Origin of the sequence: Cupriavidus campinensis, from assembly GCF_905397395.1 — a bacterium.
GTDB classification, from domain to species: Bacteria; Pseudomonadota; Gammaproteobacteria; order Burkholderiales; family Burkholderiaceae; genus Cupriavidus; species Cupriavidus campinensis.
The window spans coordinates 1-57165 of sequence record NZ_CAJPVH010000023.1; the positions used below are offsets into that span (position 1 = coordinate 1).

The following is a 57165-nucleotide window of genomic DNA, read 5'->3' on the forward strand; positions in this document are numbered from 1 at the left end:
CGTGCCGCCAGCGCTGTCGCCGCCGAGCGCGATCCGGGCCGGGTCGGCGCCCAGCCGCTCGGCTTCGGCGAAGACCCAGTGCAGCGCGTCGAAGGCATCGTGGGCGGCCGTCGGGAATTGCCAGTCCGGCCCGAGCCGGTAGTCCACCGACAACACCAGGCATTCCGCGCCAAGGCAGAACGTGCGGCACAGCGCATCGTGCGAATTGACACTCCCCACTGTAAACCCGCCGCCGTGGAAATACACCAGCAACGGCAGCGGATCGGCCCAGCTTGCCTCGCGCGGTGCATAGAGCCGCACCGGAATCTGATGGCCGTCGCGCGCCGGGATGGCGAAGTTCTCCACGTCATGGACGGGCGGCGGCGAAATATCGAGGATCGGCGCGCTTTTCTCGTACGCAATCTTGGCGTCCGCCACCTCCAGCGCGTGGATCGGCGGGCGCTTGGCGCGCGCGATCAGGTCCAGCAGCTGCGCAACCTGCGGGTCGAGCGGCTGGGAGGACTTGCCAGGAGGGACGCCGGACGCGGAATCGGTCGGCAAAGGCTTGGCGGACATGGACTGACCCGAGGAAGCTGTCTCTGAATATTGTCGAGGTTCGAATAGTGAACGATCGTTCGTTTTCCGTATCATGCCAGCGTTTTGCAGTTGCAGCATGACGAAATCACTGTGGCGATGTGTTTTGGCGACGCTTTTGCGCGATCATCGACCACATCAGCGGCTATGCTGAGAGCGTATTCCATCGGGAGACACCATGACAGGCGAGCACTTGCAGGTTGTACACGGGGATATTACGCGGATGGAGGTCGATGCCATCGTCAATGCCGCGAACAACGGCCTGTTGGGCGGCGGGGGCGTGGACGGCGCCATCCACGGCGCGGGCGGGCCGGCCATCATGAACGCGTGCCGGGCGATCCGCGAGGCACAGGGCGGCTGCCCGACCGGCGAAGCGGTCATCACCACGGGCGGCCTGCTGCCGGCGCCCTATGTCATCCATGCAGTGGGGCCGGTCTGGAAGGGCGGGAGCCAGGACGAGGACGCGCTGCTGGCCAGCGCCTACCGCAACAGCGTGCGGCTGGCCGGCGAGCAGGGCTTGCGCACCCTCGCCTTCCCGAACATCAGCACCGGCATCTACGGCTTCCCGCGCGACCGCGCCGTGGACATCGCCATCCGCGCCGTGCGGGACGCCCTGCCCAAGGCGCCGAGCCTGGAGCAGGTGACCTTCGTCTGCTTCGATGACGAGAACTACCGCCTGTACCGCGAGCGGCTCACCTAGTCACCCTTCTCTCCTCTCCATCGTCAATCACGGCAGCGCGCTGCGGATCAGCAGATTGATCCGCTCGGGCTGCTCGTGGATGATCCAGTGCGTGCCTTCCGGAATCCGCTCCAGGCGCAGGTCGGGGACGAAGTCCTCCAGCCCGTCCGCGAGCGTCTTCGGTAGCGCGCGGTCGTTCTCGCCCCAGATCACCAGCGTGGGCACGCGCACGACGAAGGCCGACGGATCGAGCCGCGAGATGTCCGGCGCAGCCTCGCCCGGCCCGGGCGGGTGCATCGGCGAGGCGCGGTAGTAGTTCACGCCCCCCGTGAGCGGATGGCTCCCGGCATCGCCCGGCTGCGACCAGGCCGCGTGGTACCGCGTGCGCGTCTCGCCGTTGAACCAGGCGGGCAGCCGGTCCGCGTCGCCCGTCAGCATCTTTTCCAGCAGCGCGAATTCGTCGGCGGCCAGCGCCTGCTCGGACCCCGGCTTGCGCAGCCAGTTCATATAGCCCGACGCCTTTTGCTGCGCCGCATCGGCCGACAGCGCCCGGGCAAACACATACGGATGGGGCGAGTTGATGATGATCAACCGCTCGACCAGATCCGGATGCTGGATGGCGAGGTTCCAGCAGATTGCCCCGCCCCAGTCGTGCGCCACCACCACGCAGCGCTGGTAGCCCAGCGCGCGCACGAACTGCACGAGGTCTTCGACCAGATGCTTCGGCTTGTAGGCGTCCGGCTCGGCCGGCTTGCTGGACAGGTTGAATCCACGCAGGTCTGGCGCCACGGCGAAATGGGTCTGGCCGAACTGCGCCAGCTGGTGCTCCCAGGCGTACCAGAACTCGGGGAAGCCATGCACGAACAGGATGAGCGGCCTGCCCTGCTCCCCGGCGCTCGCGTAATGGAGGCGGGTGCCGTTGGGCAGGTTGGCAAACTGCAGGTGCTGAATCACAGCGGGTGCGGTCATCGCGGTCTCCATCGCCACTCCTTTACGTTAGGGTGGCTCGGTTCAGCCGCGCAGCGCGGCGATCAGGCCGGCGCGCACTTCCTTCTTGTCGCCGAACGGATCGCCCGGATTGCGCTGGCCGACGATGTCCTCCATGCGTTGCCGCACCGTCTCCAGCGCCTGCGGGTGGGAGTAAATATAGAAGCTTTCGTCGCGGATGGCGTCGAAAGTCAGCTGCGCCACGTCCGCCGCCGTCACCTTGCCGGAATGGACGGCCTTGTCCGACAACGCCTGCGACACCAGTTGCGAGCGCGTGGGCGGTGCCTCATTGGCCAGCCCGGCCGGGCGGTTGCGCTGCGACTGGCTGATGCCGGTCGGCACGAAGTACGGGCACAGCACCGAGCAATGCACCTGCTCCGTGACCAGGCTCAGATCCTGGTAGAGCGACTCCGACAGCGCCACCACCGCGTGCTTGGACACGTTGTAGACCCCCATCGCCGGCGGGTTCAACAGCCCCGCCATCGACGCCGTATTGACGATATGGCCCTGGTAGGCCGGGTCCTTCGCGGCAGCGGCCAGCATCAGCGGGGTGAAGATCCGCACGCCGTGGATCACGCCGTAGAGGTTCACGCCGAGCACCCAGTCCCAGTCCTTCTGGGTGTTTTCCCAGAGCAGCCCGCCCGCGCCGACGCCGGCGTTGTTGAACAGCAGGTGGACTTCGCCGAACGCGGTCATCGCCGCGTCCGCCAGCGCCTGCACGTCTTCGGCGCGCGACACATCGGTGCGCAGGCCGATGACCGGCACGCCCTGCGCCTTGAATTCGGCGATGGTTGCGTCGAGTGCATCTTCCTGCACATCAGCCAGCACCAGCTTCATGCCCAGCGAGGCGCCGATCCGGGCGAACTCCTTGCCGAAACCGGACGCGCCGCCGGTGATCACCGCCACCTTGCTCTCGAACTGCTTCATATCGTCTCCTCCGGCAGATGCCTTCTTATATAGGGGTGTCAGGCGGCGGACTGCACGTGGTAGCCCTGCCGCGGGAAATGGACGTTGACGGCGCCGGCACGCGGGTCCTGCCGGCGGATGGTGACCACGTGGCCGGTCAGTGTCAGCAGCACGCCGGCGACGGGGTCCTTCGCGTAATCGGTGGGCGTGACCGTGACCGGGTCGCCCGCCGACAAGCCGCTGCCGGGCAGGATGGTGGTGTCGTGCGGCAGCGGGTCGTGGTTCAGCGCATCGGCGATGGCGGTCTCGGAGGGCACCACGCGCAGCTTGCCGTGGCCATACGCCTGCATCCGCGCGAACCAGGTCTTGACCAGCGGGTAGCCGTCGAGGATCGCCGCCAGCGGCGTGGCGCGGCGGATGAACCAGAGGTTGTGGAACAGCGAGAAATCGGCGATCGACAACTCCGGGCCCGCCACATGCGGCACCCCTGCCGCGAACTGCTCCTGCAGGCGGCCCAGCGTGTCGTGCAGCATGGCGGCGGCCTCGGGCAGCGGCATGCGCAGCGCGTTGGTATCGCCGCGCATGGCCTTGCGGTCGGCGATGAACGCCTGCACCTGGCCCGGCGTCAGGTGCGCCAGCATCGCCTGCACGCCGGCCGGCTGCATCGTGTAGGTGACCGAGGCCGTGAACAGCGCGCTGTCCATCCACGCCGCCGCCAGCCGCGCCGAGGCAGCCTGGATGGCCGGGTACAGCGGCGGCTGGGGGGCCAGCCGGTCCAGCACGTCGCAGATCAGCGCCGTATCGCAATAGATGTCCGCGCCAATCTGCATCACCGGGGTGCGGCGGTAGCCGCCGGTCAGCGCCAGCAGGTCGGGCTTGGGCAGGATGGGCGGGATCTCCACCGCGTTCCAGGTCAAGCCCTTGGCGCCGAGTACGAGACGGATCTTCTCGGAAAACGGCGAGGTGGCGTACTGATGCAGGATGATGTCAGGCATGCGATGCGGGTCCGGTCAGGTCGGGTTGGATCGATGGGGGCTTATTCCAGCAGGTCGGGCTGCTCGCGCACGATGCGCGCGTACAGCGGCTGGAACTGGAACCAACCCGCCTGTGCAGTGCCGACGATGGAGTATGCCTGCCGCGCCGCTGCCTCGCCAATCATCTTGAGCGGGGCGTTGGTGCGCGCCGCCGCGGCCTCCGCCAGCAGTTGCACCTGGCACGAGCGCTCCATCGTGATGAACCACCACGCGGCCTCGTCCACGGTCTTGCCGACGGTCAGCAGGCCGTGGTTCTGGAGGATGGCGGCCTTGTTGTCGCCCAGCGCGTTGGCAATGCGCTGGCCTTCGTCGAGTTCCACCACCACGCCGCCGAAGTCGTCGTACAGCGCGTGGTCGTCGTAGAAGGCGCAGACATCCTGGGTCAGCGGATCGAGCTTGCGGCCCAGCGTGGACCACGCGCGGCCATGGGTGCTGTGCGAGTGCGCCGCCGCCACGGCGTCCGGCCGGGTCTGGTGCACGCGCGAGTGGATGGCAAACGCCGCCGCGTTGACCGGGTAGTCGCCCTCCACCACGTTGCCGTGGTGATCGCAGCGGATCAGGTTGGACACCGTCACCTGGCTGAAATGGACGCCGAACGGGTTGACCCAGAAGGTGTCCTCGAACTCGGGGTCGCGCGCGGTGATATGACCGGCCACGCCTTCATCGAACCCGAATTTCGAGAACAGCCGGAACGCCGCCGCCAGCCGCTGCTTGCGGTGCAGCCGCTCCTGCGCCGGGGTGTCGAACTTGGGCGGGCGCGGCAGGTTGCGGTAGCGGGCCTTGACCTCCTCGGACAGGCCCTCGGCCATGTCGTCGGGGCGGGGTGTGGATTGCGGGGCGTTCATGGGGTGTCTCCCTCTATATAGGTATACGTGTGGCGGCTGGCGTCAGACCAGCTTCACGAGTTGCTTGCCGAAGTTCTTGCCCTTCAGCAGGCCGATGAAGGCTTCCGGCGCGCTGGCCAGCCCCTCGGCAATGCTCTCGCGGAACTTGATCTTGCCCTGCGCCACGTAGGTGCCGAGTTCCTTGAGCGCCTGCGGCCAGACGTCCATGTGCTCGGAGACGATAAAGCCCTCGATGCGTGCACGCGATACAAGGATCGCCCGCGGATTGCGGATCGGCATGTCCTGGCCGTCGTAGCCGGCGATCAGGCCGCACACCGCCACGCGCGCGAAGGCGTTCAGGCGGGCCAGCACCACGTCGAGGATGTCGCCGCCCACGTTCTCGAAGTAACCGTCGATGCCGTCCGGGGTGACGTCCTTGACCATCGCGTAGAGTTCCTTGGCGTCCTTGGCGGCCTTGTAGTCCACGCAGGCGTCAAAACCGAGTTCCTTGACCACGTAGTCGCACTTGTCGCGTCCGCCGGCCACGCCGATCACGCGGCAGCCGGCGAGCTTCGCCAGTTGGCCCACCACGCTGCCCACCGCGCCGGACGCGGCGCTGACCACGATGGTCTCGCCCGCCTTCGGCGCGATGATCTTGTTCAGGCCGTACCAGGCCGTCACGCCGGGCATGCCCACCGAGCCAAGGTAGGCCGACAGCGGGATATGCGTGGTATCGACCTTCTGGATGCCGCCGCCGTCGCTCACGCCGTATTCCTGCCAGCCGAACATGCCGACAACCTTGTCGCCCACGTTCCACTTCGGATTCTTGCTCGCCACCACCTCGCCCACGGTGCCGCCAATCATCACCTCGCCCAGCGGCTGCGGATTGGCGTACGACTTGCCCTCGCTCATGCGGCCGCGCATGTACGGGTCCAGCGACAGGTAATGGTTGCGCACGAGCACCTGGCCATCGGCCAGTTCCGGCACGGGCGCCTGCTCCAGGCGGAAGTTGTCGGGCGTGACGGCTGCCGTGGGGCGCGAGGCCAGGACGATGCGCTGATAGGTTTGCTTCGACATGATGGGTTCCTTCGCTCGATCAGGAGATACGTTAGGAAAAATACGAGAAGACGCGGCGCAACGGTCAGCCGTCAGCCATCCGCGCCGGAGTCAGGCGAGCCGGGCTTGCGCTGGGGCGGCATGCGCTTGATGTACTTGAAGGTGCCGGATGCCCTGGAGACGATCGCCCCGGCTTCATCGACGATCTCGCCCTCGCAGAACACCATGGTCGAGGTGCGATGCACGGCCAGCCCGCGCGCGCGCAGCTTGCCACGCCCCGGCGCCATGAAGCTGGTTTTCATCTCGATGGTGACCACGCCCCGGCCATCGGTGTCCATCGACCGGCCGGCGACGGCCATGGCCACGTCCAGCAGCGTCATCAGCACGCCGCCGTGGGCCATATCCCAGCTGTTCTGGTGGCGCTCGCGCAGGTCGAGTTCGATCTCGCTGCGGCCGCCCTCCATGAAGTTGCAGCGCACGCCGAGGTCGGCCAGGAACGGGATCTGGAGCTTAAAGCCGTTGTCTTGCGTCATGGTTCGGATCGTACTCGGACTGCGCTCAAACCGCGCTCACGCCACCGTCAACGGCCAGGATCTGGCCGGTGATGTGCTTGCCCGCCGCCGTGGCGAACAGCAGCGCGGCGCCCTTGAGGTCTTCGTCGTCGCCCAGGCGGTGCAGCGGCACGCCGGCGCACATCGCCTCCACGCCCAGCCGCTCCAGCGAGCCCTTGGTCATCTTCGACGGGAAGAAGCCCGGCGCCAGCGCGTTGACGGTGATGTTGTGCTCGCCCCACTCGGCCGCCAGCGTGCGCGTGAAGTTGACCACGGCGCCCTTGGAGGTGTTGTAGGCAATCGTCTCCATGCTGCCCGGCGGGTTGCCGGCCAGCCCGGCGATGGACGCCACGTTGATCACGCGGCCATGGCGGCGCGGGATCATCGACAGCTTGCCCACGCGCTGCGTCAGCAGGAACAGGCCGCGGATGTTCAGGTTCATCACCTTGTCCCACGCTTCCACGGGGTGGTCTTCGGCCGGGGCGCCCCAGGTGGCGCCGGCGTTGTTGACCAGGATGTCGATGTGGCCGAGCCGGGCCAGCGACTCGTCGGCCAGCCGGGCGATTTCGTCATCACGCGCGCCATCGGCGGCAATCCAGTCGGCCTCGATGCCGCGCGACTGAAGATGCGCCTGCGCAGCCTGCAGTTCGTCGGCCTTGCGGGCGGACAGCACGATGCGCGCGCCCTGCTCGCCCAGCGCCTCGGCAATCTGCAGCCCGAGCCCGCGCGAGCCGCCGGTAATCAGCGCGGTCTGGCCCTTGAGGTCGAACAGTTGCTGGATGGTATGCATGCTTGTCTCCTTGTTATCGTGTGGATGCGGGGGCCGTGGCGGTCAGAACCAGGCGTCCTGCATGTCCAGCGTCGTGCGGTCCAGCGTGGCCAGCAGGTCGAGTTGCGGGTACACCTTCGGCAGCTCGAAGCGGAAGAAGAACGCCGCCGCCGCCAGCTTGCCGCGATAGAAATCGGCGTCCTCGCCTTCTCCCTCGCCCTGTGCCTGCGGCAGCGCGGCTTGTGCCACCAGCGCCTGCTCCAGCCAGATCCACGCCACCACCACGTGGCCGAACGCCTCCAGATAGACCGAGGCATTGGCGAGCGTGACGTTGGGGTCCCCCGCCGACCACAGCGTGGCGGTGACTTCCGCCAGCCGCTGCGACGCCTTGCCAAGCGCGGCGGCCTGCGCCGCCAGCGTCTTGTCGCCGGTAGCCACAGCACGCTCGCACGAGGCGCGCAGGCGCTCGCCCACCAGCCGGAGCGCCGCGCCGTCCTGCATCACCACCTTGCGGCCCAGCAGGTCCAGGCCCTGAATGCCGTGGGTGCCTTCGTGGATCGGGTTCAGGCGGTTATCGCGATAGAACTGTTCGACGTTGTACTCGCGCGTATAGCCGTAGCCGCCATGCACCTGGATGGCGAGGTTATTCGCCTCCAGACACCATTGCGACGGCCAGCTCTTGGCGATCGGGGTCAGGATGTCGAGCAGCAGCGACAGTTCGCGGTGCCGCTCGGCCTCGCCGGCGGCCTTGGCCGCGTGTTCCTCGTCCACCAGCCGCGCGCAGTACAGGTTCAGCGCCAGCCCGCCTTCGACATAGCTTTTCTGCGCCAGCAGCATGCGGCGGATGTCGGCATGCTCCACCAGCTTCACCTGCGGGCTCGCCGGGTCCTTGCCGCCCGGGCCAACCGGCCGGCCCTGCGGACGGTTGCGCGCGTAGTCCAGCGCATGGAGGTAGCCGGTGTAGCCCAGCGTCACCGCGCCCAGACCCACGCCGATGCGAGCCTCGTTCATCATGTGGAACATGCACGCCAGGCCCTTGTGGGGCTCGCCCACGAGGTAGCCAATGGCGCCAGCCTTGCCGTCCGGGCGATATCTCATGCCTTCGCCGAAGTTCAGCAGGCAGTTGGTGGTGCCGCGATAGCCCATCTTGTGGTTCAGGCCGGCCAGCACCACGTCGTTGTGCTCGCCGAGCGAGCCATCGGCATTGGCGAGGTACTTCGGCACGATGAACAGCGAGATGCCCTTCACGCCGGGAATCAGCTTGCCGTCCGGGCCGGGGATCTTGGCCAGCACGAGGTGGACGATGTTCTCCGACAGCTCGTGCTCGCCGGCCGAGATCCACATCTTGTTGCCGCGCAGCCGGTATTGCTGGCCGAGCGGCGATTCGCCTTCATAGTCGGCCCGCGTGGTGATGTCCGACAGCGACGAGCCCGCCTGCGGCTCCGACAGGCACATCGTGCCGAAGAAGCGGCCTTCGAGTTCGGGGCGGACAAAGGTGTCGATCTGCGCCGGCGTACCGTGCGTGAGTAGCAGGTTGGCGTTACCGATGGTCAGGAACGGGTACGAGCTGGTGCCGACGTTGGCCGCCTTGAAGTAGGCGAACGCGGCCTTCTCGAGCGTGACCGGCAGCTGCATGCCGCCGTATTCGTAATCCTGCCCGGCGGCCATCAGGCCGGCGTCGCAGAAGGCGCGCAGCGCGGTGCTGACCTCGGGAATGATGCTGACCGTCTCGCCGTCGAAGTGCGGCTCGTTGGCATCGCTCTTCTTGTTGTGCGGCGCGAACAGGTCCGTGGCGATCTTCTCGCAGGTGTCCAGCGCGGCGTCGAAGGTCTCGCGGGAGTGGTCGGCGTAACGGGGAATCTGGGTGAGGTCCTCCGCCTTGAGCCACTCATAGAGCACAAAATTGAGGTCACGGCGGGAAAGAATCAGCGACATGGAATGCGAGGCTCCGGGCTGAAAATTCTTGGAAAGGGGGACGCCCCTCTCCCGAGCGGGAGAGGGGTGAGGCAGCGCCCAGCGCGCCTTACAGAACTTCGAACAGCCCGGCAGCGCCCTGGCCGCCGCCGATGCACATCGTCACAACCACGTACTTCACGCCACGGCGCTTGCCTTCGATCAGCGCATGGCCGACCAGGCGGGCGCCGGAGACGCCGTACGGGTGGCCCACGGCGATGGCGCCGCCGTTCACGTTCAGGCGATCCATCGGAATGCCGAGGGTGTCGGCGCAATACAGCACCTGCACCGCGAAGGCCTCGTTCAGCTCCCACAGGCCGATGTCGTCCACCTTCAGGCCAGCCTTCTTCAGCAGCTTGGGCACCGCGAACACCGGGCCAATGCCCATTTCGTCAGGCTCGCAGCCGGCCACGGCAAAGCCGCGGAACACCCCCAGCGGCTGCAGGCCGCGGGCTGCCGCCACGCTCGCGTTCATCACCACCACGGCCGAGGCGCCGTCGGAGAACTGCGACGCATTGCCAGCCGTGACCACGCCGCCGGGCATGGCGGTGCGGATCTTCGCCACGCCTTCCAGCGTGGTGTCGGCGCGGATGCCCTCGTCGGCGTCGATGGTCACTTCCCTGGTCATCAGTTGGCCGGTGGCCTTGTCTGCCACGCCCGCCAGGACCGTCATCGGCACGATTTCGTCCTTGAACTTGCCGGCTTCCAGCGCGGCGGCGGCGCGTTGCTGGCTGCGCACGCCGTATTCGTCCTGGCGCTCCTTCGAGATGTTGTAGCGCTTGGCCACGTTCTCGGCGGTCTGGAGCATGCTCCAGTAGATTTCCGGCTTGTTCTTGTTGAGCCAGCTTTCCTGAATCATGTGGCGGTTCATCTCCTGCTGCACGCACGAGATGGACTCCACGCCGCCGGCCACGAAGATGTCGCCTTCATCGGCAATGACGCGCTGCGCGGCCATGGCGATGGTTTGCAGGCCGGACGAGCAGAAGCGGTTCACGGTGGCACCGGGCACGGTCACCGGGCAGCCGGCACGCAGGGCGATCTGGCGCGCGATGTTGGCGCCGGTGGCGCCTTCCGGGTTGGCACAGCCCATCAGCACGTCTTCCACTTCACCCGCCTCGATCTTGGCGCGCGCGATGGCGTGCTGGACCGCGTGACCGCCCAGGGTCGCGCCGTGGGTCATGTTGAATGCGCCCTTCCAGCTCTTGGCCAGCCCGGTGCGGGCCGTGGATACGATGACTGCCTCGTTCATGTCTTGCTCCTCGGTATCTTGGTGTCTCTTGCGAGTTATTCAGTGTGTTCAGCGTGGGGCGGCGGGATGGCCTTCCAGCACCTGCGCGGCCGTCGCCCGGACCACGCCGGCGGCGGTCATGTCCGCCCAGGCCTGTTCCAGCGAGCCGTTCAGGTCGATGGCGCGGCAGGCGTCCTCGATCACCACAACCTCGAAACCGGCGGCGCGCGCATCGAGCGCGCTCCAGGCCACGCAGTAGTCCGTGGCCAGCCCGGCGCAGAAGACGCGGGTGACGCCATGCTCGCGCAGGTAGCCGGCCAGCCCGGTGCGGGTGGTGCGGTCGGCCTCCAGGAACGCGGAATAGCTGTCCACGTTCGCATGGTGGCCCTTGCGCAGCACCAGCCGGGCGTGCGGGATGCACAGGTCCGCATGCAGCGCGGCGCCCGGGGTCTCCTGCACGCAGTGGTCCGGCCAGAGCACCTGCTCGCCATAGGCCAGCGTGGTGGTCTGGAACGGCGCGCGGCCGGCGTGGCTGGTGGCGAACGACGCATGGCCGGCGGGATGCCAGTCCTGCGTCATCACCACATGGCCGAACGCCTGCGCCAGCCGGTTGATGACGGGCACCACTTCATCGCCACGCGGCACGGCCAGCGCGCCATCGGGCATGAAGTCGTTCTGCACGTCGATCACCAGCAGGCAGTCCTGCGCGCCGTAGGTCATGGTCGGGTCCGCTTCCTCACGCTATCTGCTATCGATATGAATGGCTGGTCAGCCGTTGAAGCCCTTGCCCTCGTCGGCCAGCTTGGTCAGCAGCGCGGCCGGCTTCCAGGCTTCGCCGTGGTAACCCTTGGCGTAGCGCAGCATGGCCTGGACCACGTTGAACAGGCCAACCTGGTCTGCGTACAGCATCGGGCCGCCGCGGAACAGCGGGAAGCCGTAGCCGGTCAGGTAGACCATGTCGATGTCGGACGCCTTCGAGGCAATGCCCTCGTCCAGGATCTTGGCGCCCTCGTTGACCAGCGCGAACACCAGGCGCTCCACGATCTCCTCGTCGGAAATCTTGCGGCGCGTGAGTCCGAGCGCCTTCGAGTGCTCGACGATCATGTCGTTGACCTGCTGGTTCGGGTACGGCTTGCGGTCGCCCGGCTTGTAGTCGTACCAGCCGGCGCCGGTCTTCTGGCCGAAGCGGCCCAGCTCGCAGAGCTTGTCGGCGGTCTTCGAGTACTGGATGTCCGGCTTGTCCACGGCGCGGCGCTTGCGGATAGCCCAGCCGATGTCGTTGCCGGCCAGGTCGCCCATGCGGAACGGGCCCATGGCAAAGCCGAACTTCTCGATGGCCTTGTCCACCTGCTCGGGCAGCGCGCCTTCGTCCAGCAGGTAGCCGGCCTGGCGGCTGTACTGCTCGATCATGCGGTTGCCGATGAAGCCGTCGCACACGCCGGACACCACGGCCGTCTTCTTGATCTTCTTGGCGATCTGCATCACCGTGGCCAGCACGTCCTTGCCGGTTTGGGCGCCACGCACCACTTCCAGCAGCTTCATGACGTTGGCCGGGCTGAAGAAGTGCATGCCCACCACGTCCTGCGGACGCTTGGTGAACGAGGCAATCTTGTTCACGTCCAGCGTGGAGGTGTTGGAGGCCAGGATCGCACCGGGCTTCATCACTTCGTCCAGCTTCTTGAACACGATTTCCTTGACGCCCATTTCCTCGAACACGGCCTCGATGACCATGTCGGCGTCCTTGATGTCGTCATAGGACAGCGTGGTGTTCAGCAGGCCCATGCGCTGCTCGACCTTCTCCTGCGTGAGCTTGCCCTTCTTGGCGCTGTTCTCGTAGTTCTTGCGGATCGTGGCCACGCCACGGTCCAGCGCTTCCTGCTTGGTTTCCAGCATCGTCACCGGAATACCCGCGTTCAGGAAGTTCATGGTGATGCCGCCGCCCATGGTGCCAGCGCCGATCACGGCCACGCGCTCGATCTTGCGCACCGGCGTATCGCTGGACACATCGGGGATCTTGCTGGCGGCGCGCTCGCCGAAGAAGGCATGGCGCAGCGCGCGCGATTCCGGCGTGCCGACCAGGTACATGAAGCCTTCGCGCTCTGCCTTCAGGCCCTGCTCGAACGGCTTGAGCGAGGCAGCCACGGCCTCCACGCACTTCAGCGGCGCGGGGAAGTTCTTGGCCACGGCAGCCACGGTGTTCTTGGCGAAGGCCAGGAAGCCCTCGGCGTTCTCGTGACGGACCTTGAGGTCGCGCACCTTCGGGTACGGGCCGGGGGCCGCGCCAACGTTCTGGGCGAACTTGATGGCGGCGGGCAGCACGTCACCGTCAACAATTTCATCGAACAGCTTCGAACCGGCAAACTTCTCGGACGGTATGGCCGTGCCCGAGACGATCATGTTCAGCGCATGCTCCAGGCCGATCACGCGCGGCAGGCGCTGCGTGCCACCGGCGCCGGGCAGCAGGCCCAGCTTCACTTCAGGCAGCGCGATCTGCGCGCCCTTGGCGGCCACGCGGTAGTTACAGCCCAGGGCCAGTTCCAGCCCGCCACCCATGGCCACCGAGTGAATCGCGGCCACGACCGGCTTGGAGGATGCCTCCACGGCGCGGATCACCGAATGCAGCGTCGGCTCCTGCGTGGCCTTCGGCGTGTTGAATTCGCGGATGTCGGCGCCGCCCGAGAAAGCCTTGCCGGCGCCGGTGATGACGACGGCCTTGACGGCCGCATCGTCCAGCGCACGGGTCAAGCCTTCGACGATGCCCAGCCGGGTGCTGTGACCCAGGCCGTTGACGGGGGGATTGTCGAGCGTGATGACGGCAACGCCGTCCTGAACCTGATACTGCGCTGTCATGCTGGTTCCTTTGGTCTTTGGTTATCTCGGGATTCGAATTCTCGAATTTTGGTAACTGCCGGGGCCTTGCGCGGCGGTGTCGTGAAATGTCTCCTCACCCCGCAATCCCTTGCTCCACGGGCTGTCGGACCCGAAAGCGGATCAAGCATACACAAAATAGCACGGTCGTTCAATTTCAATTTTCTGCGATGGATTCCGTGTCATGCGCGGGCTTTATGGCCGCTCCATCCGGCGTTCATGGTGAGCCTCGCAGCGTGCCGAAACCCTCAGGGGGAACCCGTAGGGAATCAGCCCGTTTGATGTCCGTCATGGCGGCAGAGGCACTTTTCACCCACCCTGCCGCCCGGGTTCGACTTTATTTGACGCCGCACTCGAATCCACTAAAAAGGACAGGTTAGACTCGCGCCTTTTCATTTTTACGGGTATGGCGTCCCCGCGCGCCCCGGCCGGCTTACGAGGCCGCCGGTATTCCCTGACGTTGCAGCGACCCTGTGTCTACCTGATGTCTTCCTCTCATTCGCACCCACATCCGCATCAACATCCCGTCGTCGAGCACGACGACCTGCGCCGCAAGCTCAAGGCGCGCCACCTGACCATGATCGCCCTCGGCGGGGCCATCGGCACGGGGCTGTTCGTGGCCTCCGGTGCCTCGATCGCCCAGTCCGGCCCCGGCGGCGCCCTGCTCGCCTACTGCCTGATCGGCCTGATGGTCTATTGCCTGATGACCAGCCTGGGCGAACTGGCCGTGCACATGCCCGTGGCGGGCTCGTTTGTCACCTATAGCGCGGTCTACGTCGAGGAAGGCTTCGGCTTTGCGCTCGGCTGGAACTACTGGTTCAGCCTGGCCGTAACGATTGCCGTGGAGCTGACTGCCGCCCAGCTCGTCATGCAGTACTGGTTCCCGGACGTGCCGGGCATGGCCTGGAGCGGCGGCTTCCTGACGCTGATGTTCGCGCTCAACGCGTTTTCGGTGCGCGGCTTCGGCGAGGCCGAATACTGGTTCGCGCTGATCAAGGTGGTCACGGTGGTGGTCTTCCTCGGCGTGGGCGTGCTGATGATCTTCGGCATCATGAACGGCGGGCCGCAGTCGGGCTGGCACAACTTCACCACGGGCGAGGCGCCGTTCGTTGGCGGGGTGCCGGGGATGTTCGCCGTGGCGATGATTGCCGGATTCTCGTTCCAGGGCACCGAGACCGTGGGCGTGGCCGCCGGCGAGGCCGCCGACCCGGCCCGCACGCTGCCGCGCGCCATCCGCCAGACCTTCTGGCGCATCCTGCTGTTCTATGTGCTGGCGATCCTGATCATCGGCGTGCTGATTCCCTACACCGACCCGAGCCTGCTGCGCAACGACGTGACCGACGTGGGCGTGAGCCCGTTCGCGCTGGTGTTCCGCCACGCCGGGCTGGCCTTCGCGGCGGGGCTGATGAACGCGGTGGTGCTGACGGCGCTGCTGTCTGCGGGCACCTCGAGCATGTATGTCTCCACCCGCATCCTGTACGGCCTGGCCGTCAGCGGCCGCGCCCCGCGCATGTTCGCCCGGCTCACGCCGAACGGCGTGCCGTTCAACGCGCTGCTGGTCACCACCGGCATCGGCGCGCTGTGCTTCTTCAGTTCGCTGTTTGGCGACAAGGCGGTGTACCTGTGGCTGCTCAATACCTCGGCCATGACCGGCTTCTTCGCCTGGCTCGGCATCGCCCTGAGCCACTACCGCTTCCGGCGCGGGTTGATCTACCAGGGCTACAGCGTCAGCGACCTCGCGTACCGGTCGCCCCTCTACCCCTTCGGCCCGATCTTCGCCGGCGTGCTGTGCGTGGTGATCGTGGCCGGCCAGAATTACCAGGCGTTCGCCGATATCCCCAACCGCTGGCCGGAGATCCTGGCGACCTATATCGGCGTGCCGATGTTCCTGGCACTGTGGATCGGCTACCGGCTCGTCAAAAAGACCCGGTTGATCGACTATGAGGATATGCCGTTCGACCTGCCGAACGCGGAAAAGCAGTAAGGCTGCCGCCACCATTACAAGGCGTGGCCGGAACGGTCGGGCGATTCTGCAACATCACCCCGCCCCCCCGCCACGCCCGGCGGCTTCCCGCTCTGGCACGCATCGTGCGCCCCGGCTCCCTGTTGATCGACCATTGATCGACGATTGATCGACGCAACCCAAGGAGCCGACGATGAAAAACCCCTGGCTGAAGAAAAACCCCATGCTGAGCATGTGGCTAAGCGGCGCCAACGCCGCGGCGGGCGCCGCCCGGGGCCGGGCGACCGCCGAAGCCAAACGCCAGACCACGCTGGCCACATCCGCCATGATGAAAGCCACAACCGACGCCTGGCTGGCGGCCCTCACTCCGGCGGCTCCCGCGAAGAAGCGCGCTAAAGCGAAAAGCCGCGCAGGCGGAGGGCGACGGAAGTAGGTTGTTGCGGTTTGAGACAGTGTTGGAGCGGTTGATCCGGCGCAAAGCGGCCGGCAATGAGGCCAGTAGATTGGGCGTTCATTTGTGCGGGAGCCAATGTGGACGCCAGAGAGATTGCCCGGGAGATTGATGGAGACGCGAGCCTAGCGTCGGAATTTCGAAACCTGATGGATCGCAGGCTCGGTATTGGCGGCGCATCAGGCCGGGATACAGAAGCGATCGTGCGCCTGCTCGGGCTCGAAGAGACAATGCGTCGTATTGAGTCTCGCCGTGCAACGCTCGGTTTCGACGGCAAACGGCTAACGTGGGCCGAAGATGGCTTACGTCTCGCATGGCATGCGGCGTCTGGCAAGCCGGGCTTCACAGGCAAGGAACATCAGACAAGGGCGGATGTGGGGCCCATTCCAGAAGGCCGTTACGTTGCAAGACAGGAGCGTCTGCAACGATGGGAGAACTATCCCTGGTCCGACCGTCGACGATGCATAGTTCGAACGCTTGGCATCGTGAAGTACAGCGGAACGTGGCCGGGCTGTGTCATGTCCTGGGGAAAGCGCCGCGTATGGCTAGACCCGCTCCCAGGCACTCCCACACATGGACGCGGCGGCTTTTCGATCCACGGCGGCTGGTGGCGAGGATCGGCGGGCTGTATCGACCTGACGTCCGACATGCCATCCTTCGTCGACGCCTTCCTCAAGTATGGAAAAGACATAGATGTCGTGGTCCGCTACTGAACGCGCTTGTCGCATTGGCTGGTCAGCTCTGCTCGCCTTCTTTCTCACCGGCATGCTGCTCGATGTGCTGACCGTAGCCGGAATACTTCACCCCGACGAGTACAACGGACCGCCAATCTGGCAGATCCAAGGGTTCCTCAACATTCGAGCGTATGCCGAGTCAAGCGGCGAGCAGATTTTCCTGCTCCTGTTCGCGCTGGCCGGGCTCTGGATAACGCAGCGCCGGCGCTGGCTCAACTGGGCATGGAGCATGCCTCTGTTGTCCAACCTTGTCCTGCATGCCTACATCTACCCTTGACATGCCTTGGTCGAACATCGAACGTGCATTGCGGATGGCGTGGACAGGGCTGCTGCTGTGCCACCTGCTCGCCCTTGCCATCCAGTTCCTCCTGGCTGCCGCCAATCTCAACGAAGACGCCGGGATCGGCTATCCCACATACAGTCCAGTCTGGGAAGCCGAGCGCTTTCAAAGCCCGGAAGCGTATTTCTATCGGCGAGGCGTGACGGCTGGGTATTGGCTGTTTTCGATAGCCGGTCTCTGGATCCGGCAGCGCTCCCCATGGCTCAACTGGGCCTGGACACTACCCTGGCTGGGCGCAACCGCGATTGGCTGGTTCACGGGGGACTGGCCGGTCTGGACGCCCATGGACTACTAATCAGGCAAGAAAACGCGCTGCAATTGCCCCTCAAACCTCCAGCCATTCCTTCCTCACCTGCCCGTTCGCCTTCAGCTCGGTCGGCGTGCCCTCGAAGACGATGTGGCCGTGGCCCATGACGTACACCCGCTGGGAGATGTCCAGCGCAATCGCCAGTTTCTGCTCGATCAGCAGCACTGACACGCCGCGCTCCTTCAGCGTCTTCAGGAAGTCGCCGACCAGCGCCACGATCATGGGCGCCAGTCCTTCGGTGGGTTCGTCGATCAGGATCAGGTCGGGGTCGCCCATCAGGGTGCGGCACAGGGTCAGCATCTGCTGCTCGCCGCCCGAGAGCACGCCGGCTGACGTGTTCTCGCGCTCCTTCAGCCTCGGGAACATTTGATACATATCGTTCACCGACCAGCGCGGCGACGACTGGCGCGGGTTGCGCTTCTCGCCCAGCAGCAGGTTCTGGCGCACGGTCAGGCTTGGGAAGATGTCGCGGTTCTCCGGCACGTAGCCGATGCCCGCATGGGCGATCTCGAAGGTGCGGCGGCCAAGGATTTCCTCGTCGCGGAAGCGCACCGACCCCTCGGCCTTGACCATGCCGAGGATCGCCTTGGCCATGGTCGAGCGCCCCACCCCGTTGCGGCCGAGCAGCGCCACGATCTCGCCCTCGTCGATATGGGCATCCACGCCGTGCAGGATGTGGCTCTTGCCGTAGTAGGCGTGCAGCCCGGTAACGTCCAGCATGCGCTTGGCCATCAGTGCGCTCCTTCCGGCACGGGTTCGTCGAGGCTCGTGCCCAGGTAGGCTTCCTTGACCTTGCGGTTGTTGCGGATGGCCTCGGGCGTGTCCGTGGCGATGACTTCGCCGTAGACCAGCACCGAGATCCGGTCCGCCAGGCCGAAGACCACGCTCATGTCGTGCTCCACCATCACCAGCGTCTTGCCGACCGTGACCTTGCGGATCAGCTCCACCGCGTGGTCCGATTCCGACCGGCTCATGCCGGCGGTAGGCTCGTCCAGCAGGATCACCTCGGCGCCGCCCGCGATGGTGATGCCGATCTCCAGCGCGCGCTGCTCCGCATAGGTCAGCAGCCCGGCCTGCGAGTGGCGCCGATGCTGCATGCCGATCAGCTCCAGCACCTCCTCGGCCCGCTCACGCGCATCGCGCAACTCGGACAGCCGGTGCCAGAACGAATACTTGTAGCCGAGCGACCACAGCACCGCGCAGCGCAGATTCTCGAACACCGACAGCCGGTGGAAGATATTGGTGATCTGGAAGCTGCGCGACAGCCCCATCCGGTTGATCTCGAACGGACGCAGCCCGCTGATGGGCTGGCCATTGAGCCTGACCGTGCCCGAGCTGGGCGCGAACCGCCCCGAGATCAGGTTGAAGGTGGTGGACTTGCCCGCCCCGTTCGGCCCGATCATCGCGTGGCGCTCGCCGCGTCCGATAGCCAGCGTCACGCCACGGATGATCTCGGTCTGGCCGAACTTCTTGCGCACGTCGATAAGTTCCAGCGCGGGCGTGCCCCCGCCTGCCATGGCCGCCGTCATGCCTGACCTCCGAATTCCGCCTGGATCTTGTCGAGTTCGGCGCGCACACGGCCCGCCGCCCAGCGCCACGCCACGTAGCCCACGGCCCAGAGCGCCGCGGCGACGATCCAGGGTGCTACCGTGCCCGCGTCGAAGGCCACGCCGAACAGCCGCATCGCGGTGCCGTTGGCGCTATCCACCTGCACCTTGTAGACCAGTTCCACGGTCAGGATCAGTGCCGCCAGCAGCACCAGCCCGGCCAAGGCCGCCTGCCCGTAGCTGGGCAGCATCCGCCCGAGGCGCTTCTTCGCCAGCAGCGGCACCTGCATCAGCAGCAGGCTGGCGATGCCGCCCGGCACGAACATCACCATCATCACGAAGAACAGGCCGAGGTAGAGCAGCCAGGCCTTGGTCAGGTCCGACAGCGCCACCGCGAACAGCACGAAGACCACGGCACCGATCACCGGGCCGAAGAACACCCCCGCGCCACCGATGAAGGCGGCCAGCAGCACGCCGCCCGAGCGCACCGCGCTGACGTTCTCGGCGGACACGATCTCGAAGTTGATGGCCGACAAGGCCCCGGCGATGCCCGCGAAAAATGCCGAAAGAATCACAACCAGGAATCGCACCCGCTGGGTGTTATAGCCAATGAATTCCACGCGCTCGGGGTTGTCGCGCACGGCGTTGGCGATGCGCCCGAGCGGGGTCTGGGTCCAGGCGTACATCGCCGCCATGGAGGCCAGGCACCAGAGGGCAATCAGGTAGTAGACCTGCCGGCCCGGGCCGAAGGTGATGCCCAGGAAGGGGTCGCCAACCACCCGGTTCGTGGAAATGCCGCCCTCGCCGCCGAAGAAGTCCGGGAACATCAGCGAGCTGGCGAACACCATCTCGCCGATGCCCATGGTGATCATGGCGAAGGTCGTGCCGGATTTCTTGGTCGTTACGTAGCCGAACAGCACGCCGAAGAACGCGCCGGCCAGCCCGCCCACCAGCGGCAGCATCGACACCGGCAGCCAGACCTTGCCGGCGCCGATCATGTTCAGCACGTGCACGGCGATGAACGCCCCGAGGCCCGCATAGACCGCATGGCCGAAGGACAGCATGCCGGTCTGCCCGAGCAGCATGTTGTACGACAACGCGAAGATGATCATGATGCCCATCTGGGACATCAGCGTCACGGCGAAGCCGCCCGTGAAGATCATCGGCATCACCAGCATCAGCAGCGCGGTGGCGCCCCAGATAATCCAGCGGGCCAGGTTGAGCGGGCGGTAGCGCATGGTGCGGCCGGTCACTACCGCGTTGGGAGTCTGTTGCATGGTCGTGGTCTCCATCGCTCAGCTCTCCCGGGTGCCCATGAGCCCGCGTGGGCGGAAAATCAGCATCACCACCAGCAGCAGGTACGGCAGCACCGGCGCCACCTGGGCCACCGTGAGCTTCCAGACCGAACTCAGTGGCGTGGCGTCGCTGACGTTGAGCCCCAGCGCGCCGAACAGGCCGGCCAGCGAGGCGTCGATCGTCACCGCGAAGGTTTGCAGCACGCCAATCAGGATCGAGGCGATGAACGCCCCCACCAGCGACCCCATGCCCCCCACCACGGCCACCACGAAGACGATGGAGCCTACCGCCGCCGCCATCGACGGCTCGGTCACGAAGGCATTGCCGCCGATCACCCCTGCCAGCCCCGCCAGCGCGGCGCCGCCGCCGAAGACCATCATGAACACGCGCGGCACGTTGTGGCCGAGGGCCTCGACCATCTCCGGGTGCGTCAGTGCGGCCTGGATCACCAGCCCGATGCGGGTGCGGGTCAGCACGAGGTAGATCGCCACCAGCATGCCCAGCGACACCAGCATCATGAACGCCCGGTAGGTGGGGAAGGACGAGGTGAACACGGTGAACAGCGGCCCGTCCAGCTCCGGCGGTACCCGGTACGGCACGGCGGCCAGCCCCCAGACCAGCTTCACGCCCTCCTCGATCAGGTAGGCCAGGCCGAAGGTGAATAGCAATTCGGCCACGTGACCGAACTTGTGCACGGTGCGCAGCCCGAAGCGCTCGACCAGCGCGCCGGCCCCGGCCACCAGCAGCGGGGCCAGGATCAGCGCCGGCCAGAAGCCGATCTTGCTGGCGATGGTGTAGGCAAAGTAGGCGCCCAGCATATAGAAGCTGGCATGCGCGAAATTGAGCACGCCCATCATGCTGAAGATGAGCGTGAGCCCCGATGACAGCATGAACAGCAGCAGCCCATAGCTGATGCCGTTCAATAGCGAAATGACGAAAAATTCCACGGCGGGTCCTTCGGTGGGACGTGTGGCGCCCAGCGCAAAAGCGTGATTGTCCGCCGATCCGGGGCAGACGGAAACCCGTCCCGCCCCGGATCGCTCAGATGCCGGTGGCGCGCCGGATCAGCCCGGGCGCTTCATCTGGCAGGAGGTGGGCTGGGCGGCGACAAACTGGTCGAGCTGCGCATCCGTCTTCCAGCCATAGCCGGTGTTCTCGGCGTCGTACTTCACTTCCTTGCCGTCCACCTTGGTCCACGTGGCCACCACGAGCGACTGTTGCGCCTGGTGGTCGGTGTTACGCATCTCGACGGTGCCGTTCATGCTTTCCACCTTGAGGCCCTCGAGCGCCTGGGCCACCTTCACCGGATCGGTGGAGTTGGCCTTCTTCATCGCCTGGCTCAGCATGGCGATGCCCGTGTACGACGCCATCACGTAGAAATCGTCGTTGTACTTCTTTTTGAAGCCCTCGATGATGTCCGAGCCCTTGAACCCCTTGTTGTTCGGGTTGTAGTAGCCCACGTACTTGACGCGCTCGGCGCCGGCAGCGCCCATCGCCGTTGCCACGCCCGTGGTGCCGGCGTAGTAGGTGTAGTAGTTCGTGGTCAGCCCGGCGTCCTTGCCGGCCTTGATCAGCAGGGCCAGGTCGCTGCCCCAGTTGCCGGTGATGACCGTATCGGCGCCCGAAGCCTTGATCTTGGCCGCATACGGCGCGAAGTCCTTGACCTGCGCCAGCGGGTGCAGGTCCTCGCCCACGATCTGGATGTCCGGACGCTTGCGCTTCAGGTAGTCCTTGGCGGCGCGCGCCACCTGGTGCCCGAACGAGTAGTTCTGGTTGATCAGGTAGACCTTCTTGACGTTCTGATCCTTGGCCAGGAACGTGGTCAGGGCCTCCATCTTCATGTCGGAGTTGGCGTCCAGCCGGAAGTGCCAGTAATTGCACTTGCTGTTGGTCATGTCCGGGTCCACCGCCGCGTAGTTCAGGTAGACGATTTCCTTGCCCGGATTGCGTTCGTTGTGCTTGGCCACCGCGTCTTCGAGCGCCAGCCCCACCGAGGAGCCGTTGCCCTGCACGATATAGCGGATGTTCTGGTCCACGGCCTGCTTGAGGATGGTCAGGCTTTCCTGCGGCGACAGCTTGTTGTCAAACCCCACCACCTCGAACTTGTGCGCGCCGGCCCAGTTCTTCTGGTTGGCCACCTCCGCCACGTACTGCCAGCTCTTGAGCTGGTTCTGCCCCACCGGGGCCATCAGCCCAGACAGCGGATCGATGAAGGCAATCTTCACCGTATCCGCCGCCGCCATGCCCGAAACCAGCGTGGAACCCAGTGCCGCAAATACCGCCACACCAGCCACCAGCGGACGCATCTTCGTCATACCTGTCTCCTTCACTCTCGTTATCGAATGGCGATTGGAACCGCCGCGGGCGGGGTTGCCGCCTGCCTGTTGCTGCCTGTTATGGATCGGAATTGCACCCGGCCCCGGTCTACGCCGGCTGGCTCAGGCGGTTGGCAGCTTGTAATCCTTGAACTGGTCGCGCAGCTTGAGCTTCTGCATCTTGCCGGTGGCCGTCAGCGGAATCTCGGTGACGAATGCCACGTCGTCCGGAATCCACCACTTGGCCACCTTGCCCTCGAAGAAGGCCAGCAGTTCCTCGCGCGTGACGTCCATGCCGGGCCGCCTGACCACCACCAGCAGCGGGCGCTCGTCCCATTTGGGGTGAAAGGCGGAGATGCACGCGGCCATATGCACCGCCGGGTGGGCGGCGGCCACGTTCTCGATGTCGATGGACGAAATCCACTCGCCGCCGGACTTGATCACGTCCTTGCTGCGGTCCGTGATCTGCATATAGCCTTCCTCGTCGATGGTCGCCACGTCCCCGGTGGGGAACCAGCCATCGACCAGCGGCGTGTTGTCGTTGCGGAAGTAGGTGGAAATCACCCACGGACCGCGCACATACAGGTCGCCGAAGGCCTTGCCGTCCCACGGCAGCTCGGCGCCTTCGCCATCGACGATCTTCATGTCGACGCCATAGATCACCCGGCCCTGCTTCTCCAGGATCTTGTGGCGCGCGTCCTCGGGGAGGTCTTCGTGGCGGGCCAGCAGCTTGCACGAGGTGCCCAGCGGCGACATCTCGGTCATGCCCCAGGCGTGGATCACCTCCACGTCCAGCGCCTCCAGCGCGCGGATCATGGCCGGCGGCGCCGCCGAACCGCCGATCACGGTGCGGCGGAAAGTCGAGAATTTCAGATTATTCGCATTGACATGCTGGAGCAAACCCAGCCAGACCGTCGGCACGCCAGCGGAAAAGGTCACCTTTTCCTGCTCGAACAGTTCGTAGAGCGAGGCGCCGTCCAGCTTGGCCCCCGGCAGCACCAGCTTGGCGCCGACCAGCGGCACCGAGTACGGCAGACCCCAGGCGTTGACGTGGAACATCGGCACGACCGGCAGGATCACGTCCCGCGCGGAGCAGCCGAGTGCGTCGGGCAGCGCCGATGCGTACGAGTGCAGCACCGTGGACCGGTGCGAGTACAGCGCGCCCTTCGGATTGCCGGTGGTACCCGAGGTGTAGCAAAGGCTGGAGGCCAGGTTTTCGTCGAATTCCGGCCAGGCGTAGTCGCCATCCTGCGCGTCGATCAGGTCCTCGTAGCAGAGCAGCGGCACCTTGGCGTCGGCCGGCATGTGGGCGCGGTCGGTCATCATCACCCAGCCCTTTACGTTCGGGCAATGCGGGGCCACGCCTTCCACCAGCGGCAGGAAGGTGGCGTCGAAGAACACGTAGCGGTCTTCGGCGTGATTGACGATATAGGCGATCTGTTCCGGGAACAGCCGGGGATTGATGGTGTGGCAGACGGCGCCCATGCCGGAGACGCCGTAGTAGATCTCCAGGTGGCGATAGCCGTTCCACGCCAGCGTGCCGACTCGTTCACCCTGCTGCACGCCCAGCGCGCCGAGCGCCTGGGCCACCTTGCGGGCCCGCAGCTCGCAGTCGCGGTAGGTGTAGCGGTGGAGGTCGCCCTCGGTCCGCCGCGAGACGATTTCTGTGCTGGCGTAATACCGCGCAGCGTGCTTGATGATGGAGGAAATGAGCAGCGGCGCGCTCATCATTTGACCCATCAATGCCATGGAATGTCTCCAGTCTTGTCGTGGTCGGCCTGAGAAAAACGAACAACCGTGCTTATTTTTGGCGGAATGTTCCCGTGCTCCTCGCCGCATGCGCGTCCACGTCATGCACGAGATTGATGTCCGCTATCGATAAGGCATGGCGCCCCGGTGGACACCCCCTCGGCCGACAGGGGAAAACCGGTGCAAGTACAATACTGCGTGCCCTGATGCGTCTCAATATGTCGTTTTCCCCTAGCCTGCAAGCGCACTTCGGCACCCCCAATCCACCCCCGCAGACCGCAAAGCAGGACGTCGATGCCCCCTGAGTCCCCCGTACCGTTCCGCACCGCGCCCGGCTTTGCCGCGCTGGGCGAGCGCTTCTTCACGCGCCTGCAGCCCACGCCGCTGCCCTCGCCCTACCTGGTCAGCGTGGCGCCGGCTGCCGCCGCGCTGCTGGGCTGGAGCCCGCAGACGATCGGCGCCGAAGCCAGCCAGCCGGATTTCCTCGACACCTTTATCGGCAACCGCGTGCCCGACTGGGCCGACCCGCTGGCCACGGTCTACTCGGGCCACCAGTTCGGCGTCTGGGCCGGGCAGCTGGGCGATGGCCGCGCCATCCGCCTGGCCGAGGCCGAGCGCGACGACGGCCCGTGGGAAATCCAGCTGAAAGGGGGCGGCCTGACGCCCTACTCGCGCATGGCCGATGGCCGCGCGGTGCTGCGCTCATCGATCCGCGAATACCTGTGCTCCGAGGCCATGTACGCGCTGGGCGTGCCGACGACGCGGGCGCTGGCCATCGTCGGCTCGGACGCCCCGGTGCGCCGCGAGACCATCGAGACCGCCGCCGTGGTCACGCGCCTGGCGCCGAGCTTTATCCGCTTCGGCCATTTCGAGCACTTTGCCGCGCGCGAGGACCATGCCGCGCTGCGCGAGCTGGCCGATTTCGTCATCGACCGCTTCTACCCCGCCTGCCGCGATGCCGGCGGCAACCCCTACCAGGCGCTGCTGCGCGAGGTCTCGCTACGCACCGCGGACATGGTGGCGCACTGGCAGGCCGTCGGGTTCTGCCATGGGGTGATGAACACCGACAATATGTCGATCCTGGGGCTGACCATCGACTACGGCCCGTTCGGCTTCCTGGACGCCTTCGACGCCAACCATATCTGCAACCATTCCGACCAGCAGGGCCGCTACGCCTATAGCCAGCAGCCTCAGGTGGCATTCTGGAACCTGCATTGCCTGGCGCAGGCGCTGCTCCCGCTCTGGCGCGACACCGATGCGGCCGACGCAGCCGATCCCGAGGCCGCCAAGGAAGCTGCGGTGGCCGCCGCGCGTGAGGCACTCGACCCGTTCCGCGACCGCTACGCCGCCGCCTTCTTCCGCCACTATCGCGCCAAGCTGGGCCTGCGCCCGCTGGGCGGGCAGGAAAACGAGGACGAGGCGCTGCTGACCAACCTGTTCCGGGTACTGCACGCCAACCGCGTGGACTACACCTTGTTCTGGCGCAACCTCGCCCGCATCTCGGGGAAGGATGCGAGTGCGGATGCCCCGGTGCGCGACCTGTTCCTGGACCGCGCCGCCTGGGACGCCTGGGCCGCCGAATACCGCGCCCGGCTGCAGGCCGAGCAGTCCGACGACGCCACGCGCGCCGCCGGCATGCTCGCCGTGAACCCGAAGTACATCCTGCGCAATCACCTCGCAGAAACCGCGATCCGCGCCGCGCGCGACAAGGACTTCTCCGAGGTGGACCGCCTGCTGGCCGTGCTGTCCCGGCCATTCGACGAGCAGCCCGAGGCGGAAGCCTATGCCGCCCTGCCGCCGGACTGGGCGTCCGGGCTCGAGGTCAGTTGCTCATCGTGACATCGAAGAATCGTGAATTTCTGAATCTGTAAGGATTGCGGCGCGAGTCCGACCAAGCAAGACCGGGGCCCCGCGCCACCGCCCAACGAGAAGGACGCAAGATGACCATCAAGAAGACCGACGCCGAATGGCGTGAGCAACTCTCCGATATCGAGTACCGCGTCGCGCGTGAAGCCGCCACCGAGCGCCCGTTCACCGGCCGCTACTGGGACCACTGGAACCAGGGCATCTACCACTGCGTGGGGTGCGGCACGCCGCTGTTCGAATCAGCCACGAAGTTCGACGCCGGCTGCGGCTGGCCCAGCTATTTCAAGCCGATCAACGGCGAGGTGATCGCCGAGCACACGGACCACAGCCACGGCATGACGCGCGTGGAAGTGCGCTGCAAGGAATGCGGCAGCCACCTGGGCCACGTGTTCGAGGATGGCCCGGCCCCCACCGGCCTGCGCTATTGCATCAACTCGGCTGCGCTAAAATTCGATGATCGGGATCCTTCCGATCGCGGGTGAAACTTCGGGTGATGTAATCGTTGCTTAGGACGCCCGCCACGCGCCATTCCCCAAGTACAATGGCGCGGCCGCGGGCCTCTGCACCAGGCAAGCCCGCCAATCAACCATCGTCCGCATGAAATTTCTTTTCGACCTGTTTCCGGTCATCCTGTTCTTCATCGCCTTCAAGCTGTTCGGCATCTATCCGGCCACGGCCGTCGCGATGATTGCCACGGTGTTCCAGATTGCCTGGGTGCGCTTCCGCCACGGCAAGGTGGAACCGATGCAATGGGTCAGCCTGCTGATCATCGGCGTGTTTGGCGGTGCCACCATCCTGTTGCACAACGAGACCTTCATCAAGTGGAAGCCGACGGTGCTGTACTGGCTGTTCGCGGTGACGCTGGTGGGCTCGGTCATTGGCTGGCGCAAGAACCTGATCCGCGCCATGATGGAAAAGCAGGTCACCCTGCCGGACGCCATGTGGGGCCGCCTGAATGCGGCCTGGGCCGGCTTCTTCGCCGCCATGGGCCTGCTGAACCTCTACGTGGCATACACGTTCTCCACCGATACCTGGGTCAACTTCAAGCTGTTCGGCAGCATGGGGCTGATGCTGGTGTTCATCGTGCTCCAGAGCATCTGGATGTCGCGCCATATCCAGGAAACCCCGTCCGAATAAGCCGGACGCCACGCTACAAGGAACCCGGATGGCTGCAGACCCCGCCACCATCGACGCGCTGCTGCGTGCGGCCCTCGACCCCTCCCGCCTGACCGTGCGCGACGACAGCGCGGCCCATGCCGGCCATGCCGGCGCGGCCTCCGGCGGAGGGCATTACGAAGTGCTGATCGTTAGCGAGTTGTTTGCGGGCCACTCGCGGGTTGCCCGCCATCGCATGGTGTATGATGCGCTGCGCGCCCTGTTCCCGGCGCAGATTCATGCGCTGGCCGTCAGCGCCTACACCGACCAAGAATATCAATCCCGCGAAGCTTCACGCGACGCTACCCGCAACTCTCAGACCTGATTCCATGAAGACCACCGTCCTCTCGTTCAGCCTGGCGGCTGTGCTTGCTGCTGGCAGCCTGCCCGCAATCGCCCAGAACGCCGCCGTTGTGAATGGCAAGCCCATCCCCTCGGCCAAGCTGGACAAGCTGATCGCCGGCACCGGCCAGCCCGCCAGCCCCGAGCTGCGCGACCGGGCCCGCACCATGCTGATCGACCGGGAACTGCTGCTGCAGGAAGCCAACAAGCGCGGCATCACCCAGCGCGACGACGTGCAGGAGCAGCTCGAGCAGGCCAAGCTCAACGTGCTGGCCGGCGCGGTGTTCGAGGACTACGTGCGCACCAACGGCGCCAGCGACGACGAACTGCGCAAGCAGTACGACAAGATCAAGGCGCAGTTCGGCAACGGCAAGGAATACCACGTCCGCCACATCCTGGTGGAGAAGGAAGCCGACGCCCGCGCAATCATCGCCAAGATCAAGGGCGGCGCCAAGTTCGAGGACGTGGCCAAGGCTTCGTCGAAGGACACCGGCTCGGCCGTCAATGGCGGCGACCTGGACTGGGCCAACAGCACCAGCTACGTGCCCGAGTTCTCGGCCGCGATGACCGGCCTGAAGAAGGGCCAGATGACCGACACGCCGGTCAAGACCCAGTTTGGCTGGCACATCATCGAACTGGTGGACACGCGCGACGCCAAGATCCCGTCGTTCGAGGAAGTGAAGCCGCAGCTGCAACAGATGCTGATGGGGGACCAGGCCTGGCAGCGCGAGCAGTTCCAGGCAATGATGAAGTCGATCAAGGAAAAGGCCAAGATCCAGTAAGGATCCCGGCGTTTCCCGATACCGAAACCGGCGCCCAGGCGCCGGTTTTTGTTTCCCGGGCGCGCTGGCACACACTTTGGGGATATTTCGACGTTCCCCCGGCACAGTGCGCCCGGTAAGATGTTTCCCACGGGCCGCCGGGCCGTTCCGGACCGGCACCCGGCATCCTGGGAGCGCATTGCAAGCATGGGCGTGACAAGCGGCTACTGGCACCTGTGGCATCTCTACTCGCGCGGCGTCGTCTACTGCGCGCTGGGCATGCCGCATATCGATTGCACGGGCATGCGCTGGCGCCACCTCCACCCTCACCTGCCCGAGCGCGACCGATACGCGCAGACCAAGCTGCTCCAGGCGACCATCGCCTATATGGAGATGCACGGCGAACTGTCCGTGCCGCCCGACGCCGACCGCATGCGCCTGCTGTACTCGCGCTACCTGCCCTGGAGCGCCCGGCTCCAGGCGGACATGGCGCCCATCGATCCCACGGTGAACCCGGCGACGGCTTAGCTTCGCCCCCTCCGCCATTCCCACAAAAAGTTACTCTAGCGTCACGTACAACCCGGATATTGCTGACGATCCTGTCAGCGAAGCCAGGTCTTCGGCATGGGCATTGCTTGGGTCCGCTACCCCCTGCGGCCATAACGCCTGAATCCTGCCACCGAGAGTTGTCATGAAGCTCAAGATCATCAACCCCAATACCACCCAGAGCATGACCGACAAGATCGGCCAGTGTGCCCGTGCGGTGGCCATGCCGGACACACAGATCGTGGCAGTCAGCCCACGCATGGGCCCGGCTTCCATCGAGAGCCATTACGATGAGGCGCTCAGCGTGCCGGGCATCCTCGACGAGGTCCTGCTGGGTGAGCAGGAGCACGTGGACGGCTACGTGATTGCCTGTTTCGGCGATCCGGGCCTCTACGCAGCGCGCGAGGTAGCGCGCGGCCCCGTGATCGGCATCGCCGAGGCCGCCATGCACGCGGCCAGTATGATCGGCACGAGCTTCAGCGTGGTCACCACGCTGGCCCGCACCTGCAATATCGCCTGGCACCTGGCCGAGCGCTACGGCATGAAGCGGTTCTGCCGCAACGTGCGCGCCAGCGACCTGCCCGTACTGGAGCTGGAGCGGCCCGGCTCGGATGCGCGCCGCATCATCACCGAAGCCTGCCGCGTGGCACTGGCCGAGGACCAGAGCGACTGTATCGTCCTGGGCTGCGCTGGCATGACGGACCTGTGCGCGGAGATCTCCGACGCGACTGGCGCCCCGGTGATCGACGGCGTCTCATGCGCCGTCAAGATGGCCGAGGCACTAGTCTCGCTGCGGCTCTCCACCAGCAAGCGCGGAGACTGGGCGCGGCCGCTGCCGAAGGCCTACACCGGCCTGCTGGCCCAGTACGCGCTGGGCTGAATGCACCGCATTGAGTCATTGCCAGGCCGGTCGCGCCCAATCTTGCCCCCCCCGACTTCCAGAGCAGCATCAGCAAAGACCGAGGCGCACCATCCGCGCTGGTTTGATCTGGCGCAAAGTCAGTCGCAACAGCAGGGATCGGCAACAAATGTTCACGTCTGTCTGATTGGCGACGGCGTGAGGTGGACTTAGGATGGGCTGCCTGAATTCCTCGATCTGGAGCATCCATCATGCCAATCATTGCACTGCCCTTCGCCATCGCCAGGCGCTATCCGAACCAGAGGTCGCTGCGCGGCTAAGGCATCGCCCCATGACCGCGGCGCTCGACCTGCTCGGCTGGTTCTTCATCAACATCGCCGTCCCGTTGCTGGCGCCCGTGGCATTGCTGCCAATTGCGCGTGTGCCCCGCTTCTATCGGCGGCACAGCAGAGGCATTGTCGTGCGGGCCGTCCAGGATGGGCAACTGCTCTGGACCGTGATTGCGATGAGCGCCAGCGCATGCCATGCACTGGCAGGGCAATTCAACGTCGACCTACTGCCCGGTCCACAGCGGCTGGTCTGGCTCGGCATCACGTGGCATGTGGGCATGATTGTTGGCGCGTCCGGACTCGTCCTCGTGGGTGCCATGGACCAGCATCCCGCGCGGCGCGGCGCCGACTTGCAACCTAACCATATCCTGCGGCTCTCGGTCGTCCTGGCCATGCTGGCCGCGGTCAGTTGCTCGGTCATGCGCGCATTGGGTTCCTAGCTATCAACCTTAAGGAAACGCTCATGGAAAAATTCCTGAACCGGCTGCGTCATGACAAACGCTTCGCAAGGAGGTTCGAGATGGTGGTCATCCTTGTGTACGGCAGCACGGGCCTCTGCTGGATGTCCGCGCTGGCCTACACGGTGCTGACCAGAGGCGGCCTCAAATAGGAAAAGCCCGCTTGCGCGGGCTTTCCTGGGGCTTCAGTCTGTCAAGCGCCGTGCAGCGATCAACCGACCCACTTCCGGGCGTTGCGGAACATGCGCATCCACGGGCTGCCGCCGTCTGCGGCCTGCTTCCAGGCATCCGGGGCCCAGCTCATGGTGGCTGCCCGGAACACGCGCTCCGGGTGGGGCATCAGGGCCGTGAAGCGGCCGTCCACGGTCGTGACCGAGGTGATGCCGTCCGGCGAGCCGTTCGGGTTCAGCGGATAGGCCTGCGTCACGGCGCCCTTGTTGTCGACGAAGCGCAGCGCCACCTTGGCGGCCTGGATGTCGCCCTGCTGCGAGAAGTCGGCAAACCCTTCGCCGTGTGCCACGACGATCGGAATGCGGCTGCCTTCCATGCCGGCGAAGAAGATCGATGGCGATTGCTCGACCTGCACCGTCACGAAGCGCGCTTCGTACTGTTCCGACTGGTTGCGCGTGAACTTCGGCCAGGCATTGGCACCCGGGATGATCGGGGCGAGGTTGCTCAACATCTGGCAACCGTTGCAAACGCCCAGCGCGAAGGTGTCCTGGCGGTTGAAGAAGGCCGCGAACTGCTCGGCCATCTGCGCGTTGAACAGGATGGTCTTGGCCCAGCCTTCGCCGGCGCCCAGCACGTCGCCGTAGCTGAAGCCGCCGCACGCCACGAAGCCCTTGAAGTCGGCCAGGCTCGCCCGGCCGGCGATCAGATCGCTCATATGAACGTCGTGCGTGTCGAAACCGGCGCGGTCCATGCTGTACGCCATTTCGAGGTGCGAGTTGACGCCTTGCTCACGCAGGATGGCGACGCGCGGACGGTTGCCAGTGGCGATGAACGGCGCGGCGATGTCCTCGGCCGGGTCGAACGTCAGCACCGGGCTGATACCGGGGTCCGTGGCGTCCTGGAGCAGCTGGTACTCGCTGTCCGCGCAGGCCGGGTTGTCGCGCAGGCGCGCGATGCGCCAGCTGACTTCCGACCAGTTGCGCTGGAGTTCGGCACGGGCGGCGCCGAACACCTTCTTGGCGTCGCGGTACACCTCGACCTGATCCGTCGTGTTCGGCTTGCCGATCACGTGGCTGCAGGCCGACAGGCCAGCTTCGCGGAGCACGCCAAACACGGCGTCGCGCTCGTCGAGTCGCACCTGGATCACGGCGCCCAGCTCTTCGGCGAACAGCGCGCGCAGCGTCTGGTCGTTGCGGCGCTCCGCCACCTGCTGCGCCCAGTTCTTGGCGTCGCCGTAGTCCTGCTCCTGCGTCGGGTCGAGCGTCAGCATGTCCACGTTCAGGGACACGCCGCAGTGGCCCGCAAACGCCATTTCGGCCACGGCAGCCATGAAGCCGCCGTCCGAGCGGTCGTGGTAGGCCAGCAGCTTGCCTTCGCGGTTCAGGCGCTGGATCACGTTGAAGAAGTTCTTCAGGTCGTCGGCGTTGTCGACGTCCGGCGCGCGGTCGCCCACCTGCTGCGTCACCTGCGCCAGGATGCTGCCACCCATGCGGTTCTTGCCGCGGCCCAGGTCGATGGCGATCAGCACGCTGTCGCCCAGGTCCGTGCGAAGCTGCGGCGTCAGGGTATTGTCGACGTCATCCACCGCGGCGAACGCCGAGATGATCAGCGACACCGGCGCCACCACTTCCTTGTCGCCATCGGCGTCCTGCCACTTGGTGCGCATGGACAGCGAATCCTTGCCGACCGGAATGCTGATGCCCAGCGCCGGGCACAGTTCCATGCCGACGGCATGCACGGTGTCGTACAGCTTGGCATCCTCGCCCGCCACGCCGCAGGCGGCCATCCAGTTGGCCGACAGCTTGACCTTGCCGAGGTCCTTGACCGGCGCGGCCGCCAGGTTCGTCAGCGCCTCGCCAATCGCCATGCGGCCGGAGGCCGGTGCGTCGATCACGGCCAGCGGCGTGCGCTCGCCCATGGTCATCGCCTCGCCGGCCTTTCCCTTGTAGTCGAGCGTGGTCACGGCCACGTCGGCCACCGGCACCTGCCACGGGCCGACCATCTGGTCGCGCGCGTTCATGCCGCCCACGGTACGGTCACCAATGGTGATCAGGAACGACTTGCTGGCCACGGTGGGGTGGCGCAGCACGTCGCGCACCGCCTGCTCCAGCGCGATGCCGGTCACGTCCACCGGCGGCAGTTCCCGGGTCACGCGGGTCACGTCGCGGTGCATGCGCGGCGGCTTGCCCAGCAGCACGTCCGTCGGCATGTCCACCGCGAAGTGCTCCTTGAGCGCGGCGTCCACGTGGGCATCCACCAGTTGCAGCTGCTGCTCCTCGGTGGCCACGCCAACCACGGCAAACGGGGCGCGCTCGCGCTCGCACATGGCCTGGAAGCGCGGGAAGCTGTCCGGCGCAATCGCCATGACATAGCGTTCCTGCGACTCATTGCACCAGATTTCCGCCGGCGACAGGCCCGACTCCTCCAGGTGCACCTGGCGCAGGTCGAAGCGCGCGCCACGGCCGGCGCCGTCCACGAGTTCGGGGAAGGCGTTCGAGATGCCGCCCGCGCCCACATCGTGGATCGACAGGATCGGGTTGTCGTCGCCAAGCTGCCAGCAGGCGTTGATGACTTCCTGCGCGCGGCGTTCCATCTCGGGGTTGCCCCGTTGCACGGAGTCGAAATCGAGGTCGGCCGTGTTCGTACCGGTGGCCATCGAGCTGGCGGCACCGCCGCCCATGCCGATGCGCATGCCCGGGCCGCCAAGCTGGATCAGCAGCGTGCCGGCCGGCAGCGGGTCCTTGTGGGTATGGCTGGCGTCGATGTTGCCGATGCCGCCGGCAATCATGATCGGCTTGTGATAGCCGCGCACCGTGCCGGCCACGTTCTGCTCGTAGACGCGGAAGTAGCCGCCCAGGTTGGCGCGGCCGAACTCGTTGTTGAACGCGGCGCCGCCGAGCGGGCCCTCGATCATGATCTGGAGCGGCGAGGCGATGCGGTCCGGCTTGCCGGTTACGCCGGCCTTGTCGTCCGGATTGCGATGGGCCACCGGCTGGGCGGCATCGCGGTCGTTTTCCCAGGCCTCGATGGCATCCGGCAGCATCAGGTTGGACACCGTGAAGCCGGTCAGGCCCGCCTTCGGCTTGGCGCCCCGGCCCGTGGCACCCTCGTCGCGGATTTCACCGCCGGCGCCAGTGGAGGCGCCCGGGAACGGCGAGATCGCGGTCGGGTGGTTATGGGTTTCCACCTTCATCAGCGTATGGGTCAGCGCCTCGTGGCGGCCGTACTGCTGATCCGCGCCGCGCGGGAACCAACGCTCGGCCATGTCGCCTTCCATCACGGCCGAGTTGTCCGAATACGCGACGATCGAGCCCTGCGGGTTCAGCTGGTGCGTATTGCGGATCATCGCGAACAGCGACTTGTCCTGGCTCACGCCGTCGATCGTCCACGTGGCGTTGAAGATCTTGTGGCGGCAGTGCTCGCTGTTGGCCTGCGCGAACATCATCAGTTCCACGTCGGTCGGGTTGCGGCCGAGCTTGGCGTAGGCGTCGAGCAGGTAGTCGATCTCGTCCTCGGACAGCGCGAGACCCATCGACGTGTTGGCCTCCTCCAGCGCGGCACGGCCGGTGGCGATGTCCACGAAGCGCAGCGGCTTGGCCGGCAGTTCCTGGAACAGCCCGGCGGCGTCCTCGCGCGAGGCGATCACGGTTTCGGTCATGCGGTCGAACAGGTGCGCGGCCACGGCGGCGCGCACGTCGGCGTCCAGCGTCTTGCGGCCGCGCAGCAGGCCCTTCTTGCAGATCACGGTGATCTCGATGCCACGCTCGATGCGGTGCACGTGAGACAGCCCGCAGTTATGCGCGATGTCCGTGGCCTTGCTGGCCCATGGCGAGATCGTGCCGAAACGCGGAATCACCACGAAGCGGTCGCCCTCGGACTGGGCCGTGAACGGCGTGCCGTAGGTCAGCAGCGCGGCAATGCGCGACTGGTCTTCGGCGGAGAGCGGCGTGTCGGTGTCGACAAAATGCAGAAACTGGCCATGCACCGATTCAATATCGGCATCGATCTGTTTGAGCGTGGCAAGCAGGCGTTGCTGGCGGAAGGCGGAAAGCGCCAAAGCGCCGGGGAAGCACGAGAAATGCGCCATGATCGTAGCGGTCGGGAGGCGTAGGGAGGTCGGGGCTGGCGGCCGCCGGCACCGCTGAGTGGGGAGCCGGCTGGCGGGAAACCGCTATTGTACCTTGCCGGCGCCCGCTTTTTGCATTGCGCAATGGGACAGAGGCGGACATGAACGTCCAAATCGGCTGCGACGCCGGCAAGTGCAGCGGGCACACCCTTTTAGTGCGCCCTGAATCACTTCATGCGAAACCGCGGTTCAGAGCGACGTCGCCGATCGCGCCGCCTGCTCGTACAGACCGGTCAACACGCGCAAAAGGCGCGCAAGTTCGCCGATCTCGACGTTTTCCTCGCTACCTTCGGTGAAATTGCTGGTCAGGCATTGCTCGCGGATCTCGCGATAACGGGCGCAGGCCTCGGCGCCGGCCTGCGTGGTGGCGTAGGTGGCCTCTTTGCCCACCCGCTCGCCCGCGACCAGCCCCAGCCCCGCCAGCTTCTTCAGCGCGTAGGTGACCAGATGGGTGTCTTCCACATTCAGCACAAAGCAGATGTCGGCCAGCCGCTTGGCCCGGCCCCGGTGGTTGACGTGGTGAAGCACCAGCACGTCCAGGAAGGTCAGGTCGCGCACGCCCGCCGCGCCCATGCAGCGCACCACCCAGCGGCTGTAGGCGTTGTAGGCCGTGTTCAGGCCGAACTCGAATTCGGACAATTCCGGGCTCCGCACCGAAACGAGGTGCGAGGACGAGACGATATTGACGCCGGCGGCGCGGCCCAGCGTGGCGGGAGGCCGGACGGCGGCCGATGGCGCGTCGTCGGACGCGCTGGCCTGGACTGGCTTGCGTGCCATGAAGCAGGTCTCCCCTTCGAAGATGAATAAATTTCGTCGAATCACGACAGATTGTCGACGAATTATCGAGGTGAAGTCCGCCAGAGTCAAAAAACCGGCTCAGAACCAGGCACGAATGCCGGCCACGAAGCGGGTTTCGCCGCTGCGGCCGCCTGCCGTGCGGACCATGTCGGCGGTATTGCCGAACGACTGGTAGCGCTCCACGCCGATATAGGGCGCGAACTGCCGGCTGATCTCGTACCGCAGCCGGATGCCGACCGTCCCGCTCGACAATCCGCTGCCGACGCCGGTCTCCGGATCGTTCTTCCCGTACAGATTGGCCTCGATGCGCGGCTGGAGGATCCACCGCTGGGTCAGCAGCAGCTCATATTCCGCCGCCAGGCGTAGCGCGGTGCGCCCTTCCGTGCCGACATAGGCCGTCGCGTCCACCTCGAACCAGTACGGCGCCAGCCCCTGGATACCCATCGCCAGCCAGTTCCGGGCAGGACGGCCATGGCCGGCATCGTTCCGGAAGCCGAGCTGGGTGTCCCAGTACGTGCCGACCGCATGGCCCCAGAGCAATTCCGTGCGCGCGTCGTGCACCCTGCCCTGTGCGGCCTCGCCCTCGGCCTTGATCACGAGCCGGTTGTAGGTGCCGCCGAACCACGCCTGGGCCTCATAGGCGGCGGCATTGCTGCCGTTGCCGTGCGCCCATTCGAGCCGGTCGATCAGCACCGAGCCGAAGGGGTGCTCGTCCGCCATGTGCAAGGAACGATGCCCGCCCAGCGCGTACTCGCCGACGCCCAGCAGGTAGCCATCCGAATACGCATGCGGATCGCGCGCATCGGCGGGCGCGCTGCCGCCCTGCATCGCATCGTGCTGAGCCAGCGCGGCGCTCGTGCCCAGCCCGGAAAACAGCGCCGCGACAATCAGTTTTTTCCTAATTTGCAGCGTCATCATGCCACCACCACTTCGCGGAACATGCCGGCGTCCATATGCATCATCAGGTGGCAATGCCAGGCCCAGCGGCCGAGCGCGTCGGCGGTGACGAGGAAGCTGATGCGCTGCGCCGGCTGGACCGGGATGGTGTGCCGTCGCGCCTGGAAAGTCCCGTCCGGCGCCTCGAGTTCGCTCCACAGGCCGTGCAGGTGCATCGGGTGGGTCATCATCGTGTCGTTGTGCAGGATCACGCGCAGCCGTTCGCCGTGGCGGAAGCGCACCGGCGTCGATTTGCCAAACTCGACCCCATCGAACGACCAGGTGTAGCGCTCCATATTGCCGGTCAGGTGCAGTTCGACTTCACGCCCCGGGCCGCGCGGGTCCATGGGGCCGCCAATCGTGACCATGTCAGAAAGGGTCAGCACGCGCCGGCCGTTATTGCGCAGGCCGATGCCGGGATCGTCAAGGTTGGTGCGGGCCATGTCGACGCGCATGTCGGTGCCCGGCCCGTACTCGGTACGCGCGTGGCGCGCCTTGGTGCTGGGCACCCGGAGCGGGTCCGGGGCGGCCGCGCCATGCTGGCTGTGGTCCATGGCCGCGTGGTCCATGGTGCCATGCCCCATCGCAGCGTGGTCCATCGCCCCATGATCCATCGTCCCGTGATCCATCGTCCCGTGATCCATGCTGCCCATCATGTCGACGGCGGTGAGCCACTCGGGCTGGTCCAGCGGCGGCACGGGCGCCTCGATGCCGTCCCGCACGGCCAGCGTGCCGCGCGCGTAGCCGCTCCGGTCCATCGACTGGGCGAAGACCGTGTGGGCGTCGTCGGTTGGCGTGACGAGCACGTCGCAGGTCTCGCCCGGGCCGAAGCGGAATTCATCGACGGATACCGGGTCGATGCCCTGCCCGTCCACCTGCACCACCTTGAGCTTCAGCCCCGGGATCCGCACGTCGTAGAAGGTGTTGCCGGCGCCGTTGATAAAGCGCAGCCGCACGGTCTCGCCGGCGCGGAACAGGCCGGTCCAGTTGCCGGCCGGCGTGACGCCGTTCATCAGGTAGGTCAGCGTGGCGCCGGAGAGGTCGGCCAGATCGGTCGGATTCATCCGCATCTGGTTCCACATCTTGCGTTTCTCCAGCGCGGCGCCGAGGCCGTCCTGCGACACATCGCGGAAGAAGTCGCCCACCGTGGGCCGGTGGTAGTTGTAGTAGTCGCTCTGGGTCTTGAGCTTGGACAGGATGCGCATCGGGTCTTCGTCCGTCCAATCGGACAGCAGCACCGAATAGTCGCGATCCGCGCGGATCGTGTCGTCATCGCCGTCGATCACAATTGCGCCGTAGACGCCGGTCATCTCCTGGAAGCCGGAATGCGAGTGGTACCAGTAGCTGCCGCTCTGCGCCACCTTGAAGCGGTAGGTGAACGTCTCGCCGGGCGCGATGCCCGGGAAGCTGATGCCGGGCACGCCATCCATCTGATAGGGCAGCAGGATGCCGTGCCAATGGAGCGACGTGGGCTCGTTCAGCCGATTGGTCACGCGGATGGTCACCGTGTCGCCCTTGCGCCAGCGCAGCGTGGGGCCGGGCAGCATGCCGTTGATGGTCGGGGCGATGGTCTTGTGGCCCGTGAAGTCAACCACGGCGTCCTGGATGACCAGATCGAACTCGGTGCCGCGCAGCACCGGCGCGGTGCCGCTACCGGCGCGGGCCGGCCCGGCGGACGCCTGCGCCCATGCCGGCACGGCGCCAACCGCCCCCAGCACGCCGCCTGCCGCCAGGCCCTGAACGAATCGACGCCTTGACAGGCCGCGCGGCGATGGCAGCAAAAGCCCCGCCGGAGATGTGGGTCGCATTGCAGTGAATCCTTGGTGTCTCTTATATAGGCGACGCCAGCTTAGGGACTTCGCAGTAACCGTCGAATGACCCGAACATTACATTCCGGTAATCTTCATGTCATGTTCATGGGGCGACATACACTGTCGCCTCGCGCGGATGGGGAGTGGGCATGAAGCTGCTGGTGGTGGAAGACGAGCCGAAAACCGGCGAATACCTGAGGCAGGGCCTCACCGAGGCCGGCTTTGTCGTGGATCTGGCCGTCAACGGCCAGGACGGCGGGCATCTGGCGATGACCGAAGCCTATGACCTCCTGATCCTCGACGTGATGCTGCCCGGCATGGATGGCTGGCGCATCCTCCAGACCCTGCGCGCCGCCGGCAACCCCGTGCCCGTGCTGTTCCTGACCGCGCGTGACAGCGTGGCCGACCGGGTCAAGGGGCTGGAACTGGGCGCCGACGACTACCTCGTCAAGCCTTTTGCCTTTTCCGAGTTACTCGCGCGAGTGCGGACCCTGCTCCGGCGCGGCACGGCCATCGTGCAGTTGGACCGCATCGAGATCGGTGACCTCGTGCTCGACCTCGCCCGCCGCCGGGCCACGCGCGCGGGCCGCCGCATCGTGCTGACCGGCAAGGAATTCGCCCTGCTGGAGTTGCTGGCCCGCCGCCGCGGCGAAGTGCTGCCGCGCTCGCTGATCGCCTCGCAGGTCTGGGACATGAATTTCGACAGCGACAGCAACGTGATCGACGTGGCCATCCGCCGGCTGCGCGCCAAGATCGACGATGACTTCGAGCCCAAGCTGATCCAGACCGTGCGCGGCATGGGCTATGTGCTCGAAGTGCCGGAGGACGAGGCGTGAGGCGCCGTTACTCGCTCACCACGCGGCTGACGGTGCTGTTCTCGCTGTCGTCGGCGGTGGTGCTGCTCGGGCTCGCCGGGCTGATCCTCTCGGCCATGGACAGCCATTTCGCCGATGAAGACTATGCGCTGCTGCGGGACAACCTCCGCGTCATCCAAAAGTCGCTGGCGCCGGGCGCCTCGCCCCATTTCGGCCAGAGCAGCCAATCCGGGCCATCCGGCCATGCCGGCGACCCCTTCGCGCACCACGCCGGCGTGCTACTCCACCTGCGCGAGGCCGATGGCCGCACCCGCTACGCCACGCCGGATTTCGACTTCACGGCGGCGCTGGCCGCCCGGCCAGTCCGCGAGGACGGCGAAGACCGCCTCGCCTGGCAGCAGGCCGGCAAGCGCTACCGGGGCCTGCGCGCAGCGGTGCCGGCCGGCGATGCCGCCCAGCCCATCGGCGTGATCCTGGCGATGGACACCGATATCCACGAGCATTTCCTGCGCGCGTTCCGCCGCTCGCTGGTGCTCTACGTGGCGCTGGCGGTGCTGGCGAGCGGGCTCTTCGGCTGGTGGGCGGCGCGGCGCGGGCTGTCGCCGCTGCGTGCGATGGCCTCGCGCGCCAAGGCCGTTACCGGCGACAAGCTCGACCAGCGCATGCCCGTGGAGGCCGTGCCCGTCGAGATGGCCGCGCTGGCCGCCGACCTGAACGCGATGCTGGCCCGCCTGCAGGACGACTTCCGCCGGCTGTCCGAATTCTCGTCGGACCTTGCCCACGAACTGCGCACGCCGCTGACCAACCTGATGACGCAGACCCAGGTGGCGCTCTCGCAGCCGCGCGACGCCGCCCGCTACCGCGACGTGCTGGCCTCCAATGTCGAGGAGCTGCAGCGCCTGTCGCGCATGGTGTCCGACATGCTCTACCTGGCCAAGATGGAGCACGGGCTCGACCTCCCTCATAAGGAATCGATCTCGATCGGCACCGAGGTGCTGGCGCTGTTCGAGTTCTACGAGGCGCTGGCCGAGGACCAGGGCATCGCCCTGCGGCTGGTGGGCGATGCGCGCATCGACGGCGACCGCCTGATGCTGCGGCGCGCGCTCAGCAATCTCCTGTCGAACGCGCTGCGGTACACCCCCGAGCACGGCAGCGTGGTAGTCACCGTCACGCAGCGTGCGGGCGAGGTGGAAGTTGCCGTGGAGAACGACGGCCCCGGCATCGCGCCGGACCTGCTGCCCGCCTTGTTCGACCGCTTCTTCCGGGGCGACAAATCGCGCGCGCGGCCGGAGTCCGAGACGGTGGGGCTGGGCCTGTCGATCACCCGCGCCATCGTCGCCGCGCACGGCGGCAGCATCTCGGTGCACTCCCAGCCCGGCACCACCCGTTTCGCGATGCAATTCCCCCCGCCCGCCCGCGAGCCGGCCGCGCCCTGACCCGCGCGGCGCGCCCGCCACATCCAGACGAACCCTATCTGTCGGCGCCGGGCGCTTCTTGCTACCCTGTGGATTCCCGAAGCCATGCCCGGCGCGCAGCCACTGGGCACGGCCCTTGCATTCGAAGCCATCGTGCAATGTTCACCGCGCGGCGACCGAGCCAGAAGCCGCGCGCGTGATCGCGGCGTGCGCCATGTCTCAGACAATCGAACCCTGTATTGCCTGATGTCTGACACCTGACGCACGCCCGGAAGAGTTCCAACCCGCGCAGTCGGGCAGGCGCCCACGCGCAACACCAGGAGAGATCGAGATGCGAGTCAAGGCAATGGCAGTTGCGGCGGCAGCCCTGCTGCTGGGCGGCACGGCAGCATGGGCGGACACCAAGTGGGACCTGCCCACCGGTTATCCGGCCACCAACCTGCACACCGAGAACCTGCAGCAGATGGCCAACGACGTGGAGAAGGCCACCGGCGGCAAGCTCAAGATCCTGCTCCATCCCAATGGCTCGCTGCTCAAGGCCAACGAAATCAAGCGCGGCGTGCAGACCGGCCAGGTGCAGATGGGCGAAATCCTGATGTCGACGCTGGCCAACGAGAACCCGGTTTTCGGGGTGGATGCCGTGCCGTTCCTGGCCACCAGCTACGCCGATTCGTTCAAGCTCTGGGAGGCCTCCAAGCCCGTCACCGAGAAGCTGCTGGACCGCCAGGGCATGAAGCTGCTCTACGCCGTGGCCTGGCCGCCGCAGGGCATCTACGCCAACAAGCCGATCAACAGTGCCGCCGACATGAAGGGCCTGAAATGGCGCGCCTATAACCCGGCCACGTCGAAGATCGCCGAACTGGTCAGCGCCCAGCCCGTGACGATCCAGGCGGCCGACCTCGCCCAGGCGCTGGCCACCGGCACGGTCAACTCGTTCATGTCCTCCGGCGCCACCGGCGTGGACACCAAGGTCTGGGAATCGGTCAAGTACTTCTACACCGTGGATGCCTGGCTGCCCAAGAACATGCTGGTGGTCAGCAAGAAGGCCTTCGCCGCGCTGGACAAGCCCACGCAGGACGCCCTGCTCAAGGCCGTGGCCGATGCCGAGAAGCGCGGCTGGCAGGTCTCCGAGCAGAAGACGCGCGAGTACCTGGCCACGCTGGCGAAGAACGGCATGACCGTGGCGCCGCCCTCGCCCCAGCTGAAGAGCGACATGCAGAAGGTGGGCCAGGTCATGGTCGACGAATGGGCCAAGAGCGCCGGCGACGACGGCAAGGCTATCCTCGGCGCCTACAAGAAGTAACCCCCCATGACCACTCCGTTGCCTGACAAGCGCTGGCTGGACCGCTGGCTGGACTTCTGCGCCGTGCTGGGCGCGCTCTGCATCCTTGCCGTGTGCATCGTCATGATTGCGATGTCGATCTCGCGCGAGACCACCATCACGCTCAAGGGCGGCGACGACATCGTCGCCTGGCTCTGCGCCGCCTCGGCCTTCCTCGTCCTCGGGCAGACCTTCCAGCACGGCGGCATCGTGCGGGTGGAGATGCTGCTCGAGGCCGTGGGGCCGCGCCGCCGCTGGATGCTGGAGCTGCTCTCGCTCTCCATCTGCCTGCTGTTCGCCGGCTACGCGTCCTGGGCGCTGGGTACCTTCGCCTGGCAGAGCTGGGACATTGGCGATGTGTCGCAGGGGCAGATCGTGATCCCGCTCTGGATTCCGCAGAGCTTCGCCGTGATCGGCGCGGTGGGCTTCCTGCTGGCCGTGGCCGACGAATGGCTGCGCGTGGTGCGGCACCAGAAGCCGCGCTACCAGCTGGCGCAGGAGGCCAAGCTGGCGTCGGGCGACTTCGGGGAGACGATCTGATGAGTACCGTTGTCGTCGCATTGATCCTGCTGGTCGTGCTGGTGGTCTTCCTGGCGGTGGGGGCGTGGATTCCGGTGGCCATCGCCGTCACGTCGTGGATCGGGCTGGTGGTGTTCTCGGACCACGACGCGCTGGTCAACCTGGCCAACGCGTGGTGGTCGTCGAGCGCGTCCTACACCCTGGCCTCGCTGCCGCTGTTCGTCTGGATGGGCGAAATCCTGTTCCGGACCAAGCTGTCCGAGCAGATGTTCTCGGGGCTCTCGCCCTGGCTCAACTGGCTGCCGGGCCGGCTGATGCACGTGAACATCCTGGGCTGCGGCATCTTCGGCTCGGTGTCGGGCTCGTCTGCGGCCACCTGCGCGACCATCGCCAAGTCGGCGCTGCCCGAGCTGACCCGGCGCGGCTACGACGAGCGCATCACGCTCGGCTCGCTCGCCACGGCCGGCACGCTGGGCATCCTGATTCCGCCGTCGATCACCATGGTGGTCTACGCGGTGTCCGCCGATGTGTCGATCATCCGCGTGTTCCTGGCCGGCTTCCTGCCCGGGCTGCTGCTGATGCTGCTGTTCTCGGGCTACATCGTGGTCTGGGCGCTGCTGAACCCAACGCGCGTGCCGCCGGCCGAGACCTTCGGCTGGCGCTCGCGGCTGGCTTCCATCCGCCAGTTGATGCCGTGCATCGTGCTGATCGCGTTCATCACGTGGATCATGATGGCCGGCTACTCCACCGCTACCGAGGCGGCGGCGTACGGGGTGGTGGCGTCGCTGGCGCTGGCGTGGATGGGCGGCTCGCTCACGCGCCGCGCGTTCTGGGACAGCCTGATGTCGGCCACGCGGCTCACGGCAATGATCATGTTCGTTCTGGGCGCCACCTCGTTCCTCTCGGTGACCATGAGCTTCACGGGCATTCCGCGCGCGCTGGCGGAGTGGGTGGCGGCGCTGCACCTGTCCCCGTGGGCGCTGATCGGGGTGCTGACGATCATCTACATCATCCTCGGCACCGCCCTGGACGGCATCTCGATGATCGCCCTGACCACCGCCACGGTGCTGCCGATGGTGCAGCAGGCCGGCTTCGATCTGGTATGGTTCGGCATCTTCATCGTGCTGCTGGTGGAGATTGCCGAGGTCACGCCGCCGGTCGGGTTCAACCTGTTCGTGTTACAGAGCATGACCGGCAAGGACAGCAACTACATCGCCCGGGTCTCGCTGCCGTTCTTCATGATGATGGTGCTTGCCATTGCCATCGTGACGGTCTGGCCGGCCGTGGTCACGTGGCTGCCGGACGTGGTGATGGCGAAGGAGCTGAAGTAGCGGAGGCGCCATCGACAGGGTTCATCGACACAGGGACAGACCGCCAAGATGCATGTGATCGTGATCGGTGCCGGCGTGATCGGCGTGTGCTCTGCCTGGTATCTGCGCCAGGCCGGTTTCTCCGTGACGGTGCTCGAGCGGCGCGGCGCGCCGGCGCAGGAGGCCAGCTTCGGCAATGCCGGTGTGATCGCGCCGGGCTATGTCACGCCGTGGGCCGCGCCGGGCATGCCGGGCAAGATCCTGCGGACGCTGTTCCAGCGCGAATCCCCCGTTGTCTTCCGGCCCAGCGCCGATCCGGCCATGTGGCGCTGGATCGGCCGCTGGCTGCGCGAGTGCCAGCCGGAGCGCTATCGCGCCAACAAGCTGCGCATGCAGCGCCTGGCGTTCTACAGCCGCGACTGCCTGCACGGGTTGCGCGCGGAACTCGAGATCGAGTACGAGCAGTCGCGCGGCTATCTGCAATTGTTCCGCACCCAGCGGGATCTTGACCTCGCCGCGCCGGCACTGGCCGTCCTGCGCGAGAACCACGTACCCCATCAACTGGTGGATGCCGCCGGGTGCCGGCGGATCGAACCCGGCCTGGCCGCCGACACGGCGCTGGCTGGCGGCCTGCACCTTCCCGAGGACGAATCGGGCAACTGCCCGATGTTCGTGCGACGGCTGCACCAGCATGCCGAGGCGGCGGGCGTGCAATTCCGGCTCGATACCGACGTGACCCGGCTGCGCGCCGCCGACAATGGCGGCCTGATCGTCGAACTGGCCGCCCCGCGCGGCGCCAAGCCGGAGACGCTCCGGGCGGACCGTGTGCTGGTGGCCGCCGGCGTCGGCAGCGCCGCGCTGCTGCGCCCGCTGGGGCTGCGCGTGCCGCTCTATCCGGTAAAGGGCTACTCGGCCACGGTCATGGTGCGCGACGAATTGCAGGCGCCGCTCGCCGCCCTGATGGACGAGTCGTACAAGGTAGCCATCACGCGCATGGGCAACCGGCTGCGCGTGGCCGGCACGGCGGAACTCGGCTCACGCCGACTGGACCCGCGCCCCGCCGCGCTCGACACGCTGATCAAGGTGGCGCGCGACTGGTTCCCGGTGGCCGGCCACTACAACGAGGCCACGCTGTGGGCCGGCGCCCGGCCAATGCTGCCGGACGGCCCGCCGCTGATCGGCGCCACGCGCGTGCCGGGCCTGTTCCTGAACCTCGGCCACGGCTCCACGGGCTGGGCGATGGGCTGCGGATCGGGCAAAATCGCGGCGGACCAGATTGCCGCGAGCGCGGGACAAGGCGACGGGCCCGCCATCGACATGGACGGCCTCACCCCCGCGCGCTACGGCCTGGCCCCCGCCTGAAACTGGCTCCGATACTGGCTGGATGCCCACCATGACCGCCTCGCCCTCCCCGTCTTCCGCGTCTTCCGCGTCTTCCGCAACGCACGACTGGCTGCCGCTCGACCCCACCGGCACCGATGCCACGCCGCTCCATGACGTAGCCACGATCCGCGAGATCGAGCACGCCGCGCTGGCGGCCCTGCCCGCCTTCACGCTGATGACGCGCGCCGGCCACGCCGCCGCCGACTGGCTGGCGCAGCAGGTGCCGGACGGCCGCATCGTCCTGCTGGCCGGCGCCGGCAACAATGGCGGCGATGCGCTGGTTGCGGCCACGCGGCTGCACCAGTCGGGGCGGCAGGTCGAAGTCTGGCTGACTGCCGAGACCGACCGGCTCCCGCCCGATGCCTCGCGGGCCTGGACCGAGGCCCGCACGGCCGGCGTGCCGCTGCTGGCCGTGCCGGCCGACCCATCCAACGCCACGGCCGCCCTGCCGCCCTGGCCGGCAGGCTGCACGGCCCTGGTCGACGGCCTGCTCGGCATCGGCCTGAACCGTCCGGCGGACGGCAACATGGCGCGCTGGATCGACCATGTGAACGCCGCCGGACTGCCGGTGTACGCGCTGGACATCCCGAGCGGGCTGTTCGCCGATACCGGCGCGGGCCGGCCGGCCATCCGCGCGCGCCGCACACTGACCTTCATCGCCGCCAAGCCGGGCCTGCTGACGCTGGATGGCCGCGACTGCGCGGGCGAAATCGACATCGCCCCGCTCGGCCTGCCCTATCCGCCCACCCAGACCGCTATCGCCCATGTGAACCTGCCGGGCGCATTCCGCGACGCGCTGCCGGGGCGGCCGCATGCGGTGAACAAGGGCACCTTCGGCTCGCTGGCGGTACTCGGCGGCAGCCACGGCATGGCCGGGGCGCCGCTGCTCGGCGCGCGGGCTGCGCTGCATCTGGGCGCGGGGCGCGTGCATGTGGGCTTCCTCGCCCAGCCGGCGCCGTTGATGGACCCGGTCCACCCCGAACTGATGCTGCACGATGTGGCCGACATGGCCGTCGAGACCATGTCGGCGCTGGTCATCGGACCGGGCATGGGCACCGGCGGCGCGGCGGGCAAGCTGCTGGGGCAATGGATCGACACCTGCGCCAAGGTGGGCTCGCCCCCGCCGCTCGTGCTTGATGCCGATGCGCTGAACCTGCTGGCTGGCGACCAGACGCTGGCTGATGCCCTGCGCGCCAGCGGCGTGCCGCACGTGATGACGCCGCACCCGCTGGAAGCGGCGCGGCTGCTTGGCTGCACCGTGGCCGAGATCCAGCGCGACCGGCTCAGTGCCGCGCGGGCGCTGGCCGCTGCATGGCAGGCCACGATTGTGCTGAAGGGCTCCGGCACGCTCATCGCGGCGGCTGGCGTGGACAGCATCGCCATCAATCCAACCGGCAACGCCGCGCTGGCCACGGCCGGTACGGGCGATGTGCTGGCCGGCATGATCGGCGCGCTGCTGGCGCAAGGCATGGCGCCGACGGACGCCGCCTGCGCGGCGGTCTGGATCCACGGGCGCGCCGCCGACCGGCTTGTCAGCAACGGCACCGGTCCGGCCGGCATGACCGCCAGCGAACTCTACCTGCCCGCCCGGGCCATCCTCAATGCGCTGACCCAGGGCCGGGCGGCATGACCCAGGCCGCCAGTCTCGCCACGGGCGATGATCCGCGCCGCCGCCTGCTGACCGGCATCGCGCTGCTGGTGCTCGGCCAATGGATCCTGAGCCTGCTCGACGCCACCGGCAAGACGCTGACCCAGCAGGGGCTGCCCGTGGCCGCGGTGGCATGGGTGCGCTACCTCGGCCACGTGGTGGCCATCTTCCTGTTGCTGGGGCCGGCGCGCTGGCGCCTGCAATATCGGCCCTCGCGGCCGCGCCTCCAGTGGCTGCGCGGCGTGCTGATGCTGGCCTCGACGCTGGTGTTCTTCAGCGTGCTGCGCCTGATGCCGCTAGCGCAGGCCACCGCGCTCAACTTCTGCGCGCCGCTGTTCGTGGTGGCGCTGTCGCCGTGGCTGCTCGGCGAGCGCCCGGGCGCGCACGCGCGCTGGACGCGCTGGATAGGCGTCGGCATCGGCTTCGCCGGCATGCTGGTGGTGGTGCGGCCCGGCGGCGAGCTGAGCGCGCTCGGCGTGGGGCTCGGGTTGCTCTCTGCGATGTTGTTTGCGCTGCTGCAAATGCTGACGCGCCACATTGCCGCCCATGACGCACCGATGACCACGCTGATCCAGAGCGGCGTGACCGGCGCGGTGCTGACCACGCTCATCGTGCCGTTCTTCTGGTTCGAGGCAGTGCCCACGCCGGCGCAGGCCGCGCTGCTGCTGTCGGCCGGCATCACCGGGTCACTCGGGCATTACTTCGTGATCCGGGCGTTCCAGTACGCCGATGCCTCGTTCCTGAGCCCCTTCCTGTACCTGCAGATCTTCTCGGCCACGGTGGTCGGGTACTTCGCCTTCGGCCAGCTGCCGGACTGGACCACCGCGCTCGGCATTGCCGTCATCTGCGCGGGCGGCGTCTGCGTGGCCGGCGGGGAGCCGTTGCTGCGCCGTGTGGCGGGCCGGCTCGCGGCACGCGCCCGTCCGCGCACTTGAGGCGCACCGGGGAACGCACCACGTCGGACAATGTCCGATAAAACACGGGCGCCATGGCTGCTAAGGTAGCGTGTGCGTCCGCCCATCTGCCCTTGGTGACGCAATCGGAACAAAAGACGGGAAAGAACCGTCCGTTACCGCGCATGTGCCGCCAAATTCCGGCGATATACTAGCGCTGCCCGCCGCGCCGGGCGTTTGCCCTCCCTGACAAACCGAACACCGCATGCCGACTGAACTCCACGCCTGGACCGCCCTTCGCCAACACCACGACGCCATCCGCCACACGCCGATGCAGGACTGGTTTGCCGAAGCGGAAGCTGCCCGACGGGTCGAGGACTTCTCGCTGGAAGCCGCCGGCCTGTACCTGGACTACTCCAAGAACCGCATCACGTTCGAAACCTTCGCGCTGCTGATGAAGCTGGCCGAGGAAGCCGGCGTGACGCAGCGCCGGGACGCCATGTTCGCGGGCGAACACATCAACACCACCGAAGACCGCGCCGCCCTGCACGTGGCGCTGCGCGCGCTGCCCGATGCGCCGTTCAAGGTGGATGGCGTCTCCGTGATGCCAGCCATCCACGACGTGCGCTGCCGCATGCAGGACTTCTCCGAACGCGTGCGCGGCGGCGCCTGGACAGGCTCCACCGGCCAGACCATCACCGACGTCGTCAACATCGGCATCGGCGGCTCCGACCTCGGCCCGCGCATGGTCTGCCGCGCGCTGGCGCATCTGGGCGACCAGACCGGGCCGCGCATCCACTTCGTCTCCAATGTAGATGGCACCGAGCTGGCCGAAACGCTCGTCCGCCTCAACCCGGCCCGCACGCTGGTGATCATCTGCTCCAAGACGTTCACCACGCTCGAAACCATGGCCAACGCGCGCAGCATGCGCGACTGGTTCCTGCGCAACGGCGTGGCCGAGAACCAGCTGGCGCGGCATTTCGTGGCGGTGTCCACCAACCGCGAGGCGGTGACCGAGTTCGGCATCGACCCCGCCAACATGTTCGAATTCTGGGACTGGATTGGCGGCCGCTTCTCGCTGTGGTCGTCGGTGGGCCTGTCGATTGCGCTGGCCGTGGGCTTCGATGCCTTCGACGACCTGCTGCTCGGCGCGCGCGCCATGGACGACCACTTCCGCACCGCCCCGCTGGCGCGCAACATGCCCGTGGTGATGGCGATGCTGGGCATCTGGTATCGAAATTTCTTCGGCATGCCAACCAGCTGCATGGCGCCGTACTCGACCTCGCTCGAACTGTTCCCGGCATTCCTGCAGCAGTTGGAGATGGAGAGCAACGGGAAGTCGGTCCAGCTGGACGGCCAGCCGGCGCACGTGCAGACGTCGCCCGTGGTCTGGGGCACCGCCGGCACCAACGGCCAGCACGCCTACTTCCAGATGATTCACCAGGGCTCGCAGATCGTGCCGGTCGACTTCGTGGCCCCGCTGGTGCCGCCGCGCAGCCTGCCCGGCCACCATGCCAAGCTGCTGGCCAACTGCTTCGCGCAGGCCGAGGCGCTGATGCGCGGACGCAGCGCGGAAGAGTTGCGGGCGGCCGGCATGACCGATGAGGACCGCCTGCCCCACATGGTGTTCGAAGGCAACCGCCCGAGCAACACGCTGCTGATGGAAGACCTGACGCCGCATGTGCTCGGCGCGCTGATCGCGCTCTACGAGCACCGCACCTTCGTGCAGGGCGTGGTGTGGAACATCAATTCGTTCGACCAGTGGGGCGTGGAGCTGGGCAAGATTCTCGCGCGCCCGATCGAGGCCGAACTCAATGGCAGCGCCCACGCCACCCACGATGCGTCCACGGCGGCGCTGATCGCCCGCGCGCGCCGCGTGCTGGCGCGCGGCTGACGCCGCGCCCGCCGCAGCGTCAGACTTCGGTGCCCATCCACTCGTCGCTGGCCACGCGGCCGGCGTCGATGGTCAGGATGCGGGCGCAGCGCGCCGCCACGGAGCGGTCGTGCGTGACCAGCACCAGCGTGGACCCGGCGTTGCGGTTCAACTCGAACATCAGCGCGATCACGGCCTCGCCGGTGCTCGTGTCGAGGCTGCCGGTCGGCTCATCGGCGAACAGGATGTCCGGCCGGGCGACAAACGCCCGGGCCAGCGCCACGCGCTGCTGTTCCCCGCCGGAAAGCGTGCGCGGATAGTGGGTGAGGCGCTTGCCCAGGCCTACGCGCTCGAGCATTTCCGTGGCGCGTTCGCGCACGCGGTCGGTCTCGCCGCGCAGCTCGAGCGGCAGCATCACGTTTTCGAGCGCGGTCAGGTGGCCCACCAGTTGGAACGACTGGAACACGAAGCCCACGTGCCGGCCACGCAGCGCGGCGCGCTGGTCTTCATCGAGCGTGAACAGGTCCTGGCCGTGCAGCCGCACCGAACCCGTGCTGGGCAGGTCCAGGCCCGCCAGCAGCCCCAGCAGCGTGGATTTTCCCGAGCCGGACGCGCCGACGATGGCCAGCGTTTCGCCCGGCGTGACGGAAAACGAGACGTCGTGCAAAATCGTCAGCGAACCCGTCGTGTCGGCAACGGTCTTTCCGAGTGACTCGACAGCGAGAATGGAAGAGGACATGAGCGAGAGGATTGGATACGGTTGGCGCCCCCGGGCGCTGGCGGCGTGCGGTGCGATGCTGGGCGCGGCGATGTTGATGGTGGCGCTGCCGGCTGGTGCCCAGGCCCAGGCCCGACCAGCGGCGGCGAAACCGGCTGCCACTGCCGCACCCGCGGTGCTGGTGCTTGGCGACAGCCTGTCGGCCGAGTACGGTATCGCGCGGGGCACCGGTTGGGTCAGCCTGCTGCAGGACCGCCTGCACAAGGAGCGCCTCGATTATAGCGTTGTCAATGCCAGCATCAGCGGCGAGACCACCTCGGGCGGCAAGACGCGCCTGCCGGACCTGCTCGCCCGACACAAGCCGGCCGTCGTGGTGGTGGAGCTTGGCGCTAACGATGCCCTGCGCGGCCTGTCCCTGCAAGCCACCGAAACCAACCTGCGCGGCATGCTGACGGCGGCGCGCCAGGCAGGCGCGGGTGTGGTGCTGGTCGGCATGCGGATTCCACCAAATTATGGCCCCGACTATACCGAGCGCTTCTTCGCGCTCTATGGCAAGCTGGCCGGCGAGTATCGCGTGAATCTGGTGCCGTTCTTCCTCGACAAGGTGATCGCCCGGCCCGAGTGGTTCCAGGACGATCGTATCCACCCCACCTCGGCTGCCCAGGCCACGCTGCTCGACAATGTCTGGCCCCAGTTGCAGCCGCTGCTGAAGTCACCTGCGAAGAAGCGCTGAGGCCGGCTGACGCCGGCAGTCGTCACCGGGCCCAAAGACAAAGAACCCCTGCTGGTCGATGACCGCAGGGGTTCTTCGCCTGAGCAGGCGCGCCGGTTACTGCGCTGCGCCTTCGCTGGCCGGTACGTCGGTGGCCGTGATCGGACGCAGGATCTTGACCTTCGCCCGCGCCTTCAGCGACTCATAGTAGGCGGCGAGTTCGGTCTGGCCGGCCAGTTGGGCCAGCTGCTGCGCCTCGGCATCGCGCTGGCCCGGGTTCGCCGTGGTCGGCGAGCTGACCTTGGCGATGCGATAAATCGCATAGCCATCTGCACCGAGGTCCACGCCAACCACCGCGGGCAGCTTGGTTGCGTCGGCACGCATGATGGCCTCGACCGCCTTCGGCGACAGGCCGTCTGCCTTGGTACGCGAGACCGTCACAGTCTGGCCGAAGCCGGCGGCGCTGTCGGCTTTCTTCAGCGCCTCGAGCTTGGCTTCGCCATCCTTGCGGGCCAGTTCGGCAGCCTGCTGGGCGACGTAGGCCTGGCGCACCTGAGCTTCCACGTCCTCGAACTTGCGCGCGGTGGCCGGGCGGTAGTCGACGATCCGTGCCGCCACCAGCGTGGTCGGGCCCACCTGCACCGCTTCGGTGTTGCGCTTGTTCTTGAGCGCATCGTCGCTGAACAGGGCCTTGAGCACCTTTTCGTTGTTGAGCGGGTTCTGCGCGCCCAGCGCCAGGTTCGGCGTGCGGGTCACATTGTCGGCGGTCTGGATCGTCAGCTTGAACTTGTCGGCGGCCGGCTTGAGGCTTTCTGACTGTTCGTAGACGGTATTGCCGAAGGCATCGGCCAGCTCGGTGTACTTCTTGCTCGCCAGCTGCTTCTTGAGTTCGGCTTCCAGTTCGGGGCGCACGGCCTCGAGCGGCTGCGTCTCGGCGGGCTTGATGCCGGTCAGCTTGATGATGTGGTAGCCGTAGTCGGTTTCTACCACGTCGCTGATCTGTCCGTCCTTGAGCGCGTACATGGCGTCCTCGAACGGCTTGACCAGCGCGCCGCGCCCCATGAAGCCGAGGTCGCCGCCCTTCTCCGCCGAACCCGGGTCTTGCGACTGCTTCTTCGCCACATCGGCGAACGTCTCGGGATGCTTGCGCAGGTCTTCCAGCAGCTTGGTGGCCTTGTCCTTCGCGGCCTTGCGGTCGGCGTCCTTGCCGTCCTTGGGCGCGGCGATCAGGATGTGGCTCGCACGGCGTTGCTCGTCAGTCCGGAAACGGGCGATGTTGCTCTCGTAGTAGGACTTGAGTTCTTCCGGCGTGACGGTCTGGCTGGCGGCCAGCGCGTCACCGGACAGCACCACGTACTCCACCTTCGCCTGTTCCGGCGTGGTGTAGGTCGACACGTGTGCGTCGTAGTAGGCCTTCAGGGCGGCGGCGTCAGCCGTAACCTTGGCCGTGAAATCGGCCGGCTTGATCGTCAGCGTCTGCACGTCGCGCTGCTGGTCGCGCACGGCGATCAGGCGGTCCAGCAGCGACTTCGGCACGAACGCCGTGGTGCCCACGGCGCCGCCAAGCTGCTGTGTGGCCAGCTCGAAGCGCAGGCGCGCATCGAACTGCTCGGGCGTCATGCCCTGCGTTGCCAGCAACTGGATGTAGGCCTTGTCGTCGAACTTGCCGTCCGCCGTCTTCAACTGGGCGATGGCCGGAATGTTCTGGATGGCTGCCGCCACCTGGGCGTCAGACACCGTCAGATTCTTCTTGGCGGTGGCGTCGGACACCACGCGCTGCAGGATCAGCTGGTTCACCACGGACTGGCGCGCGGCGGCACCTTCGAACATGCGCGGATCGTACTGATTGCCCAGCATCTGGCGCATGCGCTCACTCTGGTCGCGCACCACGTTGTCCACTTCCTGAACGGTGATCGCGCGGCCATCGACCTTGGCGACGTCGTGCGAGGTGTCCATGAAGCGCGAATAGCTTTCCACGCCGAAGAATACGAACGACGGGAAGACAAGCACCAGCAGCAGCAAAAGCATCAGGCGCCGGTTGTTGCGTACGAAATCAAGCATGCTGATTCTGGTAAGGGGTTGGCACGAAGACAAACTCTGCGATTCTATCAGGTGCCGGGCGCGAAACCGTCATTTGCTGATGCGACAGCGTCACGTGAGGGGGAATGGCTGGGAAGACAACAGATACAAAAAAACCCGCTTGCGCGGGCGATTTTGCTTGGCGGAGTGGACGGGACTCGAACCCGCGACCCCCGGCGTGACAGGCCGGTATTCTAACCAACTGAACTACCACTCCTGCGTGGATTCCCTGGGATGGTGAAGTGGTGGGTGCTGAGGGGCTCGAACCCCCGACCTACGCCTTGTAAGGGCGCCGCTCTACCAACTGAGCTAAGCACCCACTAGACCATCGCGGACGTGCGCGCCCGCTGGGTAATCTCGCTTCGCACGACTCGGCGGTTACTGCCTGGCTGCCGCTGTTTGCGTTGCGAGGCCGCGATTGTAATACGAGACTTTTCGCTTTGCCAAGCCCGGCGGCGCAAAAAAAATGCCGCGGGGAATACCCGCGGCACTTCCTGACAGCGCTTGGTCAATCAGTGATGAATCATCTCGACCTGGGCCTTGGCCTTGTCCGCCACCTCGGCGGGCTTGGCCTCTTCCTCAGGCAGCGGCTCGGGCTTGCGCTCGAGTGCCAGCTCCAGCACCTTGTCGATCCAGCGAACCGGCACGATCTCGATGGCGTTCTTCACGTTGTCCGGAATCTCGGCGAGATCCTTGACGTTCTCCTCGGGGATCAGCACCAGCTTGATGCCGCCACGATGGGCCGCCAGCAGCTTCTCCTTGAGCCCGCCGATCGGCAGCACCTCGCCGCGCAGCGTGATCTCGCCGGTCATGGCCACGTCCGCCCGCACCGGAATGCCGGTCAGCACCGACACGAGTGCAGTCGTCATCGCCCCACCGGCCGACGGACCATCCTTGGGCGTGGCGCCTTCGGGTACGTGGATGTGGATGTCGCGCTTCTCGAACATCTCATCCGTGATCCCCAGGCGACGTGCCCGCGAACGCACCACCGAACGCGCAGCCTCGACCGATTCCTTCATCACATCGCCCAGCGAGCCGGTACGCGTGATGTTGCCCTTGCCCGGCATGATCGCGGCCTCGATGGTCAGCAGATCACCGCCCACCTCGGTCCACGCGAGGCCGGTCACCTGGCCCACCTGGTTTTCCTTGCCGGCCAGGCCGAAGTCGTACTTGCGCACGCCCAGGAACTTGTCCAGGTTCTCCGAATCGACCTTCACCGCGCCCGATTCCTTCTTCAGGAGCAGCAGCTTGACCACCTTGCGCGCGATCTTCGACACCTCGCGTTCCAGCGACCGCACACCGGCTTCCCGGGTGTAGTAGCGGATGATGTCGCGGATGGCGGCTTCGGTGATGTCGATCTCGCCAGCCTTCAGACCATTGTTCTTGATCTGCTTGGGCAGCAGGTAGCGCGTGGCGATGTTCACCTTCTCGTCTTCGGTGTAGCCCGAGAGGCGAATCACTTCCATGCGGTCCAGCAGCGGCGGCGGGATGTTCAGCGAGTTCGACGTCGCCACGAACATCACGTCCGACAGGTCGAAGTCCACCTCGATGTAGTGGTCCTGGAACGTGTGGTTCTGTTCCGGGTCCAGCACCTCGAGCAGCGCTGACGACGGATCGCCGCGGAAGTCCATGCCCATCTTGTCGATCTCGTCGAGCAGGAACAGCGGATTGCGCACGCCAACCTTCGACAGGCTCTGCAGGATCTTGCCCGGCATCGAGCCGATATAGGTCCTGCGGTGGCCGCGGATCTCGGCCTCGTCACGCACGCCACCCAGTGCCATGCGCACGAACTTGCGGTTCGTGGCGCGCGCCACCGACTGGCCGAGCGAGGTCTTGCCCACGCCGGGGGGGCCAACCAGGCACAGGATCGGCGCCTTCACCTTGTCCACGCGCTGTTGCACCGCGAGGTACTCGAGAATCCGTTCCTTGACCTTCTCGAGGCCATAGTGGTCTTCGTCGAGCACGCGCTCGGCGTTCGCCAGGTCGTTATTGACCTTGCTCTTCTTGCGCCACGGCAGGTTGACCAGCGTGTCGATGTAGTTGCGCACGACGGTGGCTTCGGCCGACATCGGCGACATCAGCTTGAGCTTCTTGAACTCGGCGTCGGCCTTCTTCTTGGCCTCCTTGGGCATGCGTGCGGCCTTGATGCGCTTGTCCAGCTCCTCAAGGTCGGCGCCTTCCTCGCCCTCGCCCAATTCCTTCTGAATCGCCTTGACCTGCTCGTTCAGGTAGTACTCGCGCTGGCTCTTCTCCATCTGGCGCTTCACGCGGCCACGGATGCGCTTTTCCACCTGCAGGATGTCGATCTCGCCCTCGAGCTGCGACAGCAGGCTCTCGAGACGCTCGGTCACGTTGACCATCTCGAGGATCTTCTGCTTCTGCTCGAGCTTGATCGGCAGATGCGCGGCGATGGTATCGGCCAGGCGGCCGGCCTCGTCGATGCCCGACAGCGACGTCAGGATCTCGGGCGGGATCTTCTTGTTCAGCTTCACATACTGGTCGAACTGCGACACGATGGCGCGGCGCAGGGCCTCGGTCTCGGCGGATTCGACCGGCGCGGGCGGCACGGGCACGGCTTCGCACATGAAGTGCGAATCGTCCTCGCTCACCTCGGTGATATTCGCGCGTTGCGTGCCTTCCACGAGCACCTTCACGGTGCCGTCGGGCAGCTTCAGCATTTGCAGGATATTGGCGATGCAGCCGACCTCGTACAGGTCGTCAGCCGTCGGCTCGTCCTTGGCAGCCGTCTTCTGGGCCACGAGCATGATGCTCTTGCCCGACTCCATCGCAGTCTCAAGCGCCTTGATGGACTTCGGGCGACCCACGAACAGCGGGATCACCATGTGCGGAAACACCACCACGTCGCGCAGCGGCAACAGTGGGAGGCGAATCGGCTCAGCCGGGAGGAGTTGTGTTCCGGACATCATTTTCCCCAGTCAGTCATTTAAGGCGTAAATAGGGTCACGGGAATCGATTGCAAGGTACCGCCCCCGATTCTTTGTGCCGTCATGCCGCGCAAAAAAGTGCCGCGCAAAGCACCTGTGACCCACTCTGAAACAGCATACCCGCGTTTCCTCCCGTTCGTATCGTCGAATTGAAGAAAAAAAGCCGTTCGCTTTCACGCGAACGGCCGCTTGATTTTTTAGCCGGTGTGGCATGCACCACGTAGGCCGGCGCGTTCGTCAGTTGGACCCCGCAACCTTGGGCTGCTGCTCCTCGTACATGAGCAGCGGTGGTGCATCGCCGGTAATCGTATTTTCATCGATCACCACTTTTTGCACCCCCTTGTAGTTCGGGAGGTCGTACATGACGTCCATCAGCGACTGTTCCAGAATGGAACGCAAACCGCGTGCCCCCGTCTTGCGACGGATGGCCTTGCGCGCGATGGCAGACAGCGCGGCCGGACGAATCTCCAGTTCCACGCCTTCCATCGCCAGCAGCTTCTGGTATTGCTTGACCAGCGCGTTCTTCGGCTCGACCAGGATCTGCATCAGCGCGGCCTCATCCAGCTTGGCCAGCGTGGCCACCACCGGCAGGCGGCCGATCAGTTCCGGAATCAGGCCGAACTTGATCAGGTCTTCCGGCTCGGTCTGGGGCAGCACCTCGCTGGCGTCACGCTCTTCCTTGCTCTGCACCTGGGCCGCAAAACCGATGCCGGTCTTGTCAGAGCGCTGCATGATGACCTTTTCCAGGCCGTCGAACGCGCCGCCGCAGATGAACAGGATGTTGGTGGTATCCACCTGCAGGAAGTCCTGGTTCGGGTGCTTGCGCCCGCCTTGCGGCGGCACCGAGGCCATCGTGCCCTCGATCAGCTTCAGCAGGGCCTGCTGCACGCCCTCGCCCGACACGTCGCGCGTGATGGACGGGTTGTCGGACTTGCGCGAGATCTTGTCGATTTCGTCGATGTAGACGATGCCGCGCTGAGCCTTCTCGACCTCGTAATTGCAGTTCTGGAGCAGCTTCTGGATGATGTTCTCGACATCCTCGCCCACGTAGCCGGCTTCAGTCAGCGTGGTGGCGTCAGCGATCACGAACGGCACGTTCAGCAGCCGGGCCAGCGTCTGCGCAAGCAATGTCTTGCCCGAGCCAGTCGGCCCGATCAGCAGGATATTGCTCTTGGAGAGTTCGACGTCATCCTTCTTGCCAAGATGCTTGAGGCGCTTGTAGTGGTTGTACACCGCTACCGCCAGA

Annotated in this window: 51 protein-coding genes and 2 tRNA genes (1 of these 53 only partly in view); 25 read left to right on the forward strand and 28 right to left on the reverse strand. The window is 66.4% G+C overall.

Annotated elements, in window-relative coordinates:
- Positions 1–555 (reverse strand): alpha/beta hydrolase fold domain-containing protein (locus tag KHO18_RS14685; RefSeq protein ID WP_211943437.1); only part of this gene is annotated, 555 nt, incomplete at its 3' end.
- Between the two features lie 196 nt (positions 556–751).
- Between KHO18_RS14685 and KHO18_RS14690 the strand changes: the two genes are divergently transcribed.
- Positions 752–1273, forward strand: coding sequence for an O-acetyl-ADP-ribose deacetylase (locus KHO18_RS14690; protein ID WP_144195525.1), 522 nt, complete (start codon positions 752–754; stop codon positions 1271–1273).
- 27 nt (positions 1274–1300) lie between these two features.
- Here the strand turns inward: KHO18_RS14690 and KHO18_RS14695 are convergent, their stop codons facing one another.
- The 11 genes from KHO18_RS14695 to KHO18_RS14745 form a co-directional block, all read right to left on the reverse strand.
- Complete coding sequence (locus KHO18_RS14695) at positions 1301–2233, reverse strand: alpha/beta fold hydrolase (RefSeq protein WP_144195527.1); 933 nt, start codon at positions 2231–2233, stop codon at positions 1301–1303.
- Positions 2234–2263: 30 nt separating this feature from the next.
- Complete coding sequence (locus KHO18_RS14700) at positions 2264–3166, reverse strand: SDR family oxidoreductase (protein WP_144195529.1); 903 nt, start codon at positions 3164–3166, stop codon at positions 2264–2266.
- 38 nt (positions 3167–3204) lie between these two features.
- Positions 3205–4140, reverse strand: coding sequence for a glutathione S-transferase family protein (locus KHO18_RS14705; protein WP_144195531.1), 936 nt, complete (start codon positions 4138–4140; stop codon positions 3205–3207).
- Between the two features lie 41 nt (positions 4141–4181).
- Positions 4182–5024: a class II aldolase/adducin family protein gene (locus KHO18_RS14710; RefSeq protein WP_144195533.1), complete on the reverse strand. Its 843-nt coding sequence runs from the start codon at positions 5022–5024 to the stop codon at positions 4182–4184.
- Positions 5025–5066: 42 nt separating this feature from the next.
- Positions 5067–6080, reverse strand: a complete 1014-nt coding sequence (locus KHO18_RS14715; RefSeq protein ID WP_144195535.1) for an NADP-dependent oxidoreductase — start codon at positions 6078–6080, stop codon at positions 5067–5069.
- A gap of 71 nt (positions 6081–6151) precedes the next feature.
- The gene (locus KHO18_RS14720) at positions 6152–6592 is read right to left on the reverse strand and encodes a PaaI family thioesterase (RefSeq protein WP_144195537.1); all 441 of its coding nucleotides are present in this window, start codon (positions 6590–6592) and stop codon (positions 6152–6154) included.
- Between the two features lie 25 nt (positions 6593–6617).
- Positions 6618–7400, reverse strand: coding sequence for an SDR family oxidoreductase (locus tag KHO18_RS14725; RefSeq protein ID WP_092293158.1), 783 nt, complete (start codon positions 7398–7400; stop codon positions 6618–6620).
- A gap of 42 nt (positions 7401–7442) precedes the next feature.
- Complete coding sequence (locus KHO18_RS14730) at positions 7443–9314, reverse strand: acyl-CoA dehydrogenase (protein WP_211943438.1); 1872 nt, start codon at positions 9312–9314, stop codon at positions 7443–7445.
- A gap of 88 nt (positions 9315–9402) precedes the next feature.
- Positions 9403–10581 carry an acetyl-CoA C-acyltransferase gene (locus KHO18_RS14735; RefSeq protein ID WP_144195541.1) on the reverse strand — a complete coding sequence of 393 codons (1179 nt, stop codon included), beginning with the start codon at positions 10579–10581 and terminating at the stop codon, positions 9403–9405.
- A 48-nt stretch (positions 10582–10629) separates the two neighbouring features.
- Positions 10630–11280, reverse strand: a complete 651-nt coding sequence (pncA, locus tag KHO18_RS14740; RefSeq protein WP_211943439.1) for a bifunctional nicotinamidase/pyrazinamidase — start codon at positions 11278–11280, stop codon at positions 10630–10632.
- A gap of 48 nt (positions 11281–11328) precedes the next feature.
- Positions 11329–13410 carry a 3-hydroxyacyl-CoA dehydrogenase NAD-binding domain-containing protein gene (locus tag KHO18_RS14745; RefSeq protein WP_144195545.1) on the reverse strand — a complete coding sequence of 694 codons (2082 nt, stop codon included), beginning with the start codon at positions 13408–13410 and terminating at the stop codon, positions 11329–11331.
- A gap of 502 nt (positions 13411–13912) precedes the next feature.
- Here KHO18_RS14745 and KHO18_RS14750 point away from each other — a divergent pair.
- From KHO18_RS14750 to KHO18_RS14770, 5 genes are all read left to right on the forward strand, one after another.
- Positions 13913–15412 (forward strand): amino acid permease, encoded by a 1500-nt coding sequence (locus KHO18_RS14750; RefSeq protein WP_211943440.1) that lies wholly within the window; start codon positions 13913–13915, stop codon positions 15410–15412.
- Between the two features lie 172 nt (positions 15413–15584).
- Entirely contained in the window at positions 15585–15824 is a 240-nt protein-coding gene (locus KHO18_RS14755; RefSeq protein WP_144195549.1) for a hypothetical protein, read from the forward strand.
- A 167-nt stretch (positions 15825–15991) separates the two neighbouring features.
- The gene (locus KHO18_RS14760; RefSeq protein ID WP_144195551.1) at positions 15992–16555 is read left to right on the forward strand and encodes a hypothetical protein; all 564 of its coding nucleotides are present in this window, start codon (positions 15992–15994) and stop codon (positions 16553–16555) included.
- Positions 16536–16853 (forward strand): hypothetical protein, encoded by a 318-nt coding sequence (locus KHO18_RS14765; protein WP_144195552.1) that lies wholly within the window; start codon positions 16536–16538, stop codon positions 16851–16853. The genes KHO18_RS14760 and KHO18_RS14765 overlap by 20 nt, the downstream gene beginning before the upstream one ends.
- Before the next feature lies 1 nt (position 16854).
- A complete protein-coding gene (locus KHO18_RS14770; RefSeq protein WP_144195554.1) occupies positions 16855–17211 on the forward strand; it encodes a hypothetical protein in 357 nt (118 codons plus the stop codon).
- A 30-nt stretch (positions 17212–17241) separates the two neighbouring features.
- On the opposite strand, the gene KHO18_RS14775 is transcribed toward KHO18_RS14770, so the two are convergent.
- The 6 genes from KHO18_RS14775 to KHO18_RS14800 form a co-directional block, all read right to left on the reverse strand.
- Positions 17242–17955, reverse strand: coding sequence for an ABC transporter ATP-binding protein (locus KHO18_RS14775; RefSeq protein WP_144195556.1), 714 nt, complete (start codon positions 17953–17955; stop codon positions 17242–17244).
- Positions 17955–18752 carry an ABC transporter ATP-binding protein gene (locus KHO18_RS14780; RefSeq protein ID WP_244844815.1) on the reverse strand — a complete coding sequence of 266 codons (798 nt, stop codon included), beginning with the start codon at positions 18750–18752 and terminating at the stop codon, positions 17955–17957. The genes KHO18_RS14775 and KHO18_RS14780 overlap by 1 nt, the downstream gene beginning before the upstream one ends.
- Positions 18749–20062, reverse strand: a complete 1314-nt coding sequence (locus KHO18_RS14785; RefSeq protein ID WP_144195558.1) for a branched-chain amino acid ABC transporter permease — start codon at positions 20060–20062, stop codon at positions 18749–18751. The genes KHO18_RS14780 and KHO18_RS14785 overlap by 4 nt, the downstream gene beginning before the upstream one ends.
- A gap of 3 nt (positions 20063–20065) precedes the next feature.
- On the reverse strand, positions 20066–21013 hold the full coding sequence (locus tag KHO18_RS14790) for a branched-chain amino acid ABC transporter permease (RefSeq protein ID WP_144195560.1): 948 nt from the start codon (positions 21011–21013) through the stop codon (positions 20066–20068).
- Between the two features lie 117 nt (positions 21014–21130).
- Positions 21131–22381, reverse strand: coding sequence for a branched-chain amino acid ABC transporter substrate-binding protein (locus KHO18_RS14795; protein ID WP_144195562.1), 1251 nt, complete (start codon positions 22379–22381; stop codon positions 21131–21133).
- 123 nt (positions 22382–22504) lie between these two features.
- Positions 22505–24130: a 3-(methylthio)propionyl-CoA ligase gene (locus tag KHO18_RS14800; RefSeq protein ID WP_144195564.1), complete on the reverse strand. Its 1626-nt coding sequence runs from the start codon at positions 24128–24130 to the stop codon at positions 22505–22507.
- A gap of 294 nt (positions 24131–24424) precedes the next feature.
- Between KHO18_RS14800 and KHO18_RS14805 the strand changes: the two genes are divergently transcribed.
- The 9 genes from KHO18_RS14805 (at position 24425) to KHO18_RS14845 (ending at position 30598) form a co-directional block, all read left to right on the forward strand.
- Positions 24425–25969 (forward strand): protein adenylyltransferase SelO, encoded by a 1545-nt coding sequence (locus tag KHO18_RS14805; RefSeq protein WP_144195566.1) that lies wholly within the window; start codon positions 24425–24427, stop codon positions 25967–25969.
- A gap of 101 nt (positions 25970–26070) precedes the next feature.
- Complete coding sequence (gene msrB, locus KHO18_RS14810) at positions 26071–26478, forward strand: peptide-methionine (R)-S-oxide reductase MsrB (protein ID WP_144195568.1); 408 nt, start codon at positions 26071–26073, stop codon at positions 26476–26478.
- A gap of 115 nt (positions 26479–26593) precedes the next feature.
- Entirely contained in the window at positions 26594–27133 is a 540-nt protein-coding gene (locus KHO18_RS14815) for a septation protein A (RefSeq protein WP_144195570.1), read from the forward strand.
- A 28-nt stretch (positions 27134–27161) separates the two neighbouring features.
- Positions 27162–27476 (forward strand): BolA family protein, encoded by a 315-nt coding sequence (locus KHO18_RS14820; protein WP_144195572.1) that lies wholly within the window; start codon positions 27162–27164, stop codon positions 27474–27476.
- Between the two features lie 4 nt (positions 27477–27480).
- Entirely contained in the window at positions 27481–28275 is a 795-nt protein-coding gene (locus tag KHO18_RS14825) for a peptidylprolyl isomerase (RefSeq protein ID WP_144195574.1), read from the forward strand.
- A 186-nt stretch (positions 28276–28461) separates the two neighbouring features.
- Positions 28462–28782 (forward strand): hypothetical protein, encoded by a 321-nt coding sequence (locus tag KHO18_RS14830; protein ID WP_211943441.1) that lies wholly within the window; start codon positions 28462–28464, stop codon positions 28780–28782.
- Between the two features lie 163 nt (positions 28783–28945).
- Positions 28946–29680 carry an aspartate/glutamate racemase family protein gene (locus tag KHO18_RS14835; RefSeq protein ID WP_144195578.1) on the forward strand — a complete coding sequence of 245 codons (735 nt, stop codon included), beginning with the start codon at positions 28946–28948 and terminating at the stop codon, positions 29678–29680.
- Positions 29681–29990: 310 nt separating this feature from the next.
- Complete coding sequence (locus KHO18_RS14840) at positions 29991–30428, forward strand: hypothetical protein (protein ID WP_144195580.1); 438 nt, start codon at positions 29991–29993, stop codon at positions 30426–30428.
- A gap of 23 nt (positions 30429–30451) precedes the next feature.
- Positions 30452–30598, forward strand: a complete 147-nt coding sequence (locus KHO18_RS14845; protein ID WP_186296741.1) for a hypothetical protein — start codon at positions 30452–30454, stop codon at positions 30596–30598.
- Between the two features lie 59 nt (positions 30599–30657).
- Here the strand turns inward: KHO18_RS14845 and purL are convergent, their stop codons facing one another.
- The 4 genes from purL to KHO18_RS14865 all read right to left on the reverse strand — a co-directional run bounded on the left by purL (position 30658) and on the right by KHO18_RS14865 (position 38285).
- Positions 30658–34704, reverse strand: coding sequence for a phosphoribosylformylglycinamidine synthase (gene purL / locus KHO18_RS14850; protein WP_211943442.1), 4047 nt, complete (start codon positions 34702–34704; stop codon positions 30658–30660).
- A gap of 228 nt (positions 34705–34932) precedes the next feature.
- On the reverse strand, positions 34933–35520 hold the full coding sequence (locus KHO18_RS14855; protein WP_144195585.1) for a winged helix DNA-binding protein: 588 nt from the start codon (positions 35518–35520) through the stop codon (positions 34933–34935).
- 99 nt (positions 35521–35619) lie between these two features.
- Positions 35620–36456, reverse strand: a complete 837-nt coding sequence (locus tag KHO18_RS14860; protein WP_144196250.1) for a copper resistance protein B — start codon at positions 36454–36456, stop codon at positions 35620–35622.
- Positions 36456–38285: a copper resistance system multicopper oxidase gene (locus tag KHO18_RS14865; protein ID WP_211943443.1), complete on the reverse strand. Its 1830-nt coding sequence runs from the start codon at positions 38283–38285 to the stop codon at positions 36456–36458. Before KHO18_RS14865 ends, KHO18_RS14860 begins: the two co-directional genes overlap by 1 nt.
- 152 nt (positions 38286–38437) lie before the next feature.
- Here KHO18_RS14865 and KHO18_RS14870 point away from each other — a divergent pair, with 152 nt between their 5' ends.
- The 9 genes from KHO18_RS14870 to pgi all read left to right on the forward strand — a co-directional run bounded on the left by KHO18_RS14870 (position 38438) and on the right by pgi (position 49486).
- Positions 38438–39124 (forward strand): heavy metal response regulator transcription factor, encoded by a 687-nt coding sequence (locus KHO18_RS14870; RefSeq protein ID WP_144195589.1) that lies wholly within the window; start codon positions 38438–38440, stop codon positions 39122–39124.
- Positions 39121–40539 (forward strand): heavy metal sensor histidine kinase, encoded by a 1419-nt coding sequence (locus tag KHO18_RS14875; RefSeq protein WP_144195591.1) that lies wholly within the window; start codon positions 39121–39123, stop codon positions 40537–40539. The genes KHO18_RS14870 and KHO18_RS14875 overlap by 4 nt, the downstream gene beginning before the upstream one ends.
- A 310-nt stretch (positions 40540–40849) precedes the next feature.
- Entirely contained in the window at positions 40850–41821 is a 972-nt protein-coding gene (locus KHO18_RS14880) for a TRAP transporter substrate-binding protein (protein WP_144195593.1), read from the forward strand.
- 6 nt (positions 41822–41827) lie between these two features.
- On the forward strand, positions 41828–42379 hold the full coding sequence (locus KHO18_RS14885) for a TRAP transporter small permease subunit (RefSeq protein ID WP_144195595.1): 552 nt from the start codon (positions 41828–41830) through the stop codon (positions 42377–42379).
- Positions 42379–43689 carry a TRAP transporter large permease gene (locus KHO18_RS14890; RefSeq protein WP_144195597.1) on the forward strand — a complete coding sequence of 437 codons (1311 nt, stop codon included), beginning with the start codon at positions 42379–42381 and terminating at the stop codon, positions 43687–43689. The genes KHO18_RS14885 and KHO18_RS14890 overlap by 1 nt, the downstream gene beginning before the upstream one ends.
- A 48-nt stretch (positions 43690–43737) precedes the next feature.
- Positions 43738–45030, forward strand: a complete 1293-nt coding sequence (locus tag KHO18_RS14895; protein ID WP_144195599.1) for a D-amino acid dehydrogenase — start codon at positions 43738–43740, stop codon at positions 45028–45030.
- A 31-nt stretch (positions 45031–45061) separates the two neighbouring features.
- Positions 45062–46681, forward strand: a complete 1620-nt coding sequence (locus KHO18_RS14900; RefSeq protein ID WP_144195601.1) for an NAD(P)H-hydrate dehydratase — start codon at positions 45062–45064, stop codon at positions 46679–46681.
- Entirely contained in the window at positions 46678–47634 is a 957-nt protein-coding gene (locus tag KHO18_RS14905) for a DMT family transporter (RefSeq protein ID WP_144195603.1), read from the forward strand. Before KHO18_RS14900 ends, KHO18_RS14905 begins: the two co-directional genes overlap by 4 nt.
- 223 nt (positions 47635–47857) lie before the next feature.
- On the forward strand, positions 47858–49486 hold the full coding sequence (gene pgi, locus KHO18_RS14910) for a glucose-6-phosphate isomerase (protein WP_211943444.1): 1629 nt from the start codon (positions 47858–47860) through the stop codon (positions 49484–49486).
- Between the two features lie 19 nt (positions 49487–49505).
- Here pgi and KHO18_RS14915 read toward each other — a convergent pair whose 3' ends face one another.
- Positions 49506–50204, reverse strand: coding sequence for an ABC transporter ATP-binding protein (locus tag KHO18_RS14915; RefSeq protein WP_144195607.1), 699 nt, complete (start codon positions 50202–50204; stop codon positions 49506–49508).
- Between KHO18_RS14915 and KHO18_RS14920 the strand changes: the two genes are divergently transcribed.
- Positions 50203–50916 carry an arylesterase gene (locus KHO18_RS14920; RefSeq protein ID WP_186296742.1) on the forward strand — a complete coding sequence of 238 codons (714 nt, stop codon included), beginning with the start codon at positions 50203–50205 and terminating at the stop codon, positions 50914–50916. The genes KHO18_RS14915 and KHO18_RS14920 overlap by 2 nt on opposite strands.
- Before the next feature lie 96 nt (positions 50917–51012).
- Here KHO18_RS14920 and KHO18_RS14925 read toward each other — a convergent pair whose 3' ends face one another.
- From KHO18_RS14925 to clpX, 5 genes are all read right to left on the reverse strand, one after another.
- Complete coding sequence (locus KHO18_RS14925; RefSeq protein WP_144195609.1) at positions 51013–52956, reverse strand: SurA N-terminal domain-containing protein; 1944 nt, start codon at positions 52954–52956, stop codon at positions 51013–51015.
- Between the two features lie 158 nt (positions 52957–53114).
- A tRNA-Asp gene (locus KHO18_RS14930) sits at positions 53115–53191 on the reverse strand.
- A 26-nt stretch (positions 53192–53217) separates the two neighbouring features.
- Positions 53218–53293: transfer RNA gene (locus tag KHO18_RS14935), tRNA-Val, on the reverse strand.
- A gap of 193 nt (positions 53294–53486) precedes the next feature.
- Entirely contained in the window at positions 53487–55898 is a 2412-nt protein-coding gene (gene lon / locus KHO18_RS14940) for an endopeptidase La (protein WP_144196254.1), read from the reverse strand.
- A gap of 258 nt (positions 55899–56156) precedes the next feature.
- Positions 56157–57165, reverse strand: partial view of an ATP-dependent Clp protease ATP-binding subunit ClpX gene (gene clpX, locus KHO18_RS14945; RefSeq protein WP_144195611.1) — the 3' portion only. 269 nt of this gene lie beyond the right edge of the window; only the last 1009 of its 1278 coding nucleotides appear in the window; its start codon lies off the right edge, out of view; it ends in the stop codon at positions 56157–56159.

What these genes read in the sequence shown, in the direction of transcription:
- KHO18_RS14775 (WP_144195556.1), bottom strand. Translation starts at nt 17,955, where the DNA reads ATGGCCAAGCGCATGCTGGACGTTACCGGGCTGCACGCCTACTACGGC.
- KHO18_RS14715 (WP_144195535.1), bottom strand. Translation starts at nt 6,080, where the DNA reads ATGTCGAAGCAAACCTATCAGCGCATCGTCCTGGCCTCGCGCCCCACG.
- msrB (WP_144195568.1), top strand. Translation starts at nt 26,071, where the DNA reads ATGACCATCAAGAAGACCGACGCCGAATGGCGTGAGCAACTCTCCGAT.
- KHO18_RS14835 (WP_144195578.1), top strand. Translation starts at nt 28,946, where the DNA reads ATGAAGCTCAAGATCATCAACCCCAATACCACCCAGAGCATGACCGAC.
- KHO18_RS14725 (WP_092293158.1), bottom strand. Translation starts at nt 7,400, where the DNA reads ATGCATACCATCCAGCAACTGTTCGACCTCAAGGGCCAGACCGCGCTG.
- KHO18_RS14915 (WP_144195607.1), bottom strand. Translation starts at nt 50,204, where the DNA reads ATGTCCTCTTCCATTCTCGCTGTCGAGTCACTCGGAAAGACCGTTGCC.
- KHO18_RS14760 (WP_144195551.1), top strand. Translation starts at nt 15,992, where the DNA reads ATGGATCGCAGGCTCGGTATTGGCGGCGCATCAGGCCGGGATACAGAA.
- KHO18_RS14695 (WP_144195527.1), bottom strand. Translation starts at nt 2,233, where the DNA reads ATGGAGACCGCGATGACCGCACCCGCTGTGATTCAGCACCTGCAGTTT.
- KHO18_RS14815 (WP_144195570.1), top strand. Translation starts at nt 26,594, where the DNA reads ATGAAATTTCTTTTCGACCTGTTTCCGGTCATCCTGTTCTTCATCGCC.
- KHO18_RS14845 (WP_186296741.1), top strand. Translation starts at nt 30,452, where the DNA reads ATGGAAAAATTCCTGAACCGGCTGCGTCATGACAAACGCTTCGCAAGG.
- KHO18_RS14755 (WP_144195549.1), top strand. Translation starts at nt 15,585, where the DNA reads ATGAAAAACCCCTGGCTGAAGAAAAACCCCATGCTGAGCATGTGGCTA.
- KHO18_RS14825 (WP_144195574.1), top strand. Translation starts at nt 27,481, where the DNA reads ATGAAGACCACCGTCCTCTCGTTCAGCCTGGCGGCTGTGCTTGCTGCT.
- KHO18_RS14700 (WP_144195529.1), bottom strand. Translation starts at nt 3,166, where the DNA reads ATGAAGCAGTTCGAGAGCAAGGTGGCGGTGATCACCGGCGGCGCGTCC.
- KHO18_RS14900 (WP_144195601.1), top strand. Translation starts at nt 45,062, where the DNA reads ATGACCGCCTCGCCCTCCCCGTCTTCCGCGTCTTCCGCGTCTTCCGCA.
- KHO18_RS14750 (WP_211943440.1), top strand. Translation starts at nt 13,913, where the DNA reads ATGTCTTCCTCTCATTCGCACCCACATCCGCATCAACATCCCGTCGTC.
- pncA (WP_211943439.1), bottom strand. Translation starts at nt 11,280, where the DNA reads ATGACCTACGGCGCGCAGGACTGCCTGCTGGTGATCGACGTGCAGAAC.
- KHO18_RS14770 (WP_144195554.1), top strand. Translation starts at nt 16,855, where the DNA reads ATGCCTTGGTCGAACATCGAACGTGCATTGCGGATGGCGTGGACAGGG.
- KHO18_RS14820 (WP_144195572.1), top strand. Translation starts at nt 27,162, where the DNA reads ATGGCTGCAGACCCCGCCACCATCGACGCGCTGCTGCGTGCGGCCCTC.
- KHO18_RS14705 (WP_144195531.1), bottom strand. Translation starts at nt 4,140, where the DNA reads ATGCCTGACATCATCCTGCATCAGTACGCCACCTCGCCGTTTTCCGAG.
- KHO18_RS14800 (WP_144195564.1), bottom strand. Translation starts at nt 24,130, where the DNA reads ATGGCATTGATGGGTCAAATGATGAGCGCGCCGCTGCTCATTTCCTCC.
- KHO18_RS14890 (WP_144195597.1), top strand. Translation starts at nt 42,379, where the DNA reads ATGAGTACCGTTGTCGTCGCATTGATCCTGCTGGTCGTGCTGGTGGTC.
- KHO18_RS14860 (WP_144196250.1), bottom strand. Translation starts at nt 36,456, where the DNA reads ATGACGCTGCAAATTAGGAAAAAACTGATTGTCGCGGCGCTGTTTTCC.
- KHO18_RS14710 (WP_144195533.1), bottom strand. Translation starts at nt 5,024, where the DNA reads ATGAACGCCCCGCAATCCACACCCCGCCCCGACGACATGGCCGAGGGC.
- KHO18_RS14785 (WP_144195558.1), bottom strand. Translation starts at nt 20,062, where the DNA reads ATGGAGACCACGACCATGCAACAGACTCCCAACGCGGTAGTGACCGGC.
- KHO18_RS14745 (WP_144195545.1), bottom strand. Translation starts at nt 13,410, where the DNA reads ATGACAGCGCAGTATCAGGTTCAGGACGGCGTTGCCGTCATCACGCTC.
- KHO18_RS14735 (WP_144195541.1), bottom strand. Translation starts at nt 10,581, where the DNA reads ATGAACGAGGCAGTCATCGTATCCACGGCCCGCACCGGGCTGGCCAAG.
- KHO18_RS14780 (WP_244844815.1), bottom strand. Translation starts at nt 18,752, where the DNA reads ATGACGGCGGCCATGGCAGGCGGGGGCACGCCCGCGCTGGAACTTATC.
- KHO18_RS14690 (WP_144195525.1), top strand. Translation starts at nt 752, where the DNA reads ATGACAGGCGAGCACTTGCAGGTTGTACACGGGGATATTACGCGGATG.
- KHO18_RS14870 (WP_144195589.1), top strand. Translation starts at nt 38,438, where the DNA reads ATGAAGCTGCTGGTGGTGGAAGACGAGCCGAAAACCGGCGAATACCTG.
- KHO18_RS14730 (WP_211943438.1), bottom strand. Translation starts at nt 9,314, where the DNA reads ATGTCGCTGATTCTTTCCCGCCGTGACCTCAATTTTGTGCTCTATGAG.
- KHO18_RS14920 (WP_186296742.1), top strand. Translation starts at nt 50,203, where the DNA reads ATGAGCGAGAGGATTGGATACGGTTGGCGCCCCCGGGCGCTGGCGGCG.
- KHO18_RS14925 (WP_144195609.1), bottom strand. Translation starts at nt 52,956, where the DNA reads ATGCTTGATTTCGTACGCAACAACCGGCGCCTGATGCTTTTGCTGCTG.
- KHO18_RS14765 (WP_144195552.1), top strand. Translation starts at nt 16,536, where the DNA reads ATGTCGTGGTCCGCTACTGAACGCGCTTGTCGCATTGGCTGGTCAGCT.
- KHO18_RS14795 (WP_144195562.1), bottom strand. Translation starts at nt 22,381, where the DNA reads ATGACGAAGATGCGTCCGCTGGTGGCTGGTGTGGCGGTATTTGCGGCA.
- pgi (WP_211943444.1), top strand. Translation starts at nt 47,858, where the DNA reads ATGCCGACTGAACTCCACGCCTGGACCGCCCTTCGCCAACACCACGAC.
- KHO18_RS14885 (WP_144195595.1), top strand. Translation starts at nt 41,828, where the DNA reads ATGACCACTCCGTTGCCTGACAAGCGCTGGCTGGACCGCTGGCTGGAC.
- purL (WP_211943442.1), bottom strand. Translation starts at nt 34,704, where the DNA reads ATGGCGCATTTCTCGTGCTTCCCCGGCGCTTTGGCGCTTTCCGCCTTC.
- KHO18_RS14830 (WP_211943441.1), top strand. Translation starts at nt 28,462, where the DNA reads ATGGGCGTGACAAGCGGCTACTGGCACCTGTGGCATCTCTACTCGCGC.
- KHO18_RS14720 (WP_144195537.1), bottom strand. Translation starts at nt 6,592, where the DNA reads ATGACGCAAGACAACGGCTTTAAGCTCCAGATCCCGTTCCTGGCCGAC.
- KHO18_RS14905 (WP_144195603.1), top strand. Translation starts at nt 46,678, where the DNA reads ATGACCCAGGCCGCCAGTCTCGCCACGGGCGATGATCCGCGCCGCCGC.
- KHO18_RS14865 (WP_211943443.1), bottom strand. Translation starts at nt 38,285, where the DNA reads ATGCGACCCACATCTCCGGCGGGGCTTTTGCTGCCATCGCCGCGCGGC.
- KHO18_RS14880 (WP_144195593.1), top strand. Translation starts at nt 40,850, where the DNA reads ATGCGAGTCAAGGCAATGGCAGTTGCGGCGGCAGCCCTGCTGCTGGGC.
- KHO18_RS14895 (WP_144195599.1), top strand. Translation starts at nt 43,738, where the DNA reads ATGCATGTGATCGTGATCGGTGCCGGCGTGATCGGCGTGTGCTCTGCC.
- KHO18_RS14855 (WP_144195585.1), bottom strand. Translation starts at nt 35,520, where the DNA reads ATGGCACGCAAGCCAGTCCAGGCCAGCGCGTCCGACGACGCGCCATCG.
- KHO18_RS14840 (WP_144195580.1), top strand. Translation starts at nt 29,991, where the DNA reads ATGACCGCGGCGCTCGACCTGCTCGGCTGGTTCTTCATCAACATCGCC.
- KHO18_RS14805 (WP_144195566.1), top strand. Translation starts at nt 24,425, where the DNA reads ATGCCCCCTGAGTCCCCCGTACCGTTCCGCACCGCGCCCGGCTTTGCC.
- lon (WP_144196254.1), bottom strand. Translation starts at nt 55,898, where the DNA reads ATGTCCGGAACACAACTCCTCCCGGCTGAGCCGATTCGCCTCCCACTG.